Here is a 57,249-nt window from a genome sequence, read left to right on the forward strand (position 1 = left end):
AGCCGACCGGGGTTAAGGGACAAACCAAAAGCCACTCCCCGATGTACGGAAAGTGGCTGTGAGCTGGTGCGCCATGACGGGCTCGAACCGCCGACCTACTGGGTGTAAACCAGTTGCTCTTCCAGCTGAGCTAACGGCGCGCACGTGAATGAACACGTGGGGAGAAGATTAACACGCACCCCTCGGCAGAAACAAAAGAGCCGGTTAGCGCTTTGCGCCGGCGCTGCGGAGGCAGGAGCCCTGCCAGTCGCCCAGGCGGTCGGCCTTGGTCTGGAGAAGGCCGGCGAGTTGGGCGGATTCAGAGATGTCACCGGGGTGGACTTCGCCGGGCTTGTTGGCGCCGGGGGTGAGGAGCCAGATGCAGCCGTCGTCGCCGAGATTGCGGCCAGCGTCAACGAGGAGGTCGACGAGGTCGTCGTCGCCGGCGCGGTGCCAGAGGAGGACAACGTCGCAAAGCTCATCTGTGTCCTCATCAAGCAAGTGCTCCCCGATGTGGTCCTCGATGGCCTCTGACAAGGACGAATCACAATCTTCATCCCAGCCGAGTTCCTGGACGACATCGTCTTGAGAGATGCCCAGCTTGTCTACGTAGTTCACAGCACCAGTGGCGCCCACTGTCGAATTGCCTCCCATTGTGTTGGACTTGGATAGAGCCAGGATACCGCGCATCTTGGGGGAATACTGAACTTCGGGTGGGTCAGAGCAAAAGTAGTATCCTCGAGCGTGTAATTAGGGCCCTTCCGGCCCGAGACTTTTACGCCTAACGGAGGTACCCAATGGCTGACACGAATTCGGGCAACCCCGACCTCACAACTCCGCATGCAGAGGACACGAACATCCCGCTCATTCGCGATGGAGTTGCTTCCTACATGCACGATCCGGACCCGGAGGAAACTCAGGAGTGGATCGATTCTTTGGATGGCTTGTTGGAGGATACGGACCCGGAGCGTGCTCGCTATCTGATGCTTCGCCTGCTGGAGCGCGCCTCCGCCCAGCGTGTGCCGTTGCCGGCGTTGACCTCCACTGATTTTGTGAACACCATCCCCACGAAGCTGGAGCCTGATTTCCCTGGCGATGAGGAGATGGAGAAGCGCTACCGCCGCTGGATCCGTTGGAACGCGGCGATCATGGTGCACCGCGCGCAGCGCCCGGGCATCAAGGTCGGCGGCCACATTTCCACCTACGCCTCGGCAGCAGCTCTGTATGAGGTTGGTTTCAACCACTTCTTCCACGGCAAGGACGCACCACAGGGCGGCGACCAGATCTTTGTGCAGGGTCACGCCTCCCCGGGCATTTATGCCCGTGCGTTCCTAGAGGGCCGCCTGAGCGAGGAGCAGATGGATGGCTTCCGCCAGCAGAAGTCGCGCCCAGAGGTGGGCATGCCGTCCTATCCGCACCCGCACGATATGCCGGAGTTCTGGGAGTTCCCCACCGTGTCCATGGGCTTGGGCCCGATGAACGCGATCTACCAGGCGCGCTTTAACAAATACCTGCAGGACCGTGGCATCAAGGACACGGATCAGCAGCACGTGTGGGCATTCCTCGGTGACGGTGAGATGGATGAGCCGGAGTCCCGCGGCTTGCTCCAGATGGCCAGCCTGTATGAGCTGGACAACCTGACGTTTGTGGTGAACTGCAACTTGCAGCGTCTCGACGGCCCGGTGCGCGGCAACGGCCAAATCGTTCAGGAGCTGGAGTCCTTCTTCAAGGGCGCCGGCTGGAACGTGATCAAGGTGATCTGGGGCCGCGAGTGGGACGAGCTCCTTGAAAAGGATGAGGACAACGCTCTTGTCCACATCATGAACACCACCAAGGACGGCGATTACCAGACGTTCAAGGCCAACGATGGCGCCTATGTCCGTGAACACTTCTTCGGCCGCGATCCGCGCACGGCCAAGCTGGTCGAGGACATGACGGATGAGGAGATCTGGAATCTGCGCCGCGGTGGTCACGATTACCGCAAGGTCTACGCCGCCTACAAGAAGGCGCTGGAGACCAAGAACGGTAAGCCGACGGTCATCCTGGCGCTCACCATCAAGGGCTACGGCTTGGGCCACAACTTCGAGGGTCGCAACGCGACCCACCAGATGAAGAACCTAACGCTGGATGACCTGAAGCTCTTCCGCGATAAGCAGGAAATCCCCATCACCGATGAGGAGCTGGAGAAGGACCCATACCTCCCGCCGTATTACAACCCGGGGCCGGACTCAGACGAGGTCAAGTACATGATCGAGCGCCGTAAGGAGCTGGGTGGTTACTTGCCGGAGCGTCGTGAAGCGTACACGCCTCTGGAGATGCCGGACTTTGAGAAGACCTTCAAGGCACTGTTCAAGGGCTCGGGCTCGCAGAAGGTGGCGTCCACGATGGCGCTGGTCCGTACGTTCAAGGCACTGATGCGGGACAAGGAAATCGGCAAGCGCATCGTGCCCATCATCCCGGATGAGGCGCGCACGTTCGGCCTGGACTCCTGGTTCCCCACGCTGAAGATTTACAACCCCAAGGGCCAGAACTACGTTCCGGTCGACCATGATCTGCAGTTGTCCTACCGCGAGGCCACGGACGGTCAGATTCTGCATGAGGGGATTAATGAGGACGGGTCGTCCGCAAGCTTCATTGCAGCAGCGACGAGCTACGCGACGCATGGCGAGCCCATGATCCCGATGTACATCTTCTACTCCATGTTCGGCTTCCAGCGCACCGGCGATAATTTCTGGGCGGCTGGTGACCAGATGGGGCGCGGCTTCATCGTCGGCGCGACGGCAGGCCGCACGACCCTGTTCGGCGAGGGCCTGCAGCACATGGATGGGCACTCCCCTGTGCTCGCCTCGACGAACCCGGCGATCGTTCCGTACGACCCGGCCTTTGCCTACGAGCTGCCGTACCTCATTGATCGCGGCATTGAGCGCATGTACGGCAAGGACGGCGGCGAGAGCGTCATGTACTACCTCACCGTGTACAACGAGCCGATCGCTCAGCCGGCCCGCCCGGAGAACCTTGACGTGGAGGGCCTGCACAAGGGCATCTACCTGTTCGATCGCGGCGAGGAGAAGGAGAACAACGTCTCCCTGCTCGCCTCCGGCGTGGGCATGCAGTGGGCACTGCGCGCACAGCAGATCCTGCAGGAGGACTACGGCGTGGGCGCGTCCGTGTACTCCGTGACTTCCTGGACGGAGCTCGCGCGTGATGGCGCGGCGCGCAACAAGGCCCGCATCCACAACCCGGACCAGGATCCGGGAGAGGCCTTTGCCACCACGCAGTTGAAGCAGACGGAAGGCCCGTACATCGCTACCAGCGACTTCACCACGGACCTCCAGGAGCAGATCCGCCCGTACGTGCCGGGCCGCTACGTGGTCCTCGGTGCGGATGGCTTCGGCTTCTCCGATACGCGCGAGGCCGCTCGCCGCTACTTCAACATCGATGCGGAATCCATGGTTGTCGCCGCACTCACAGCGCTCGCGGACGGGGGCAAGCTGGACATCTCCATCGCCGCGCAAGCAGCGAAGGATTTGCTTGTCGACGATCCGACGGCCGCCTCCCCCACCCACTCCGGCTCTGACCAAGGTGAGGAAAACGCGGTGGAATAGGCGCGGACAAGTAATTAGCGCAATTTAATTTGGCAGCGCTAATTACTTGTTATCGTCTACCCCATGAGCCGATTGGATACATCCTCCCGCGAAAACCCGTTGGACCTGTTCATCGTCGGCGCTGGACTCAGCGGCATCGATCTGGCCCACCATGTCAACGAGAATTTTCCTGATTGGAATTGGCAGATTGTGGATTCCAATAAGGCCGTCGGCGGAACCTGGGTGACCTTTACGTACCCGGGTATCCGCTCGGATTCGGACATGGCCACGTTCTCCTTCCCGTTCAAGCGGTGGCCGCACAAGGGCAGCTTGGGGTCGGGCGAGCGGATCCAGCGTTACATCGAGAATGTCGCGCGCGAAGAAGGCGTGTTTGAGCGCCTCACCCTGCACACGTGGGTGAAGAGCGCGAATTTTGATTCTGCGGCCGGCCTGTGGGAAGTGACCATGCTGACCCGCAATGATGGCCAACCCATCCCAGAGGGCAACGCGCCCGAGGATGCCCCGCTGACTGAGCACACCGTGTGGACCAAACGCCTGCACTTCTCCTCCGGCTACTACAAGCACAACCGTGGTTTCACCGCGGAGATCCCCGGCATGGAGCGTTTCAACGGCACTCTCATCCACCCGCAGCGCTGGCCGGAGAACCTGGACATGGCGGGCAAGAAAGCCATCATCATTGGCTCTGGTGCCACCGCGATTACGCTGCTTCCCGCCCTGCATGAGGCGGGTGCGGACGTGACCATGCTGCAGCGCACCCCCACCTACGTGGCGCCGCTGCCGAACCGCGACAACATCACCGCGGTGACCACGAAGCTGATGCCGGAGAAGCGCGCACTGTCTGCCGCACGGGCACTGCATATCGGGCGCGACATGATGCAGTACTGGATGTGCCAGGGTTTCCCGCGTCTGGCGCGCGGCTACTTCATGCTGCTCAACCGGATGTACATCCCATTCAAGGACATCCTCGCCCACTTCAACCCGCCTTATGGCCCGTGGGATCAGCGCGTGTGTAAGTCCCCGGATGGAGATTTCTTCAAGGCCATGCAGGACGGCGCCAAAGTGGCTACCGGCAAGATCGCCACGGTGACGGAGGACGGCATCAAGCTCCAGGATGGTTCGTTCCTGCCGGCAGACATCATCATCACTGCCACCGGCCTAGACATTCAGGTCTTCGGCGGTGCCACAATCTCGGTGGATGGTGAAGAAAAGCCGGTCCCCTCCGCCGTGGCTTACCGCGGCCTCATGGTGGATGGCTTGCCCAATTTCTCCTTCACGGTGGGCTACCTCAACCAGTCCTGGACCCTGCGCGCGGACTTGGTGTCCCGCTACATGTGCCGCCTGTGGCAGCTTATGTCCGCTGACGGTTACACCACCGCCACTCCCCGCTTCCCGGAGCACCTCACCGCCGATATTCCGCTGATGAACATGGATTCCGGCTACCTCGTCCGCGCCCGCAAGGACCTCCCCTCCCAGGCCGAAGCCGACCCGTGGGCCTTCACGCAGGACTACATCCACGAGTACAGGACCTGGGGCCGCGAAAGCTCGGACCTGCACAAGGACATGGTGTTTTCCTAGTGCGCTTGGATCTGATGGATTAACCTCACGAGAGCCGTCGTCACCGCCCCCGCCGCATCCAACGGCGGCATGTGCCCTGACTTCGGCAGCACCTGGAGTGCGGCATCTGGCCAAACTTCGTGGAGTGCTTCCGAGTGTTCCAGGGGCGCAACGGTATCCAGTTCCCCCACGAGGATGTAGCCGGGAACTCCTGCCAGTTTATCGGCCACATCACGTTCGGAGTGCTCGCGCAGATCCGGGAAGAACCCTTCGTAAGTGCGCAGTGGCGTGCCCTGAATCATGTCCGCGTGGAAGCGAATGATCTCCCACGGCACATGCCCGGCGTAGAACCCCACGGCCAACAGCGGTGCCAGGGCGGATGTCAGTCCCACGCGCACTGCCTCGGACAGCCCCGGCATCGCCTGCACTGCGCGGTACAACACTGCCCCCACCGCGCCCCCCAGGGCCACCGACATTCCACGTTCGGTAAACGGGTCGACCGCGGAGGAGATCTGGACGCTGCCAGCCAGATCAAAACCATCCGGCTCGCCTGCGTAGCGGCGAATCAAGGACAAAGAAATCGGTCCGCCCAGGGAGTGCCCCACCACGATGACGGGCCCTGTGACGCCGCGCTCGGCAATCACCGCCATCACGTCATCGGCGGCACCATCCACGCTGAGGTCGCTGGGGCTGGCTGCGCCGAATTCCGCGACGGTGTCGGTGGCGGTGTGTCCGTGGCCGCGGACGTCGATAAGCAATTGGCGCACACCCAGCGGCCGCAAGGCGCGCTCTTGCAGGTAGAACGACTGCGATGAGATGTTGAAGCCGTGCACGTACACCACCGTCAGCGGCGCGTCCTGCGGACCGGACTCGTACCAATGCACCGCGATCTCTTCGTTGTGCGTGGTCCCCTCCCTCATGTTGCGGAGCCCCGGAGTGCCGCTGTTCGCCCGGCGCGCGCGATCCCACGCGGGGGCGCTGATTTCTAGGGCAGCACGCATGTTCCGGGTGAATGACATGCGGTTGATCGTAGCCACCAATACCTCTAGTGGCACAATGGCCCGCATGGAGCTTTCCCAACGCTTGGACCTTGCCAAATTTGGATTCGATACCCCCGGGGATGAATCTGACACGCAAGACATCGCCCGCGATGGTGACGCCTTTGCGCAACTCTGCGCGCTACTGGTCAAGATCGGTGTTGTCGAGGATGCCCAAGAGATCTCTGCCGACGACACCCTCGATGGCCTGGATGCGGACTCCCTGACGCAGATCGAGTTCGTGGTGCGCGCCGAGGACCACTTTGGGGTGCGCATCAACGAGGAATTGTTCGCATCCTGGGACACCCTGGGCGATATGGCGAAGTACCTGGCCCCCTAAACACTCACCTGGAACCGGAACGTCTCGGCCAATTCCGTGAGCCGCGCGCGGAACGCGGCAAGCTCATGGGCCGGGGCAACCAGCACTTCCCGGCAGCCAACGGTTTGAGCAACACTGTCATTGTGCCAACGGGTGAACCAGACAGTGTCCCAAATATCTTCCGTATCCAAGGGGTCATCCACCGGCGCGGCAGGCGGACTGAGGTGCACCGCCATCAGTTCTTCAACGCGGAGGCGCAGGTGGCGTGGCATTCCGTGGATGGTCAGCACTGCGCGCTGGGCCGGGCTATGCAGTGGGCGGGGCCGGGCGCAGGTTGGTGCGATAAGCGTGGTTGTCATGGAGGGGATCCGTCCTTTCGCAGGTGACAGTTACGTCAAGACGAGGCTCGTCTTCCCCTACGCCCTCATGTGACTCAGAGCAATTCTTCCTTCGCTCCAGCCACACAGACAACCCTCAACCTGCGCTTTATCCCCCCAAAGCCTCAAGCAACACTTGAGGCCTGCCAAGCCCCTAGTCCCGCGCCCAGCCGTCTGATGAGCCCTCCCCGTGCCGGTCAACATAGACACGGAAAAGTGCGGCCAGGAACTCATCGGGGGTAGGTTCGGCGCTCCCCTCCAGTTGGTCGCGGACTTCGCCTTTGGTGGGCATGACGCCATCGTCCGCAAGCGGATCGTCGCGCATGGTGGCTTCTTTTGCGCGGCGCCAGGCACGCATCTTGTTCGGTTCGATCTTGCGGGCAAGCTTGGTCACCCAGATATCAAAGCGGCCGTCCTCATTGCTTGCCGGCACGTACCACTTGGCCCAGTACGCGACGGTGCCCAGGATGAACGCAGTCAGCGGTGCGACCACGAGCGCCACCGACGGGTCCGCGAGCTGGTACAACGTCAGCGCCGTCGCGGAGCCGAGGATCGCGGGGACAACGTACATCTGCTGGTCATTGAGGATGCGTGGGATGCGCCCGATGAGCACCTCCCGGATAACCATGCCGCCGGTCGCGGTGATCACACCCATGAGGATGCAGCCAATCCAGGACACCCCCGCCCCCAGCGCGGTCACGGTACCGGTGGTGCACCACACGCCGAGAATCACCATGTCAGCGTGGAATCGGGTGAGTTCCCACACATAGCCACGCAGGTTCATCAGGAAGGCCACGGCCGCACCGACGAGTGCGATGCTGATGTACCACGGGTCCGACAGCGCGGCGACGGGTGTGTTGCCAATGAGGGCGTCACGCATCATGCCGCCGGCCATGGCGGAGATGATGGCGATGAGCATGAACCCGACGGCGTCGAAACGCAATCGCCGCGCGACCGTGCCGCCGATGACGGCGTTGAGGAATACGCCGATGAGATCCAGGATCGCGATGGCTTGGCCTACCGCGTTATCGATGCCTCCGAAATACACCAGGTCATCATAGCGAGCGGTAGATCCGCGTGTTCGTCTCCTGCCACAGGGGTTTCGCCCAGTCCCCAAACTCACGGTCAGTGAGAAGCACCATCGCAGCGCTTGTCAGCGTCCCCCCGCCCGGCACCACCCACAGATACGTCCCGCTCATCCCGAAGTGCCCGACCGTCTCCGGCGGCATAGTGTCCCCGGTCCAATGCGGGGCCTTCTCCCCCTTGATCTCAAATCCAAGGCCCCACGGGCAAGGCTTTTGCATGCCGTAACCAGGAACAATGCCACGCAGGTCCCCGAACTGGTTGGTATAGGCCTCCGTCAGCGTCTCTGGCGCAAGCAGCTGCGGGGACAGCAGCTCTTTTGCAAACGCCGTGAGGTCCGCCACCGTGGACCGCCCGCCGTGGCCGGCCGAGCCGTAGATCTCCGTGTTGTGCATCCCCAGCGGCTCGAATACCCCTTCACGGGCGTAGTCCGCAAAACTCATACCGGTTTCTTGCTCCAGCGCTTCTGCCAGAATCTCAAACCCAGCCGAAGAGTAGATCCGCCGCTCCCCCGGCTGCTTCTGCGGCTTCCGGTCATCAAAGCCCACGCCAGATGCGTGCGCCAGCAGGTGACGCACCGTCGCCCCCTCCGGCCCGCACGGCGTGTCCAACTCGAAGACCCCCTCCTCCACAGCCATGAGGAAGGCGTAGGCCGCCAGCAGCTTGGTCACGCTGGCCAGCTCGTAGACGCGCTCCTGGTCGCCCTGCGTGGCCAGCACGCTGCCGTCCCCCGCCAGCAGCGACGCCGACACCGTCACATCGTCCCAGCCCGGCCCCGTTAAGTTCAGTTCCATGCCCGCCAGCCTAGCTGGGGGTTGGGACACGCAATCCCTGCAACATCGGCAGCACCGCTTGTACAGCTGCGACAACCCCCAACAGCATCAGCACCCCAATCAAGGCACCCTGCCACTCCTTCGGCGCAACGGCCGAGGATTCAGGCACAGTCACGTCCCGGGTTTCCGCCGGCGGCGCCGGACGTTCAGCGGGGCAGCCACTGGTAACAACCTGGTGCTCCCAGGTCGACGCGTTGTACATGAACGCCAGCGCGCCATACGGCCAGTGGCCAAGACGCTCAGGGGTCAGGGAGCTGCCTTTGGAGAGGTTCCCAAACACGCTCGAACCCGTCTCCTTCTTCCCCGGCTCCGCCATGGGCACGGACAAGGTTCCCGCGATGTCAATGGTGTTGTTGCCCTCATCCAGCTGCTTCTTCAGCTCCGCCTTACGGGCGTTGTACGCCTTCAAAGCTTCACGCCACGTGGTGCCTTCGAGCTGCGGTAGCCAGAGTTTTTCCGCGGCGAGCGCCGGGATCTCCGCTTCGGTGTAGGCGATTTCGCAGGTGTTGCGTTCCAGTGCCGGCGCTGCGTTAGCGGCACCAGCACCAGCGACACCAGATACAGCCAGCGCGGCCACGCACGCGGCGGAAACAGCAATGGAGGAACGGTTCATCTTCATGGCAGTCACACTACGACCGAATCGCCGCCCTGTCCTTGGTTTTGGCTACGAAATTTTTCGCACTGGCAGAATCGGAGCCATGAACCCCGCCGATCACACACCGCCCGTTTCACTCAACGTCACGCAAGGCGTACTCAAGCACATGCTTGACGACGCAATCTCCCTGGTCAACTTGGAAACCTACAGCTTCGACAAACCTGCGCTGAATGAGGGGTTGGAGGGGTTGCTGGGGCTCGTCGATAAGCGACTTGGCGCACCCGATGAGCAGGAACGATTCAGCGGCGGCGAGTACGGCGATGTTGTGGTGCGCACGTATCACGGCACCGCGCCTGGCCGCGTGGTTATCGCTGGCCACTATGACACGGTGTGGCCGGCCGGCACGGTCGCGGCGTGGAATCCGCCGCCCCACGACGATCCGCGCGAGCGTCTCTCCGGCCCGGGCCTCTTCGACATGAAGATCGGCCTCACCCAGGGCATTTGGGCGCTCAAATTGCTTCGCGACGCCTCTCTCCCCCACCCCGACGTCACCTACATTTTTAACGGCGACGAGGAGATCGGCTCCCCCGCCTCTCAGCACATCATCGAGGATGCAGCGCGCGGCGCGGATGCCGCATTCGTCCTGGAGGCCAGCGTCGACGGCAACGTGAAGGTCGCGCGCAAAGGCATCGGTGACATCACCGTCACTGCCACGGGCATCGAGGCACACGCGGGCCTGGAACCGGAGAAAGGCGCCAGCGCCATCATCGCGCTCATGGAATTTTGCCTCGAAGCCGCGAAACTCGGCGATGCGGCGAAGGGCACCACGGTCAACGTCGGCGTGATCACCGGCGGTTCGGGGGCCAACGTTGTCGCGGGAACAGCCTCCGCGAAGATCGACGTCCGCCACTGGATCCCGGAGGAAACAAAGCGTATCGACGCCGCCCTTAACTCCATCACCCCCACCGATCCCCGCGTGACCATCTCCGTGACAAGCAGCTGGAACCGCCCGCCCATGCAGCACACCGCGGGGACGGAGGCACTGTTCCAGATCCTGAAAACCCAAGCATCTCGGTTGGGGCATGACGGGCTGGAAGGCATCGCCGTCGGCGGTGGCTCCGATGCCAACTTCATCTCCGCCATCGGCGTTCCTGTCGTGTGTGGCCTCGGCGCCGGCGGTGCTGGCGCGCACGCCCGCTACGAGTACATCTACCCGGACTCCGTGCCGTTCTTCACCGCCCTGCTGGCAAACGCCATCGCGTCGATCAACGGGCCGATCCTCTAAAACACGAAAGGGCCCCGCGGGGCCCTTTCAAATCTTCTCAGCGCGTTAGACCTGTAGCTACTTAGAACGGCAACTTGATGTAGCCGTGATCCTTCAGCCAGTTACCAACACCCACAAGGCCGATCAGCCCCAAGAACACCGAGAACGCAATCAGCAGCCCCTTGAACACCGGGTTAGAGGACAGCTCCCCCTGAGCAGATCCTTCACTCGAATTCGACGGCTCCGGCTCCTGGTCCGGAGTCGGCTCCGTCTTCGTAGTCGGCGTTGGTTCCGTAGGAGCCTCCTCGGTAGAGGTCTCCTCTGTGCTGGTTTCCTCCGAGGTGGGCTCTTCCTTCGTCGGCTCTTCCTTCGTCGGTTCAGTCGTCGACGGAGGGGTGGTTTCTTCCGAAGTCGAAGGCTCCGGCTCCTTGGTCGGCTCCGGTTCCGGTGTTGGTTCCGGTTCCGGGGTCGGCTCCTGCGATGGCTCCTTCGTCGTCGAGCTCTCAGACAACTCAGCCTTAGTAGTCTCAGTCGGCGAAGCAGGCGTGGTTTCCTTCGAAGTTGAAGGTTCCGGGCTCGGTTCCGGCTCCTTCGTCGGCTCCGGTTCTGGAGTTGGTTCTGGTTCCGGGGTGGGCTCCGGCTTCTCAACAATCGTTACAGCAGGGAACGGCGTTGCCGGCGCCTTCTTGGCGCCCTTACCCGTGTAATCCTGAGACAGGCCGCAACGGGTCAGCGCATTCACTGCCTTCTCCCACCAAAGAACCTTGGTTGTACCCCTTACAAGACCCTGCACGAATGCGTCGGGGGCGGAATCCTTCGCGTTTGTTTCGCGGATCGTCGGCTGGGCAGTACTTCCTGGAGCCCCCGTAGCCTTCAGCTTCAAAGTCACCTTAGGCAGCTTTCCGCTCTTGGTGTCACCGGCATTGAAATGCGCTCCACCGTAGTACCAACGGCTGGTATTGTTCGGCACCCACTCTGCAGGATTATCACCAACCGGCTTTCCTGTGAAGCCTACGGGGCCAACAGCTTTAGAATCAGTGCGTCGATTCTCACCGACGAAGCGTAGGCGGTTACCGTCCTGCAGAACATTGAACTTTAGTGGAGTGTTCTTATCGTAATCAACGGAGACGAGCTCAACATTCTTCGGCAGATCGATCCAGAGATTCGCCTGCGAAAGAAAAGTGACATTCACCGTCTTACCCTTAGCAGTAATTGTCTTTGGAACAACGACAGTGCCCGGGTCGATCACATATTCAAACTCATCACCGACCTCAACAGTCTCCGGAGCGGTGGCCTTCATCGTGAGCGCGAAAGTACTACTCATGTCCACGCCGCCTTTTTGGCCACTGGCCCCTCCCATGGGGTGCACGTAGCACGCCAGCGGCAGCTTGACGTCCGTGGTCTTGGTCTCTGCTTCAGCCTGCGGGGCGGTGAGGGTGCCCGCGGCGATGGCGCTGGCGGCGAGGCCTGCGACGGCAGTGCGGAAAATCCTTTTCACTTGTCACTCCTATGAGATAAATCTGAACAAATGCTGAGCGATGAGTGTCAGCGGGTACTTAGTCGCACGTCGCGTCGTCAGGCGACACGAATGTTTACAGTGTAAATGATCCGTTTAGTTACATTGTGAAGGATCCACTTTGGAGTGAGAAAGCGCCCATTAACGGCGCAAATGAGTTTTTGTGGGGCCAGCGGGGCTCGAACCCGCGACCAACGGATTATGAGTCCGCGGCTCTAACCGACTGAGCTATAGCCCCTCGTCGCCAGATTGGAATCGCTTCCATCAGACGGTGCGTTGAATGAGTATAACCATGCCGCTTTGATGCCCCTATTGATAGCCCGAATATTGCTTGCACGCTGGCGATTTGTCCTCCCATGAAGAAAGGCGCTAGAGTATCACTTCGTTGCACGGAACGAGGTACACACCAAGGCCGTGAAGCGAAAATTTAATCCCGCATAGCTCAGTTGGCAGAGCATTCGACTGTTAATCGAAGGGTCACTGGTTCGAGCCCAGTTGCGGGAGCAAACACCACCCAGCGCATGACCGCGCTGGGTTTTTTCTTTTCTCCCCCGTCGCTGTCGTGGGGCGAGGGAACCGGTAGGCTCGTTGCCATGATCCAGTTCGTCGTCGGAGCAGCAGCAGGTTATGTCTTTGGTACTAAAGCGGGACGTAAGCGCTACCACCAGATTGTGAACACCACGCAGAAGGTGGTGAATTCGCCTGTGACGCAGCAGGCGCTTCGTTCGACGCGCAAGGCGATTGCTAATTCCCTCGACCCGGATCCGCGCATGCGTGAGGTGAAGGATCTACGCAAGGGCCGTGGCCGTGGCAAGACCGTGGACACGAATGAGCCGCAGATCTACGAGCCGGACGAGGACTAAAGCCCTATGCCAGATCCGTTAAACAAGCCCAGCGACGATGCCGTCGAGGATGTCCTTCTCACTGATGATGAAGGAGTCGACCCGGCCAGCGGAGCGGCCATGGAATGTATGCATGAGCTGCTCCACAATCACGGCGCCTGAACCAATCACGTCAGCACGCCCTGGGTGCATGACCGGGTTTTCTTTGCGCTGAGCCGATGTTTGGGCGCGCAGCTTGGCAGTGGTTTCACCCATCCGCTCAAAGCTGATCTCAGACATGTGAATGGCCTCGGGGTCATACTCCCCCAGCTCCTGCGCCAAGGCGGACAGTGTGGTGAATGTGCCCGCACATCCCACTACCGTCACTGCCTCATCCAGCGGCACATGCGCGGCAGCTTCCGCGATCTTCTCATCGACATAATGGCGCGCCCGCGCCGTCTCTTCCTCCGTTGCCGGATCGCTGACCATGATGCGCTCGGTCAGCCGGACACAGCCCATCTGCGTGGAATACGCGCCAGCGATGTCACGCGCATGCTTACCGACGATAAACTCCGTCGACCCACCCCCCAGATCAATCACGCACAAAGGCCCACGGGCGGAATCGACATCCACCGTCGCACCGGCAAAGGACAGCGCGGCTTCCTCTTCCCCGCTGATCACCTCGGCGACAGCACCCGGCTGGATCCGGCCGAGCAGCGCCGCCGTCATGGAGAAGAAGTCATCCCGGTTACTGGCATCACGCGTGGCGGAGGTAGCCACCATCCGCACGGATGTGACGCCTTCAGCAGACATCCGCTCCACGTAGCTCGCCAGCGCCTCACGCGTCCGTGCAATGGCGTCCGGGTGCAACTGCCCGGTAGCATCCACGCTCTGACCCAGCCGGACGATGGTGTTCTCACGCGTGATCTCGGTCAGCGCACCATCCTCGTCCACAGAACAGATAAGCAAGCGAATCGAGTTGGTACCGCAGTCAACGCCGGCGACGACGGGCATTACTTCTCCCCCTGGAACTGCGCGGCTTGCTCCAAAGCGTCCTCAATACCCAAGTCCGCCAGAGTCGGCCAGTCCGCCGGGATCGCCGTGCCACGCAGGTCACCGTGGTCCGCGGCCAGCGCCACAGCCTCCGTGCCCAAGCGCAGACGATCCGGCCCCTCAGCCAGGGCATACGCGATAAGAACGTGCAGGCACTTCACGCGGTCAGGCATGCCGCCACCGGAGAAATCCGTACCCAGATCATGGATCGCGTTGCGCTTGTCCAGGTAGTGGCGGTGCGCGGCCTCATAATCCGCCTTGAGCTCCGTATCAGTGTTCAAGCGGGCTTCCATCCACTTCATCACCTGCGCCACCTCCAGCCGCGAGGCCTCCGCCGTCAAACGCGGATCAGTGAGGTAGTAGAGGGTGGGAAAAGGGGTGCCATCATCAAGCTTCGGCTCCGTCATCACCACGGCAGGTTGGCCGTCAGGCGTGCGGTAAGAAATCTCAATCACACCGCGTGGCCTGCGCCCAAGTTGCTTCTCGACGACCCCCAGGTCCCTTTCCAAATCACACCCAAGTGCATCCATGCCCGCTATTGTTCCACAGGCTCTGGTGCCTGCTCCTCAGCTGGCGGGTCTACGGGTACTTCCGGCACTTCACGCAAAGAGTCCCACAGGATCGTGGTCCACGGGGTATCCGGATCAACGCCGTCAGTGCGCTGGGTGGTCATGGCATCCACGTCCATGCGCGGATCAATGATGCGCCAGGCGGTCTCACCGGGCTCCATCATGCCGAGGCGACGGCGCGCTTCCTGCTTGGTGTACTCCGGATCGTTGTAGCGCTCAAACTGCTCTTCCAGGTCAGCCTTCTGTTCCTTCTTCGCCTCAATGGAAGCTTCGAGCCGCGCGATTTCAGCGCGTCCGGAGTAGTAGTTACGCAGTGGCACAGCGATGGCAATGAGCACGACGAGCACCACCGTGATCAGCACTGCCACACCCACGATGTCGCCCTTGAGCATGTCCACGCGCTTGCGCTTCGGTGCCGCAGCAGCCCGGCGCGCGGCGGCATCACGGCTTGCCACCGGAACGGTGGTGGGCACCTTGATACGGGGGCGGCGCTTGCCGGGTGTGGAAGATGTGGCCATAGTGACTGATTACTCTACCCGCCCTCAGACGTTTGACCCTGGCACGACGTGCGCTTGGGCAGGAAGAGTGAAGGATCTGACACCCTCCATTTCCGCGACCTGGCACTAAGGGGAGATGTCAGATCCTTCACCCTTGACTACTTGAAGCGCGGGAATGCGTCGCGGCCGGCGTAAACAGCTGCCGGGCCGAGCTCCTCCTCGATGCGGATGAGGCGGTTGTACTTAGCCACGCGCTCGGAGCGGGCCGGCGCACCAGTCTTGATCTGGCCACAGGACAGTGCCACTGCCAGGTCCGCAATGGTGGTGTCCTCGGTCTCACCGGAACGGTGGGACATCATGGTGCGGTAGCCGTTGCGGTGTGCGAGCTCCACTGCATCGAAGGTCTCGGTGAGGGTACCAATCTGGTTCACCTTCACCAGCAGAGCGTTAGCTGCCTTCTCCTCGATGCCGCGGGCGAGACGCTCCGGGTTAGTAACAAAGAAGTCGTCGCCGACAATCTGCACCTTGTCACCGATCTCAGCGGTGAGCTTGGTGTAGCCCTCCCAGTCGTTCTCATCCAGCGGGTCCTCGATGGACACGATCGGGTAGTTCTCCACCAGGTCGGCGTAAACCTTGGCCATCTCCTCAGCGGTGTGCTGGCCGCCCTCGAAGTTGTAGGTGCCGTTCTCGTAGAACTCTGAGGAAGCAACGTCGAGAGCCAGAGCAATCTCCTCGCCCAGCTTGTAGCCGGCCTTCTCAATAGCCTCAACAATGAGGTCCAGCGCTTCCTTCGTGGAACCGACGGACGGAGCGAAGCCACCCTCATCACCCAGGCCCGTGGACAGGCCCTTGGACTTAATCACGGACTTCAGCGCGTGGTAAACCTCTGCACCCTGGCGCAGAGCCTCGGTGAAGGAGTCAGCTCCGATCGGGGCGATCATGAATTCCTGGACGTCTACGCCGGAGTCAGCGTGTGCGCCACCGTTGAGGATGTTCATCATCGGCACCGGCAGGACGTGCGCGTTCGGGCCACCGATGTAGCGGTACAGCGGGAGACCAGCAGAATCCGCAGCGGCCTTCGCCGCAGCCATGGACACACCCAGGATGGCATTGGCGCCGAGGTTGCTCTTGTTGTCGGTGCCGTCAACCTCAATCATGGTCAGGTCCAGCACACGCTGATCATCAGCCTCGATGCCAGCGATGGCGTCCGCAATCGTCTCATTGACATTGGTGACAGCCTTCTGCACACCCTTGCCGTCATAACGGTCACCGCCGTCGCGCAGCTCGTGCGCCTCATGCTCGCCGGTGGAGGCACCAGACGGAACCGCAGCGATACCGTGGGAACCATCTTCGAGGAAAACCTCGACCTCAACCGTGGGGTTACCGCGAGAGTCCATAATCTCGCGGGCGTAGGTCAGCATGATGTCAGCCACTTGGATTGTCTCCTTTTACATCAGTGGTGGATTGTCCACGCCCAATTGTACGGAGGTCCGGGCCACAACGTGAGGCTATTCCCCTATCTGAGCGCTGCCTGCCTCAACGCATAGTTCGCAGCAGCATCACGCACACGCGCAAGATAGTCATTGGAGTGGTTGTAACCCAAGATGGCAGACTGCCAATCCTCCGCAGTACTCAAGTCACGTCCCCCGCTACACAGCAGGTTTGCTGCACCTAACGCAGCATCATCGATTTGTTGCGGATCGGCATAGCCATCCCCATTCGCATCGCGCCCAAAACGGTTCCACGATTCAGGGATGAACTGCATGGGACCAACAGCACGATCAAACTCGGTGTCATTATCAAAGTGCCCGTTATCCGTGTCCAGGATGCGCGCAAACCCCTGCGTCCCGTCAAGGGCGGGCCCCACGATCGGCGGCACAACGACACCGTTGGCATCAAGCTCAGCTGCGTCGAAAAGCTTCCCCGTGTACGTGCCATGGCGAGTTTCCACCCACCCAATTCCAGCGAGCGTATTCCATTGCAGATTGCACCCGGGCCACGCTTCCGCCGCGATAAGCGCAGCATTGCCGTATGCACGCACTGCCTGCGGGTCCATATTCGTGTCCTCCGCAATAGGTTCCGCCCATTCCGCCAGCAGATCGGACGTACGGCCTGGACCGTGCACATCAATAGCTGGCGGCGCAACCGCTGCGGCTGGGGGCACATCCGTTGGCACCGGGCGGCGGTTTGAGCCCGGGGTGTCAATTCCGAACAGACTGATCACCCAGAAAGACAACACGATGATCAGCACAATCACCATCAGCACAGCAAGTACAGCACTGCACCCGCAACCAAGAGCGGATCTGCCAGCGCTTCTTCTACGCCGGCGCCGTGGCTGAAATCTGGGTGTCGTCACGGTCGCTCACTCTACAGACCCGTCACGACTTTCCGGCTGACCCGCGGGGGTAGCGCAAGAAACAGTAGTAACAATTTTCACTTGCGTCACTGTAGTATCAATGTTCGTCTTGAAAACAACCCTCATATCACCGTGAAAGGACACCACTTCCCCATGCGTATCCGTACCGCCGCTATCACCGCCGCTCTCGCCGCTACCGTCGCCGGTGGCGCTATCACCGCCACCAAGGCCGACGCCCAGAACAACACCCTTGAGCTGCTCAAGGCCTTCAATGGCAACATCGCCACCCTTGACTGCAACGCTGTTGGCTCCATCCTTCGCGCCACCAACATGGCCAAGGGTGACACCACCCGCGGCCAGCTGGTAACCAACCTGAACACCTCCTTCGGTGCTGACGCCACCACCAAGCTGCTCACCGCACCGACCATCAACGCTGTTGCAGACCGCGCACTCGCATGCGGCGTAGTCAAGGCAGACCCGGCAACCCCGCAGAGCCAGATCATTGACTTCGCCTCCAAGCTCTCCGCTGACGCAGGCCTGCCTGAGCTGCGCAACGTCCTGCCGGCAGTCGCACCAGCGGGCAGCAGCTTCTAAGAGCACACCCGCCAAAGAATTCAGCCGCTTCCCCTCCCCGCACATGTCGGGGTGGAGCAGCGGCTGTTTGCTTTCACATTTATTCGGCGGACTTTTCCTTACGCTTGCCCTCTTCCCACAAGCGGTCTTGCTTATCGACGGACACCGTACCCGTCGACCCATCAAACAAGTACGGTGCACGGTTCTTCATCTTGTCCACGAAGGCCTGGGCAACGTCGGGAAATGCAAATGCACCACGTTCGTCTGCGAGCTCCGCGTGGAATAAGACCTGCAGGAACAGATCCGACAGTTCCTTCTTCAGCTCCTCGTCACTGTGCTTCCCCTGCACCGCATCGATGAGTTCCTGTGTTTCCTGCTTGAGATACTCAAGCAGGCTTTCATGCGTTTGGGCTTTCTCCCACTCACCGCGGGCGCGCGCCTCGTGCATGACTGCCTGCGCCTTATGGAGCGGATCTTTCAGCGACGCTGCCTCCACGACGATCTCCCCACTCTCAATACGTTCCTTCACCAGCGGGTCGTTGACATCGGTGGTAACCAGAGTTCCCACACCAGTTGGATCCTCACTGCGAGCCAGATCCCCGAAATTCCAGCGCACACTCACCGGCACTTCATCGGTGTATGCAACCGGACTTTGCACCCCTACAGCTGCCTGCAGAGGAATCATGTCGGGCCAACGGGGATCCAGAACCAAAACGCTCATGGAACCGATCTTAGAATGAGCACGATCTCTCAGCCCCGAAACGCCCGCTCGTTCAGCTCCCGCCGCGCCTGCTCGAGGGCGACGAGGTCGGAAAACAGTGCGTTGTAAGCCATTTCGTCGTCGCTGGGGCGCATGCGCTGGAGTTGGGATTTGAGCTGGGCGATCTGGTTGCCCACGCGGACTTCCTGCAAGCGGGAGAGGACGGAATCGGCATACGTGACGGGGTCATCGGCACGGATGTCCTCGACGGCGAGTTCGGACACGAAGTTACGGCCGGCAGCGTCGAGCATTTCCTCGGAGACGCGGGTGATCCACTGCGCGCCGGATGCGTCCGCAGCCACGTTGGAGGTGCCGCCGGCTTTGCCCATGGCGTCGCGCACCGCGCGGTAAGCAGGGTGAGTGAAGGCATCCGGGTTGATGCCGTCGAAATAAGTGCCCACGGCGTTGGGGTACTGCAGCGCCACTTTGAGGGCTTCGCGTTGGGCCCAGAGGCGCGGGTCCGCGGGGTCCGGCAGAACAAATGCGGCCTGGCCCGGCGCGGACTGAGGCTGCTGCGGGGCGGCAGGTTCCCACGACGAACGCTTCGGCGCCTTGGGGTTCTTGGCCTCCGCGCGCACTTGGCGGATCACTTCGTTCGGGTCCGGCCAGCCCACCCAGCCGGCGAGCTGGCGGGCGTACTCGGTTTGGAGCGGAGTATCCCGAATCTGCGCTACCACGGGGACCGTACGGCGCAAAGCCTGCAGGCGCCCTTCGGCGGTGTCGAGGGAGTAGTCCTTGAGCAGGGACTCGATGACGAACTCGAACATGGGGATCCGGCTTGCCACCAAATCCCGCACTGCGGAATCGCCCTTGGCCATGCGCAGGTCACACGGGTCCATGCCCTCCGGCGCCACGGCAACGAAAGACTGGCCCGTGAACTGCTGGTCGCCCTCGAACGCGCGCATCGCTGCCTTCTGGCCAGCTTCATCGCCGTCGAAGGTGTAGATCAGCTCGCCGCGGAAGTAATTGTCATCCAGCATGAGGCGGCGGATGATGCTCATGTGGTCCTTGCCAAAGGCAGTGCCACAGGCAGCTACGGCAGTTTTGATGCCAGCGGCGTGCATGGCCATGACGTCGGTATAGCCCTCCACCACCACGCACTGGTGCCCCTGGGCGATGTGTTTCTTCGCCAGATCCAGACCAAAGAGCACCTTGGACTTGTGGTACAGCATCGTGTCCTGGGTATTCATGTATTTACCCATTTGGTCATCATCAAAAAGCTTGCGAGCACCAAAACCAATGACGTTTCCGGCAACATCCTTGATGGGCCACAGCAGACGACGGCGGAACTTATCAATCGGCCCCCGCCGCCCCATCGTGGACAGTCCTGCCTCCTGCAGCTCTTGGGCATCAAAGCCCTTGCGCAGCAGGTGCTTGGTCAGGGTGTCCCAGCCGTCCGGCGCGTAACCGCACTCAAAGTGGTGGATGATCTCACGGTCGAAGCCACGATCGAGCAGAAAACGGCGCCCTACTTCCGCTTCAGGCTGCTCCAGTTGCTCGCGGTAAAACTCGTGGGCGGCTTTATTCGCGGCAAGCAACCGCGCACGAGTACCGGGCTTCACATCACGAGCACCAGTCGATCCCCCCTGATAATTAATGTGGTACCCGATCTCCTCAGCCACAGCCTCCACCGCTTCGGGGAAGCTGAGCTGCTCCATCTCCATCATGAAGGAGAAGACATCGCCGCCCTTCCCCGTGGAAAAGCAGTGGTAGTACCCGCGCGCGGGGCGGACGTGGAAGGACGGAGTCTTCTCATCCTTGAAAGGCGAGAGTCCCTTCAAGGAATCGTGTCCCGCCGGTTTGAGCTGGACGTACTCCCCCACGATGTCCGCAATGTTGGCGCGCTCACGGATTGCCTCGATGTCACTATCCGGAATCCTGCCCCTAGCCATGGCGCTAATAGTACCGGGCTGGTCAAGGCTTTAATATGGTGGCCATGTCTCACGGCCCCTCAGGTAGCTCCGCGTCCAACGACGGCGACAGTACCAACCGGCGTACGCCGGCATTCCCCCTGCTCTCAGCCATCACGCTGATAACCATGCTCGCCATCGGCTACTCGGCCCTCCACGATGATGGTGTCCGCGAATGCGGGCCCCGCCAGGTGCCTGAAGAAGCTTTTTCGCTTATCGACGACATCCACTCCAACTCCCCCCTCCCCTACCCCGCCACCGACGGCGGCCACTTTGGCAACTACGAAAACGAGCTCCCCCAAGAGCACTCCAATTACTACCGCGAGTACACCGTTCCCACGCCAGGCCGCACCGGCCGCGGCGAGCGCCGCCTCGTCACCGGCGGCGGAACCCCACAAGACCCGGACGTGTACTACTACACCTGGGACCACTACGAATCCTTCTGCGAAATCCCCGAATCCGACGTGGAATAACCCACCCACCCCTCATTCCTTCCTCTTCTTCCTCTCCCCTTCTTCCTCCCCCTTCTTCCTCCCCCTTCTTCCTCCGCGGAAGCCTATGATGAAACCTGAATTCATCGCCGTGAATTCAGGGGACATCACGTAAATCAGGGGGACATCGGGGGCATGAACGACGCGCAAGAATGGTTAGAGTTCGCTGGTCAGGACGCTGAAGAGATCCAGGCAGCGCGAGAGTTGCGCCAACGCTTCATGCGGGAGCGAATTCAGGTTTCACCAGAGGATCCCGCACACCCTTCACCCCAGCTCCGCTACGTGTCACGAACGAGCGCTCTTCAGGCGGAGTGGTGGCTCAGTCTTTCCTCGAAGCAAAAGATCGTCGTGCGCGGAGCTGCTGCGGTGAGGGACACAAGGAAAGCTGTGCTCATCGGCATATGGGCCGCGGCGCAATGGGGAATGTGGTTTCGTCGGCCCGATGACGGGTTTGTGGTGATGGCGTTGCCGTCGGGGCATCAGCCGTCGAAAAGCAGGCTTCCTGCGAAGACCCGATTCAAGTCCATGAAGCTCCGGGAGGATGAGATCGCGGAGCTTGATGGGGTGCGTGTGACGCATCCGCTGCGGACCTACCTTGATCTGTGCCGATTGGGGGACGCCACGGATGCGCGGCTTGCCGTGGGCTGGTTGCGTGAGTGCGGGGTCAGTGCGGACACGATTTCTTCGTATGCCGAGAATTTTGAGGGCCCGATTCATCCACATTGGAAGACCTTGGCGGTCCGTTTACCTCAGTACACGGCGGAGCTGGGATCATTTTCATACATGCTTGCGTACTCGCTGCTCGTTGAGGCTGGAGTGGATGTGCGGGTGCAGCATGAGATTGAGGGGATGGGGTGGGCGACACTTCTCGTTGGCAATGACGTGATCATTGAAATTGATCAAGATCCTTTGTGGCTCGCGATGGAGGCGGAACCGAAATTACAGTCGATGGCTGCGAGACTTCGGAAGCGCGAACGTTGGATGGCCTCCCGCGGATACCGGAAGCTTTACTTCACCACCGCGGAGATTGAAGCGAATCCCGACGCTTTCGTACGTGAGGTGAAAGCTGCCCGGCGTCTGCGCCACCGAAATCTTGCCTAGAAGTAACCCTCGAAGGACGCGACCTTCTTCGCGGTGCGCTCCAGGCGGGACTCGGTCATGGAGGCGATCTGGTCGATGATCACGCGCTGGCGTTCCGCATCCGTTTCGGCCTCGTTCCACCAGGCAGCGAACATGGTGTCCAGGGTGCCCGGCGCGCCGGCGGTCAGGTAGTAGTAGACGCGTCGGATGCGGTCGCGCTGCCTGTCTTGGCGGGCGATGTGGGCAGGCATGTCCATGACGTAGAGGACAGCCACGGTTTTGAGGAGGCGCACCTCCGCGTCAGCCTCCGGTGGGATGACAAGGCGGCCGTGCATGCGGCCGATCGAGCCGTCATTGGCCGACAAGGTAGCGGCGATAACGGCACCGACATAGCGGCCGACCAGCTCAGAGGTCATCTTCTTTAGCGTCACGTAGCCGGTCAGTGAGAAATCGAAGTCGGCGGCGGCGGAGACGATGGGGAGGGAGCGGAGGCGGGCGGCGGCGTCGATAAGCTCATCGGCGGTGCCCCCGAATGCCTTCGCGCCTTTCTCCGCGAGCGCGGCGAGTTCCACTAGGTCCCACAGCACCTTCAGGTCAACGCGGCCGGACACGATGCCGTCTTCGACGTCGTGGACGCTGTACGCGATGTCGTCGGAACAGTCCATGACCTGCGCCTCCATCGGCGGCATGTCATCTGTGTGACCTTCACGCAGCCAGGCGAGGATGTGAGCGTCCTCGTCGTAGGCGCCGTACTTGCGGTTCACCGTGCCATCCGCGTTGGTGCGGGTGCGCGGGTATTTGCAGGCGGCGTCGAGGGCGGCGCGGGTGAGGTTGAGGCCGAGAGAGGAGCCGCGCACAAGCACTTTTGGTTCAAGCCGCGTGAGGATGCGCAGCGTTTGCGCATTGCCTTCGAACCCCCCGCACCCGGCGGCGAGCTCGTTGAGCGCAACCTCCCCGTTGTGGCCGTACGGCGGGTGCCCAATGTCGTGGGTGAGCCCGGCCATTTCACACAGATCGGGGTTGAGGCCCAGGCCGGAGCCGATGCTGCGTGAGATCTGAGCGACCTCTAGCGAGTGTGTCAGGCGCGTGCGTGGCGTATCGCCGTCACGCGGGCCGACGACCTGGGTTTTGTCGGCGAGGCGCCGTAGCGCAGCCGAGTGCAGCACGCGTGCGCGATCACGGGCGAAGGCGTCTCGGTGCTCATCGAGGTCGGTGAGCTGCGACCCCTTCTCCCCCTCCGGCGCGCGGCGGGCAAGATCCGCCGAATCATACTGGTAGTTCATAGCGCTATTGAGCCTAGACGGGGTTGAGCGCCGAACATGGGAGCGGCGTGAGTTTTCAGGTTTGCCCATCGCTCGCGCTGGTAGTCTCGTGGCCATGACTTCGCGCTACATTCGTCTTGTCCTCGCAGCTCCCGTCATTGCTGGTGGGATCGCATTGTCTGCTGCTCCTCTCGCCCTCGCGGCGGTTGACGCGGTACAGGCGCAGGCGGCAACAGCGTTGTCGCCGAGCGAGCTGCGCGAGAAGGTCGTCGATGAGGCGGGAGTGCTCTCCGACGCTGACGCTTCCGCGATCGCTGAGGCCATCCAGGAGCTCCAGCAAAACAAGGGCCGCAACGCCTTTGTGGTGTACGCCAATGACTTCGGCCCAGGCGGCGCACAAGAGTGGGCCACGGAGGCCGTGGACGCGAAGGGCCAGAATACTGCCGTGGTGGCCATCTCCCCTGAGCAGCGCGATTTCTACGTCTACGGTGGGGCTGACTGGCCGAGGGGGGACATCGACAAGATGTATGACGCCGCCTTCAACCAGCTAACCCAGGACAATTACGGCCAGGCAGGCCTGGATGCCATCACCTCGGTGAGCGGTGCCAGCGAAGGGTCCGACGTTGCCTTGGTCGCCGGCGGCGCGGGTGCTGCCGCCGTGGCTGGTGGCGGTTTCTGGCTGTACGGCCGGAACAAGAACAAGAAGACCTCCCAGAAGCAGCTGGATGCTGCGCGCGAGCTCAATCCGGGCGACACCGATTCGCTCGGCCGCCTGCCTACGCCCACGCTGGAGGAACTTGCCCGCGATGCCCTCGTCCACACCGATGAATCGATCCGCCTGGGCAAGGAAGAACTCGCCGTGGCTACCGAGGAATTCGGCGCGGACCGCGTGCGCCCGTTCACGTCCGCGATGAACCAGGCCACCTCTGCCCTGCAGCGGGCGTTCGGTATTCACCAGCGGCTGTACGACGCCATCCCGGAGACCGAACCCGAAAAGCGTGCCATGCTCATCGACATCATCTCCACCTGCGGCACCGCCGATGAGGCACTCAACACCCGCTCCGACGAATTCCAGCAGATGCGTGGTGTGCTGATGAAGGCCGGCGAAGAAATCAACGCCATCTTCCAGCGCACCGTGGATCTGCGCGCCCGCATCGAGCCCGCCCGCGCCACGCTGGCCAGCCTGCAGGAGCGCTACGCGGATACGCTGCTGGAATCCATCGCTCACAACGTGGACATCGCTGTTGGCTCCATCAACGAGGCGGAGAAGCAGCTTGAGCAGGCACGTGGTCTCGCTGCCCAGCCGGCCGGCCGCCAGGGATCGCTTATCGACGTCCTCCGCGCCGCCCAACACGCCGTCGAAGTCGCCGACACCAACCTGAGCTCCATCGAACATGCGGATGCCAACATCACCACGGCACGGACCAACCTCCCGGCACTGATCAAGGAGATCCGCGATGAGCTCCGCGAGATTGAGCAGCTGAAGACCCAGACGCAGCAGGGCGCCCGCATCGACGTGGCGGCGCTGGATGCCATCACGGCGCGTGCCCAGGGTGAACTCGACTCCATGGGCAACCGTCCGGAGAATGATCCACTGGCGTTGTACTCGGAGCTCACTGAGCTCGACGCTGATATCGACGATCAGATTGACCGCGCCCGCGGCGCCGCCTCCAACCAGCAGCGCCAACTGCAGCTCCTGGACCAGCAGCTGCAGGCCACAGCCGCGCAGATCCAAAGCACACAGGACCTCATCCATTCCCGCGGCCGCATCATCGGCTCCGAGGCGCGCACGCTTCTCGCCGAGGCACAGCGCCAGTATGCGGAGGCCCGCAACCGCCGCACCTCCGACACAAAGAACGCCATCGAATTCGCCCGCACCTCCGCGGACACTGCTCGTCGCGCCATGCGCGCGGCCGAAGGAGATGTGAACCACTACCGCCGCCAGCGCAACGCGCAGACCTTTGATTCCATGGCCAACGCGATTCTGTGGGGCTCCATCCTCAGCGGTGGCTTCGGCGGTGGCGGCGGAAGCAGTCGCGGTGGCGGCGGCGGTGGCTTCGGGGGAGGCTTCGGCGGTGGTGGCGGTGGCGGGGGCTATGGCCGCGGCGGAAGCTTCTAAATCATCGTTTGTCGCGCGGGCGTATCAATGAGCGTGAGCGCCCACGACAGAAACACCAGATCCGCCAGCGGCACACTCGCGGCCGCTGCCGTGGGTGTGACCACGAGGTCCTGCAGCCCCCGCGGCGCGGTTTCCGCAATGACGGCACCGGCAGCGTTGGTCACCGTCCGCTTCTTCGACATACGGCCGGTACGTTCCAGCTGGTAGCTGCGGGAACCACACCGCGCGGTGAGTGTGCGCACACCAAAGCCATGGGTGCGCACGGTGTAGGTCTCCCCCGCTGCAGTGCCGCTGACCTCCCAGCGCATAGCGCCGGCAGTGTGGACAACGGTGATGGGCGTGGCGCCAGCCATGTCCAAGGTGTTGTCGGTGGGTGAAAAAGTGGCGAGGGGGAGGCCGGAGACGTCGATAAGCTCATGCCCACGCCATGTTGCGGCGAGCATTAGGGGCCGATCAACCACACGAGAATGATGAAGACGCTGAGGAACGCCAAGAAGCCGATCAGCGCGGTACTGTTGACCATCTTGCGGGCTTCCAGCACCATGCGGGACGCCCAGGCCAGGGCCACGATATGCGTGTACGGCAGCGTGGTTTCGCCCTCAAACTCGAGGATCGCCTTGCGCACGCCATTGTGGTCACTGGTGAACTGGGCGACCTTCTGGCCGTCAGCGTCGTCAATGATGAAGTTCTTCGACGTCTCCCCCACGATCGCGTACGGCGCGCCGTCCACGTGCACAGTGAGGTGCTTGTCGCGCTTCAGGGAGCCATCAACGCGCACGATCTCGCGGCCGGTACTGTCCTTGGCCACAGCGCCAGACTCGGGCGACGGGATAAGCTCCCACGTGTCGCCCTCCAGCTGGGCCGAATCATGGGTGAAGGTGGCCAGCACCTCCGGGCCAGCCTCCGCCAGAAGCTTCGGCTCATCCCGGTTGGTGCGATCCCAGCTCACGTAGTGCATCGTGCGCGACCTCTCTTAGCAGCCGATGAGGCGTGCGGCCAGGTAGGACTCCAGCTCAGCGAGCGGCACGCGCTCCTGCTCCATCGTGTCGCGCTCACGCACGGTGACGGCATTATCCTCAAGCGAGTCGAAGTCGTAGGTGACGCAGAACGGCGTACCAATCTCGTCCTGGCGGCGGTAACGGCGGCCGATGGCACCGGAGGTGTCGTAGTCAATGTTCCAGTGCTGACGCAGGGTCTGCGCGAGCTCCTGAGCCGGGCCAGCGAGCTCCGGCTTCTTGGACAGCGGCAGAACAGCAACCTTGACCGGTGCCAGGCGGCGGTCCAGCTTGAGCACGACGCGCTTATCCACGCCGCCCTTAGCGTTCGGTGCCTCATCCTCGTGGTACGCGTCAATGAGGAAGGCCATCATCGCGCGACCCAGGCCGGCAGCCGGCTCGATGCAGTACGGGATCCAGCGTTCGCCGGTCTCCTGGTCGAAGAAGCTCAGGTCCTCGCCGGACTTCTCGGAGTGCGTCTTCAGGTCGTAGTCCGTGCGATTAGCCACGCCTTCAAGCTCGCCCCACTTGGAGCCCTGGAAGTGGAAGGCGTACTCCAGGTCCACGGTGCGCTTGGAGTAGTGAGACAGCTTCTCCTGCGGGTGCTCGTAGAGGCGCAGGTTGTCCGGGTTGATGCCCAGGTCCAGGTACCACTGGTGGCGGGCGTCGATCCAGTACTGGTGCCACTGCTCGTCCTCGCCCGGTTTGACGAAGAATTCCATCTCCATCTGCTCAAACTCACGGGTGCGGAAGATGAAGTTACCCGGCGTGATCTCGTTGCGGAAGGACTTGCCCACGTTGGCAATGCCGAACGGTGGCTTCATACGCGCCGAGGTCATCACGTTCTTGAAGTTCACAAAGATGCCCTGCGCCGTCTCCGGGCGCATGTAGTGCAGGCCTTCCTTGTCGTCGACGGGGCCCAGGTACGTCTTCATCAGACCGGAGAACTCGCGCGGCTCGGTCCAGTTGCCCGGCTGGCCGGTCTCCGGGTCGTTGATGTCTGCCAGGCCGTTTGCCGGCGGGTGGCCGTGCTTCTCTTCGTAGGCCTCCAGCAGGTGGTCTGCACGGTAGCGCTTGTGGGTGTACAGGGATTCCACCAGCGGGTCAGTGAACACCTCAACGTGGCCGGAAGCCACCCACACCTGCGGCGGGAGGATGATGGAAGTGTCTACGCCCACGACGTCATTACGCGATTGCACCATGGTCTTCCACCACTGGCGCTTGATGTTCTCCTTCAGCTCTACGCCGAGCGGACCGTAGTCCCATGCGGAGCGCGTGCCGCCGTAAATTTCTCCGGCCGGGTACACAAGTCCGCGACGTTTGCAGAGGTTAACGACGGTATCAATCGCACTCGTTGCCATGGGCAGTTCAACTCTCCTCGTAGATTTGAGATTCATTCGCGGAGGTTCCGCAAATTAACGCCCCCAAGTGTAGCCTGTGATGATTTTTCACCACCCATCCCCAGCGTTGTATCGCCGGAAGCTGGTTTCAAGGCTAAGCTTAGGAGCTTATCGACGTCTTCCCGCCCCCAAGAACCCAGTAGGTCGATTGCATGTCCACGAACGCCCACTCCCACAGGCAGGCACCTGCCCCCAAGATTGGTGCGCGTAATACACGGCAGCGCGCCGCCGTCGTTGATGTTCTACAGAAGATTGACCGGTTCGCCTCCGCGCAGTCCATCTACCAAGAGCTTCTGGACAGCGGACAGAAGGTCGGCCTGACCACGGTGTACCGCACGTTGCAGACCTTGGCAGAGATTGGTGCGGTGGATGCTCTCAATTCCGATACTGGTGAGACGCTCTACCGCCACTGCCTGAGCGACCGGCACCACCACCACCTCGTGTGCACCTCCTGCGGCCGCAGCGAGGAGATCGAAGGTGGGCCGGTGGAGCAATGGGCCAAGGACGTGGCCGCCAGCCATGGCTACACCTTGTCCGGCCATGACGCAGAGATCTTCGGCATCTGCGGCAACTGTCAGAAACAATCCTAGGAGGTCTAGGAGGCCTTTCAGACCTCCTAGAGTCCAAGGATGCACTAGCCGATCACGGTGCCGAAGAGCACGCCGAGCACGTATGTCACCCCGGCAGCGCCCAGACCGATGGCGAGCTGACGGAATGCTCGGACCGCTGGCTTCTTGCCGGACAGTAGACCCGTGATGCCACCGGTGATCAGCAACGCCATGGACACAAGCACGAGAGCGGCGATGGCACCCGGCCGTGGATCAAGCCCGAAGATGAACGGGATGATGGGGATGAAAGCGCCGGCAGCGAAGCACACGAAGGACGCACTCGCGGCGGCCCATGCACCAGAGGCATCGCCGTCAGCTTCTTCTTCCCCGACTTCCAAACCGTCGTAGCGGTGGTGCTGGTGGCCCGTCATCATTGCCCAGAAAACGTTGTTGGCGTGAGTTTCAGCTTCCTCAGCGCTCATGCCGCGGGCGCGGTAGACCAAAGCGAGCTCGTTCTCATTCACGTCCAACTTGGGCAGTAGGTCGCGGGCTTCGGGGTCGGGCGTGGAAGCGTCGAGAAGCTCGGCCTGGCTTTTCACAGAGATGTACTCCCCCGCCGCCATCGACAGCGCGCCGGCGAGCAAACCGGAAATACCGGTGAGCAGGATGTAATTCGAGGACACGCCCGAACCCATGACACCAAGGACAAGCGCGACGTTGGACACGAGGCCGTCGTTTGCGCCAAAGACCGCGGCGCGGAAGGAACCGGAGAGTTTCTCGCGGCCCTGCGTTGCCAGCGCGCGAACGACTTCCGCGTGCATCGCTTCATCCGCAGTGATTTCATCGGATGCGTCAGCATCCTTCACGTAGGGCGAACGCTGCTCCGCCGTTTGCATCAACGCCAGCGCAAACACCGGGGAGAAATTCCGCGCCATAAACGACATGAAGCGGGTGTGCAGATCCGGTTTCAGCGGCATGCCCACTTCCGGGCCGAGCTTGTCGTGCCAGTACTTTTCGTGACGGGACTCGGCCTCCGCGATCTTCTCGAGGATCTCGCGCTCATCCCCCTCACGCTTCTTCGCCAACTCACGGTACGTGGCGGCTTCCGCGCGCTCATTGGCCAGGTACTGGCGCCATCTGCGGATTTGTTCGCGGGATGGGGCTGGTTGCCCTGCGCTGTCGTCCGTGACCGTCACTTAGTTCCTCCGAATCTGCGGTCCCTCTGCGCGTACTCATAGATCGCGCCGTAGAGATCTGCCGCTGTGAAATCGGGGAAGAGTATATCCCTGTACACCATCTCTGCATAGGCCGACTGCCACAGCAGAAAGTTCGAGGTGCGCTGCTCACCGGAGGGACGCAGGAACAAATCCACATCCGGCATATCCGGCTGGTACAACCACTTGCTCAGGCTGGTTTCCGTCAGGTCCCCGGGTTTTAGTTCGCCGCGGCGGGCGGCCTCCGCGATCGCACGGGTAGCATCCACCATTTCTGCGCGGCCACCGTAGTTGATGCACATGGCCAAGGTGAGGCCGGTGTTGTTCTTGGTCATCTCCTCGGCGATCTCCAGCTCCTTGATCACCGAACGCCACAGGCGCGGACGACGCCCCACCCACACGATGCGCACGTTCTTCGCGTGCAGCTGGTCGCGCTCCTCGCGCATCACCTCGCGGGAGAACCCCATGAGGAAGCGCACTTCCTCCGCACTGCGGCGCCAGTTCTCCGTGGAGAACGTGTATGCCGAAAGCCACTCCACCCCGCCGAGCTCAATACAGGCGTCCACCATGTCCATGAGCACCTTCTCGCCCACACGGTGGCCCTCCGTGCGCGGCATGCCACGCTCTTGTGCCCACCGGCCATTACCGTCCATGACCAACGCAATGTGGCGCGGGATGAGCTCTTTCGGGATGTCCTGCGGGGTAATCGAGTTCTGCGGGATAGAAGTCACCGCTTCATTATGCCTGCTCCATGATTTTGAGTGAGCTCACCGCGGACTCAAGGTGATATTGCAGGTGCTGCGTGGTCAAACGGTGAACCTGCACGGCAGTTGTTTCCGTGAGACGTTCCTCCGCTGCGGCATAGTGGCCCTCGCTAAGAAGCCACATGATGTGCAAAGTAGCTTCCTCCACCTCCCGCGACCCCGGTGGGCGGCAGCTAAAACAAGCAGCACCGCCGATCTGTGGGTGGAAAGCATGGTGCGGGCCAGGCCTGCCGCATTGGGCGCAGTTGAAAAGGCTCAGGCCCCAGCCGGCATGGGCCGTGGCCTGCAGGATGAAGGCATCCAGCACCAAGGTGGGATTGGTGGCGTCTTGGAGGAGGCGGAGGGAGTGGGAGATGTCGTCGAAAAGCAATCCATCCGCATAGCTCAACCTCTCCGCGGACTCCAGGATCGCGCACCCGGCGGTGTAACGATCAAAATCGTCGATGATCCCGCGGCCGTAATACGCGACGGTGTCTGCCTGCGTGATCGTAGCTAGGCCGCGGCCCTGATTGCGCGCGGGATAAAGCTGCACGTCGAGCTCCACGAACATCTGCACGCGCGAACCGAAACGGCTTTTTGCTTTGCGCACACCCTTGGCCACGGAACGCACGAGGCCATGGTTGCGGGTGAGCAGCACAACAACACGATCCGCCTCCCCAAAGTCGTACGTACGCACGACGAAGGCGCGATCGCGGAAGCTGGGCCGAGTTGCCATGGTCCTAGAAGCCTAACCTGCCCAAGTGCTTGGGGTCAGACTGCCAGTTCTTCAGCACCTTGATGCGCAGATCCAGGTAAACATTGCGGCCGAGCAGCTCGATGATCTGCTTGCGCGCACGCTGGACGATTCCACTGAGACGACGCCCATCGCGGCCCTCAATGATCGTTTTCTGGCCTGGGCGCTCCAGGTAGATCACGGCGTAGATCTTGGCCCGGTCACCCTCAGTGAGGATCTCGTCTACCTGCACGGCAACGGAGTGCGGCAACTCATCGCGCAGACCCTTGAGGGCTTCCTCGCGGATGAGCTCGCTGATGCGCGTTTCCGTGTCCTCGTCCGTGACGTGATCCTCGGGGTAGAAACGGGGCCCTTCTGGCAGGTGCTTCGCCAGAACATCCACGAGAACGTCCAGCTGCACACCCTCCGTGGCGGACACCGGCACGACGTCGACATCTTCGCGGCCGGTGGCCTCCACCAGCAGCTCGTGCAGGCGCATCAACTGCTCGCCCACCTGGTCTTTGCTGGCTCGGTCGAGCTTGGTCACGATGCCCACGATCGGCGCATTCGGCTTGGTCTTGCGCACCGCATCCAGAATCCAGCGGTCGCCCGGGCCGATCTTCTCATTGGCCGGCACCGTCAGGCCGATCACATCCACATCGGCAAAAGTGTCCTTGACTACCTCGTTGAGCCGCTCACCCAGCAGCGTGCGCGGACGGTGCAGGCCAGGCGTATCGACGAGCACAATCTGCGCATCCTCCCGATTCACAATCCCGCGAATCGGGTGGCGCGTCGTCTCCGGCTGATCCGCCATAATGGCGATCTTCTCCCCCACCAGCGCATTCGTCAGCGTGGACTTACCCGTATTCGGGCGGCCCACAAAACTGACGAAGCCGGACCGGAAACCTTCCGGAACATCGCCAAAGCCTGCTCCGCTTGTCGACGAGCCTGCGAAGGCATCCGCGGGGAGGTCATCTGGGAAGTCTGGGAAGGTATCGCTCATGGTGTCCCATGCTACGGCCCCAACTGCCGGATATTGGTGTTGGGCGCGTGTGGGGTGGGGTGCGGTTTAGATTTCAGTGACTTCAAACTGCATCCGCGGGTTGGCGTATGCCTCCTGGGATTCCACCAGAAGCAGCTCCGGTGCGCCCGCGTTGTGGGTGTTCTCGATGAGATCGAAGACACTCGACGCCGTCTTAGCCAGTGCGTCCTTGGCGGCGGTAGATGCATCCGCGCCACCGATGGCCTCGATGTAGTGGCCAGTGAACAACGCGCACGCCACATCACCGGAACCGTTGCGCTTGAAAGCCAGGCGTGGGGTTTGCACCAGCCAACGGCCGTGGGAATCCACCACGAGCATCTCGATTGTGTCCTCCGGCTGGTCCGGACGGGTGACGGAGGTGACCAACACCGTGTCCGGCCCCATCGCGCGTGCAGCCTCGACGGCATCGAGCGTGGAATCCAGATCCGTTGCTTCCTTGCCGGTGAGGTAGCCGAGCTCGAACTGGTTGGGCGTGATGATGTCCGCAACCGGCACCACCTTGTCCCGCAGCAGCGGCGGGATGTTGTCCGACACGAAGCAGCCGGACTTGGCGTTGCCCATCACCGGGTCGCAGGCATACAGCGCGTTCGGGTTGAGCTCTTTGACGCGGGCGACGGTGTCCACAATGACATCCGCTATATCGTCCCCACCCTGGTAGCCAGACAGCACCGCATCCACGCGTGCCAATGCACCGCGGTCCTCAATCCCCTGAACGATCTTGCGTACCTGCTCCGCCGGGATCATCGGACCTTCCCACGCGCCGTAGCCGGTGTGGTTGGAGAAGTTCACGGTGTATACCGGCCACACCTCATGGCCGATGCGCTGAAGAGGGAACACGGCAGCGGAGTTGCCCACGTGACCGTACGCCACGGCGGACTGGATGGAGAGGATATTTTTCATGCGCACCATTGTGCTCCTCCACTCTTGCGTGGTGCGCATTCACCCCCGGTTACTCGAGATCGGTTTGACTATCGCGCCGAACAGCAATTCGCGACCTGGGTTTTTGTCGCGCACGGATCGCCATAGTCAAACCTGGGCATGGCTAGTAGCCGGACTTGCCGGCTACTCGGTGAGGTGGTGGGTTACCTTCCGTAGAGGAGCGTCATCGCTCCGTAGGGGTGGACGGTGTTGGGCACCAGGTATCCGCGGGGTGATCTCCACATCGGGGCGCCGCGGATGTTCTCCACTCGGCCGTGGTGGGGTTTGGATGGGTCATCGTCGTTGGTGCGGTTGTGGTACCTGCACAGCATGGCCAGGTTGTTCATGTTGGTCAGCCCACCCTTGGACCAGGCTTTGATGTGGTGGACCTCGCAGTTATCCGCTGCGTGCCTACAGTCTGGTACCGGACAGGTGGGCATGGTGGCCCGGGCTAGGTCGCGCTGCTTCTGATTCGCGAAACGTTGCGTGTCATAGAGGTTGACGGGGCCTTCTTGTGGGTGGAACATCGCTACTTCTAAGACGTCCCCAAAGTTCTGGGCCAAAAACTCCGCACCAGTCATCGTAGTGCCGTCAGTCAGGCCCAGGATGACGTCGTCGCCGTCACCTTTCATGATTGTGATGTGCTCCTCCAACGGGATAAGGACCAAGGGGCGCGGCACAGCAGGAGCAATACCGGAAGGAGCTTCACCCTCTTCGGGGCGCAGGCCAAGGATGGCCATGAGCTTCTCGTACATTTGCGGGCCAGCAGGGCCGTCTTTGAGGTTTTGGCGTGTCGCGAATTCAATAGCTGCAGCGTCTTCTTCCAGTGCCATGATGGTCACAGGACGCCTCTTCTTATGCGAGCGGCCATACCGGACTGTGGGTTCCGGGGCAGGCTTGTCCACCTCAGGCACGATGTCCTTGGAGCGGCGCTTCAACGTGTCGTAATTGCCCGGTACGGACAGCAGGGCAAGGCGCAGGCGCCACTTCTCGGCGGGGTCCTTGATCCCAACGAGGCGACCCTCGATGTAGACCAACTGATCCATCGACTTCTGAGTCGAGCGTGCGACCGCAACAGCATTGGCTTGCTTACGGGTGAACTTCGTTTTGCCGTAGTAGGCCGTGTGGACTTTTACTAATTCGCGAACACGGGCAGGGCTGCAGCCAGCATCGAGGAGCACCCGGGCATCAAAGTCTGCCAGGGTCTCGATCGGGTTGGTGAAACCCGCCACCAGTGATCCGAATGCGTTCATGCCATGCACGCTAAAACGAAAACCAAAAACGCGCAGCTAGGGCCCCAAAATCCTGTGGATAACCCAAAAATCTATCCACAGGGAGCGCACGCTAATGCCCGCGCAGGAAGCGGAGGACCAGCGGAAACAGGCCGGTTCCACAGAAACGCAAAAAAGTTTTAGACGCTTGCTCCGGAAGCAAACCGGCTACACGTGCACCCTGTTACTCGCTGGGGGCAGGACGGTAGGTGCGAGAGGAGCTGGGGTTGGTGAGTTCGGGGATGTCGTGGGTGGGGGCGTCGATAAGCGACTCTGGAACCTCGACGAGCACGGAGCGCACTTTGATGCGTCCGCGGCGATCGCGACCACCTTCGGCGGTGAAGCGAATGCCGCCGACTTCGACGTGGGAGCCGGGCAGCGGCACGCGGCCCAGGCCGTAAGACAAAAGGCCCGCGACGGTTTCCACGTTGTCGGTGGTTTCGGAGTCGAATTCGAAGTCAAAGCCCTGCTCATCGGCGAAGTAGTCCACCAGATCATCCAGCGTCAGTCGGGCCTGAGCGCGGAAGAGGCGCGACTGCGGGGCACCCTCATCAGTGGCTTCCTGCTCGACTGGCTCAATCGGGGCTTCCTCATCGGCGTCATACTCATCGGCGATCTCGCCGACGATTTCCTCGAGGATGTCCTCCATGGTCATCAGCCCGGCGATGCCACCGTATTCATCCACCAGGATGGCAATGTGGGTTTGGTCGCGCTGCATCTCCTGCAGCAAATCATCCAGCGGCTTGGAGTCGGGGACGTACATCGGCTCGCGCATGATCTCCGTGATGCGCACGCCGGTGCCGCCATCGGTGCGGTTGTAGGTCTTGGCCACCACGTCTTTGAGGTACGCGATTCCCAGCACGTCATCGACGCTCTCCCCGATGACCGGGACGCGGGAGTGCCCGGAGCGAATCATCAGGTTCGCGGCCTGGCCGGCGGATTTTTCCTGTTCGATCCAGACCATCTCCGGGCGCGGCACCATCACTTGGCGGGCCTGCGTATCGGCCAGGTCGAAGATGTTTTGGATCATGCGGCGCTCCGTGGTTTCCACCACGCCCTGCTCCTGGGCAATGTCCACCGCTTCGCGCAGTTCCACGTCGGTGGCGTAGGGGTTTTCTAGGTCCTCCTCGCCTGGCGTGACCAGGTTGCTGGCCCGGATGATCAGGCGCGACAGCGGCCCAAGCACAACGTATACAACGGTGAGGATCTGGGCGGCTCGCAGGGAAATGGTGTACGGGTTCAGCTTGCCGGCCCGGCGCGCGTTGATGCCAATGACACTGAAGCGCAAAAGCGCCACCGCCAGGATCGCGGCGGTGATCGCCCACACGCGGGATTCAATGAGCTCAAGCGCGGTGAGCAGCGCGAAGACGGCCGCCAGGGTGTCCAGCACCATCTGCACGAGAGCGAGCATGCTCAGGTGGTTCGTCTTCGAATCCACCACGCGCAGCAAGGCGCGCGCACCACTGACTTCGTCCTTGACCATCGCTTCCACGCGCGCCTTGGAGATAGGCGCGAGCGCGGACTCGATCATCTTGATCACGCCCGCCGCCACCAAGGAGACGAAGGCTACGAGCAGGTAGATACCCCACAAAGTCACAGTGCTTACTCGCCCCGCTTTTCGACGATCCCGTCCAGCTCCGCCCTATCCGCCGCCGACGGGAACGCGTGCTTACCTTCCGGCTTTGGCTGGTAGGTGATGCCGCGGGCGTCAAGGTCGTCGTACCAATCCGCCAGGATCTCGTTCTGCAGTGCGAACATCTCGCGCTCATCGGCCGGGGTGGCGTGGTCATAGCCCAGCAGGTGCAAGCACCCGTGGACGGTCAGCAGTGCCATCTCGTGGCCGAGCGGGTGACCGGCGGCGTCCGCCTGCTTCCGGTCATACTCCGGACACAAGATGATGTCGCCCAGCATCGCCGGGCCTGGTGCGGGCGCATCCGGGCGGCCGGAACCTGGGGTGAGCTCATCCATGGGGAAGCTCATCACATCGGTTGGGCCGGGCAGGTCCATCCACCGCATGTGTAGGTCCGCCATGGTTGGGGTGTCCACGCACGTGATGGTCAGATCCGTATCCGGGTGAACGTCCATGGCGCGCAGCGCGAAGGAGGCAACGTCAACGAGCATTTCTTCGTTGACGTCCGTCTCCCCGGACTCGTTCAGAACTTCGATGCTCATGATTGCTCCTCAATATGTTCCGGATGCGCCTGGTGCTCCGCCTCCGCATCCCAGCGTGCGGCCCGGTCGGCGTCGTACTTGTCGTATGCGGCCACGATACGGCTGACCAGCTGGTGACGCACCACATCCTTCGCGCCGAATTCCTGGAAGTGAATCCCCGGCACGTGACGCAGGATCTTGCGCACGATCCGCAGGCCGGAGACCACCCCGCGCGGCAGGTCCACCTGAGAGATATCGCCGGTGACCACCATCTTGGATCCGAAGCCCAGGCGGGTCAGGAACATCTTCATCTGCGAAGGCGTGGTGTTTTGCGCCTCATCCAGGATCACAAACGCGTCGTTCAACGTGCGGCCGCGCATGTAGGCCAACGGCGCCACCTCGATGATGCCGGCCTCCATGAGCTTGGGGATCATTTCGGGGTCGAGCATGTCCCGCAACGCGTCGTAAAGCGGGCGCAGGTACGGGTCGATCTTGTCATTCAGCGTGCCGGGCAGAAAGCCCAGCTTCTCCCCTGCTTCCACCGCCGGGCGGGTGAGAATGATGCGCTTGACCTCTTTGGCCTGCAGCGCCTGAACCGCCTTGGCCACGGCCAGGTAGGTCTTGCCGGAACCGGCGGGGCCGATGCCGAAGACAATCGTGTTCTCATCAATCGCATCAACGTACTCGCGCTGCCCCGCCGTCTTCGGTCGGATGACCTTGCCGCGGCGCGCGATGATCTCGCGGCCGAGGATCTCCGCGGCGGATTCCGGCATGTCCGTAGCCATGATGTCCACCGCGTGATTCACCGCATCCGAGGTGATCACGATGCCGCGGCGCGCCATCGCCTGAATCTCATCCAACACCCGGGTGGCGTACGCCACCTTCTCCACCGGACCGCGCAGGGTCACGGTGGTGCCACGGGCGAAAAGATCAGCGCCAAGCAGCTCATTGAGCGTGCGCAGTGTCGCGTCATTGATGCCCAGCACAGCTTGGGCGTATTCGGGGTCGAGCTCGTGGGAGCGTGTGACCAGTTCTGCCATGCGGCTCACCCTACCAGCGGCCCGTCAGCGCGCCGACGGCGGAAAGAGCAGCCAGCCCGGCACTCGCCGTGCGCAGAACTTCCGGGCCCAGCGTGATCGCCTGCGCGCCGAGCACCTCCAGCTCGTCGTCCCCAATGCCACCTTCAGGCCCGATGATGAGGAAGATCTCGTCCGCGCTGAAGTCCGCGTCCTTGATGCTCATCGTCGCATCCTCATGCAAGACGTACGCCGCCTTTCCGGCGAGCATCTGTGCCAGCTGGTTCGTGGTCACCGGATCATGCACCTGCGGGATCCACGCGCGACGCGATTGCTTCGCGGCCTCCCGCGCTGTGGCCTGCCATTTCTCCACATTCTTGGCCACCTTTGGGCCCTGCCACCGCGCGATCGTGCGGTGCGAAATCCACGGCACGATCGCATCCGCGCCGCCCTGCGTGGCCAGGTCCACGGCTAATTCTGCGCGCTCGGACTTCGGGATGGCCTGCACAACCGTCACCCTCGGCGCAGGTCTCGGCACTTCTTGCTTATCGACGACCTCCCCCACCAGCCCGTCCTTCCCCTCCACCGCGGTGACGAGGACTTCGGCGGTGGTGCCGGTGCCGTCGATAAGCATGACGTGCTCTCCGGGCTGGATCCTTTTGACCGTGACGGCATGGCGTCCCTCCGGTCCGCTGAGGCGGCCGGAGAGTGGGTCGTCGGTGATGAAATACGGCAGACTCATGGTGTTAACGACGGAATCGGTTACGCATGCGGCCGAAGAACCCCTCACCGTCCGGGTGGTCTTCCTCGACGAAAGCCTCGGCGTGGTGCCCGTCGCGCAGGTCCTCGAGCGCGGCGCGCTGATCCTTAGTCAGCTCCGTCGGCACAACCACCTGGACGTGAGCCACCATGTCGCCGGCACCTTCTGCGCGCAGGCGCGGCATGCCTTCGCCGTCCAGCACGATCTCCTCATTCGGCTGCGTGCCAGCAGGGATCTCGATCGTGGTGGTCTCCCCCGCCAGATTCTTCACCGTCACATCCGTGCCCAGCGCGGCATCGAACATGGGCACGGAAACCTTGAGGTGCAGGTTGTCCCCATCGCGGACAAACACCGGGTGGTTTTCCGTGGTGACCTCCACGTACAAGTCACCGGCAGCGCCACCACCGTGGCCGACCTCGCCCTGGCCCGCCATGCGAATGCGCATACCGGAAGAGATACCGGCCGGGATGTTCACCGTGATGTCCCGGCGCGAACGCACACGCCCCTGGCCGCCACACTTCTGGCATGGGTCGGTGATGATCTCACCGAAGCCGGAGCACTTCGGACACGTCGTGGTGGTCATGATGTTGCCCAGGAAGGACTGCTGCACCTGCTGCACCTGGCCCTGGCCACCACAGCCATCACACATGACCGGCTTGGACTCAGATTCCGAGCCCGTGCCATGGCAGTGCTCACACACCACGGCGGTATCCACCGTGACTTCCTGGCGGGTACCCGTGTAGGCCTCCGCCAGGGTGATCGTGGTGCGCAGCAACGCGTCATTGCCCGGCTGCACGCGCGAACGCGGGCCGCGACCGCCACCACCGCCGGTATCCCCGAAGAAGGCCTCGAAGATATCGCCGAAACCAAAGCCACCCCCGGCAGGGCCACCGGCGCCCTGCTCCATCGGGTCGCCCCCGCGATCCACAATGTGGCGCTTGTCCGGATCCAGCAGCACCTCCTGGGCCAAGGAGATCTCGCGGAACTTCTCCGCCGCCTCCTCGGTGTCATTCACATCCGGGTGGTACTTGCGCGCCAAACGCCGGTACGCCTTCTTAATCTCCGTATCCGTGGCGTTCTTATCCACACCCAGGATGCCGTAGTAATCGCGTGCCACAGTAGAGCTAAGTCCTTTCTTCGCCGGCGAGAATCAAGCTGATGTAGTTTGCCACCGCCGCAACCTTTTGAATCGTACCGGGGTAGTCCATATACGTCGGGCCGAGGACACCCAAACCACCAAACGTCTCCCCCGCAGTGCCATAACTGGTGGTCACGATACTGGCCTTCGCCAGATCCTCATCCTCGTTCTCCTTACCGATAACCACGGAGACATTACCCAGCTCCGGCAAATTAGCCAGCAGCTTGAGCACCACCACCTGCTCTTCTAACGCCTCCACGACGCTGAGCAGATCTGTCCGTGACGGCACCAGGTTCGCCGCGCCCGCGATGAGAACACGGTCCGACGGTGTGTCCACCAAGGTGTCCATGATCACCGCGATCGCCCGCGTTAGGTGGTCTGCCACCACCGGCGGCGGGTCTGCCGCCAAGAGTGCCAGCGACGTCGACGCATCGCTCATGGTCTTACCGGCCAAGGCTCCGTTGAGGAGGTCGCGGAGGTAGGAGACACCGGATTCGTCGATAGGCGAACTGAGCTCGACATTGCGCTGATCCACGCGCCCGTTATCCGTGATGACCACGAGCAACAGACGCCGCGGCGTGAGCGCCACCACCTCACAGTGCTTGATGCGCGAGACCGACAGCGTGGGCAACTGCACCACCGCCGCCTGGCGCGTGAGCTGTGCCAACAGGTGCGCCGAGCGCCGCATCACGTCTTCGAGATCCACGCCGGATTCCAAGAAATCCGAAATCGCGCGGCGCTCCGGCAGCGACAGCGGCTTCACGTCATTGATCGCATCCACGAACGCGCGGTAGCCCTTCTCCGTGGGCACACGCCCGGAGCTCGCGTGCGGTTGGGCGATGTAGCCCTCCGTCTCGAGCACCGCCATGTCGTTGCGGATTGTTGCGGAGCTGACCTGGAGCTTGTGCTTCTCCACCAGGGTCTTGGACCCGACCGGCTCCTGCATCGCAATGTAGTCCGCCACGATCGCCCGCAGGACTGCCTGCCTACGTTCGCGCGCGGGACCAGCCATGTTCGCACCCTCCTTAGCACTCTGAAGCGTCGACTGCTAAGTCAGTCTAGCGCCGGATCACTCCGCCGCCAAGATGTCCGTGATGATCCCGTCCGCCAACAAACGGCCCGCATCCGTCACGCGAATCCTCTCATCAACCTCAAGCAGTCCAGCGCGCACATGCTTATCGACGACACCCCTCGCCCCTGCCCCAACCCACCCCGCCGGGATCCCTTCTTTAAGGCGCAGCCCCAGCATGATCTGCTCGAAGTGGTGCTCATCATCGGTGATGGTTTCCGTGCTGTGGATGGGCAGTTCGCGGCCTTCGAGCATCTGGTTGTAGCGCTCCGGTCGCTTCACGTTCATGTACCGCGTCCGCCCCACATACCCGTGCGCCCCCGGACCGGCACCCCACCAGTTGCCGCCGCGCCAGTAGAGGAGGTTGTGCCGACACTCGCCACCTTCCTTCGCCCAGTTGGATACCTCGTACCAGCCGTAGCCGGCCTGTTCCAGCGTGTCCGCAATGAGCTCATACCGGTCCGCGTACGTATCTTCCTGCGGGGCTGGCAGCTCCCCCTTACGGATCTTTCGGGACATGGCCGTGCCATCCTCCACGATCAGCGAGTACGCCGACACGTGGTCCACCCCCGCTTCCAGCACTGCTTCTAGGCTGCGCTTCACGTCATCTTCCGTTTCCGTCGGGGTGCCGTAGATGAGGTCCAGGTTCACGTGTTCAAACCCTGCTGCCTGGGCCTCCTTCGCCGCTGCCACCGCCCGGCCTGGCGTGTGCTGCCGGTCCAGCACCTTCAGAATCGGCGTGGACGCGGACTGCATCCCCAACGACACCCGCGTAAACCCATGCGCTTTGAGGCCCTCGAAGTACTCCGGGCTCGTCGACTCCGGGTTGGACTCCGTGGTCACCTCCGCCCCCTCGGCCAGACCGAACGTGGTGCGGATCCGCGCCAGGATCCTGCCCAGGCCGTCCGCTCCCAACAGCGATGGCGTTCCCCCGCCGATGAATACGGTGTCTGCTGGTCGCCCCTCCTGGCCATATTCTCGTGCGGCCAGCTCCAGCTCCTGCTCCAACGCATCCAAGTACGCCGCATAACTCGTCTCGGTTTCGGACGGCGTATACGTATTGAAGTCGCAATACCCACACCGCGTCGAACAAAACGGGACGTGCACGTACACGCCAAAGGCGTCAGAATTCATACGTGACAGTCTAAGCAGATAGCCAAGAACTAATTAGGCGCCGCGGCGGGAACGCTTCGCGGCGACCTTGGCCACGATGGCATCGACACGCGCGCGTTCCTCCAGGAACTTCGGCGGGTTGGAGCCGCGCATCGCGCGGGTGAAACCGGGGTGTTCGGCGGCGACGGCGTCGAGCCAGCCATCGACGGCGGATTCCACCAATTCACCGACGCGGGCGTAGAGGTGTGGCAGAGACACGGCGGCGAGGTTCTGGGCCACCATGTCGGTTTGCTCGAGGGTGTAGTCCACTACTTCCCCGAGGTGCTGCACGATGAGGTCGGTGCGCTGGACGCAAGCTTCCGTCATGTCCTTCACCGGGGACGGCGACGCGAGGGGGAAGAGCTCGAACAGGCCAGCTGCGTCGAGACGTTCTGGCTCAGGGATGCGCTCCTCAGCCGGCAGTGCTGCGGAGATAGACCCGGCGCGGACACCGGACACGAGTGCCTGGCGGAGACCGATCAGTTCACCAACAACGCGGCGGGCATCAATGCGAGCGTCGTCGACGATTTCGGCGAACTCGGCGAGGCAGTCGTCGGTGAGTTCGGCATCGTAGTCGGCGATGGATTCGGCGATGTGCTCGATGTACTCGGCAACTTCGTCGCCGATGTTGTAGACCTCTTGGGTCAGCTCGCGGTGGCGCAGCGTCGCAGCGGTCCGGTGCACACTCGCCTCCTTGCGTCGACCGGGTTGATAGGTTCGGTGGCCAACATTAAGCCAGAAATTCACAGGTTCTTGTACGGCGCGCCGGAAGAGCGCCAATCAGGCGCAAAAACGCCTACGGCCCCAGCATGAAAGCCGGGACCGTAGTGGGGTGAACAGGTCTACGGGTAGAGCTTGCGCATCTGATGGTCGAAGCTTTTGAGCACCGCCGGACGCTTCACCTTCAGGGACGGGGTCAGTTCGCCGTCAGCTTCGGTGAGGTCGCGCGGGAGGATACGGAACTTCTTGATCGCCTCCGCCTTACTCACGGCCTGGTTCGTACGGTTGATGGCGTCCTGGATCTCCATGCGCAGGTCATTGCGCTTGGCCAGCTTGTAGGTAGGCGTATCCGGGTCGATGTTGCGCTCGGCCTTCCATGCGGAAAGAGCATCCTCATCCAACGCAACGAGCACACCGATGAAGGGCTTGCCGTCACCCACCACGACTGCCTGGGAGATAAGCGGGTCCTGGCGGAGCAGCTCCTCGAGCGGCTGCGGGGCAACGTTCTTGCCGCCAGAGGTGACCAGGAGGTCCTTCTTACGGCCGGTGATGGAGATATTTCCTTTTTCGTCGAGGTGTCCGAGGTCGCCGGTGTGGAAGAAGCCGTCGATCAGCGCTTCCTTGGTAGCTTCTTCGTTTTGCCAGTAACCGGTGAAAACGCCAGGGCCAGAGAAGCAAATTTCGCCTTCTTCGGTGAGCTTGACCGTGTAACCCATCATGGGCTTGCCCACGCTACCGATCTTGCGGTCATCGCCGAAGCTGAGTGCGGCGGCCGACGAGGTTTCGGTCAACCCGTAGCCTTCGTAGACCGGCAGCCCGGCACCGCGGTAGAAGTGACCGAGCGGGACGCCGAGGGCAGAGCCACCGGAAATGCCATAGGCCATCTTGCCGCCGAGGGCCTCGCGGATCTTGGAGTAGACAAGTTTGTCGAACAACGCCTGCTTTGCGCGGAGCAACAACGACGGACGGCCATGATCAAGAGCTTCGGAGTAGGCGATGGCGGTCTTCTCCGCCTCAGCGAAAATCTTTGCGCCGATTGCGGAGCCATCGGATGCTTTCCTGCGCGCCGCGTCACGCACCTTCTCATACACACGTGGCACACCAAGCACGAGATCTGGCTTCACGCGCTGGAATTCCGCGGCGATGGTGGATACGTCCTGCCAGTGGGTTTGGGTGGTTTCACCAATAGTGGCGGCCAGATGCACGGAGCGGGCCATGACGTGGGCTAGGGGCAGGTACGTAACCACCTTGTTGCCACGACGAGCCACCTGGCCAGCCGGGTGCGCGAGCAGGCCACGGACCTGGAAGATCCAGTTCAGGTGCGTGATCATGCAGCCCTTGGCGCGGCCGGTGGTACCGGAGGTGTACACCAGCGAGGCGATATCGTCGTGGTGGATGCCGGCGATACGCTCGTCCAACTCCGCGTCAGAAACGGATTGGCCGGCTTCCTTGAGGGTGGTGATGGCGCCGGGGGCATCGTCGAAAAGCAGAATCTCGCGCAGGTCGGAGTCAATGACGGAGGAGAACATGCTGCCGTGCTCCGGGCGCTCACCGATGGCGATGACGGCACCGGAGTCTTCGACGATCCACTGCACCTGGTCCAGGGAGCTCGTGGGGTAAATCGCGGCGGTGGTCAGGCCGGCGGCCATGATGGCAAAGTCCACCACCGCCCACTCGTAGCGCGCACCGGACAGCAATGCGACGCGGTCCCCCTTCTGCGCGCCGAGAGCGATAAGACCCTTGGCTACCTCGCGGACCTCCGCGACGAACTCAGCCGCAGTGACATCCCGCCAGCGATGATCCTCAGGTTTGGTGAACAGCACCGTGTCCGGGCGGGCGGTGGCGTTGGCCACGAGAGCCGAGTAGCAGTTCTCATCCGGTGCGACGGTGAACGGCGCTGGGGTGGTGTAGGTAGACAAGGCCATAACAGCAAAACTCCCTTCGAGGTACTTTTGATAATAAAAGTACCTCGAAGGGAGTGTGTTCGCGGCAGATTTAGAAACTTTTTGTTACCTGCACCACACCTTTAGCGGTAAAGGCGGTCGATTTCCTTCTTGTAGCGCTCGAAGACCACGTTGCGCTTAATCTTCATCGTCGGGGTCATCTCGCCGGAATCCTCGGACAGGTCCTTGGTGAGGATGCGGAACTTCTTGATCTGCTCCGCGTGACTGACCGTGCGGTTGACCTCGTTGACGGCATCCTGCACGTAGGCGCGCAGTTCAGGGGTCTTCACCAGCTGGCGCAGGTGGGTGGACTCCGGAACATTGTTCGCGGCCTTCCAGCGGCGCAGCTCGTCCTCGTCGAGGGTGACCAGCACACCAACGTAGGGCTTACCGTCGCCAACAATGAGGGCCTGGGAGATGAGCGGGTCACCGCGCAGGATGTCCTCCATCGGGCCAGGTGAGACATTCTTGCCGCCAGCAGTGACAATGAGGTCCTTCTTGCGGCCGGTGATGGTGATGTAGCCGTCCTCATCAATCTCACCCAGGTCGCCGGTGCAGAACCAACCATCCTTGATGGCCTCATCGGTGGCTTCCTGGTTGTTCCAGTAGCCCTTGAACACACCGTCGCCCTTGAAGCAGATCTCGCCGTCTTCATTGATCATCGCGGAGTAGCCGTTGAGAGGCTTACCGACGGTACCGATCTTGGTCTCTTCCCCAAAGTTCACAGCTGCAGCCGCGGCAGTTTCGGTAAGACCGTAACCCTCACAGATAGGCAGACGCGCACCGCGGTAGAAGTGGTTGAGGTGCTTGGACAGTGCGGAACCGCCAGAAATAGCGAATTCGGCCTCACCGCCCACAGCGTCGCGCAGCTTCTTGTACACCAGGCGATCAAAGATGGCGCGCTTCACCTTCAGGAACAGCGACGGCCCCTTCGGCGTATCCAGCGCCTTGGAGTAAGCCACCGCAGTCTTCTCCGCCTCGAGGAAGGTACGTGCCGCAAAATCGGAGCTGTCCGCCGCCTTGTTGTAGGCGCCATCGCGCACCTTCTCAAAGATGCGCGGCACACCCAGCAGCATGTGCGGCTGGAAACGCTGCAGGCCCATGACGATGGTGCGGGTATCAGACCAGTGGATCTGGTGCGCACCGGCAATGGTGGACGCGAGCGCCACCGCGCGGGCCAGAACGTGCGCCAGCGGGAGGATGGTGACGTAGCGGGCGTCCGGGCGGGTAGCGATGGTGTTGCCAATCGGGTGGGTCAGCAGCGCCACTGCCTCATGCGCCCACACCAGGTGGGTCAGGATGCAGCCCTTCGGACGGCCAGTGGTGCCGGAGGTGTACACCAGTGAGGCCAGGTCGTCGTGCTGGATGCGGGAAATGCGATCGTCGATAACAGCATCCTCAACATCCTTGCCATCCTCGGCGAGCAACTCGAGCGCATCACCGGCGAAAGACAGGGTGCGCAGCAGCTGCGACGGCGAATCCTTCAGGCGCGGAGTGCCATCCTCCCCCAACACGAGGTTGTCAAAGAGACGACGGTTAGATTCCGTATCCGTCACCACAACGCGCGCGCCGGAATCTTCCACGATCCACTGGACCTGGTGCTCCGAGGAGGACGGGTAGATAGGCACACTCGACGCGCCGGCAGCCCAGATGGCAAAGTCCATGACCGCCCACCCGTAACTGGAGTCAGCCATCAGACCCACGCGGTCACCGAACTCAACACCATTGGCAACCAGACCCTTGGCCACGGCGCGGAACTGCTCCATGAACTCGCGGCCGGTCACCTCTGTCCAGTCATGACCTTCAGGGCGGGAGAACATCACCTTGTCAGGGTTCTCCGTGCACTGCTTGATCACGAGCGTCAGGCAGTTCTCGTTGGGTGCGAGCGTGAAACCTGCCGGGGTTGAATACGTCTTGCTGGGAGTAGACACGGAACTACCTTTCACTACCTTTCACTACCTTCACGGTGTGTCGAACACTACAAAACCGTACCCTGTGTGGGGCGCGTAACGCACCTTTGGCCAGGCACTTTTGCAGGCAAAATGGTTCCGGAGGGGCGGGACAAGGCGTGCTCCCGTGATCTTTGGCAGAATGCGACGTGTGGCTGACACCGACCTCCTCGAGACTCTTGCAACTGCCTACGGCTTCTCCCTGTCCTATCGCGGACTGACCAATGAGACCGTGGCCTCACCGCGTAAGTCCCTGGTCACACTGCTCCAGGCTCTCGACGTCCCTTTGTCGGACGATCCGTCCGAAGAGGAGCTCTCTGAGGCGCTCGATGCGTGGCAGCGCGAGTGGGCAACTCGCCCCCTACCCCCGGTTGTGGTGGCGCGCGAAGGCGAGGAGAAGTCCTTCGCCGTCCACGTCCCGGAGGGTGCCCCCGCCAACGTGTGGGTGACGCTGGAGGACGGCTCCACATCACCGGTCTACCAAGACGAGAACTGGAATCCGCCGACATGGAAGGACGACATCGAGTGGGGCGAAGCGTCCTTCCACACTCGCGGGGATCTGCCGGTGGGGTGGCATAGGATCCATGTGACGTCGACAAGCGATCGCGCTGACATCGCGCAAGAGTGCACGCTTGTGGTGACGCCGAGGCAGCTGACCACGAACCTTGATCTCGTGCAGAATCCCGCATGGGGCATGATGGCGCAGTTGTACTCCGTGCGCTCGGAGCAGTCCTGGGGCATCGGCGACTTCCATGACCTCGGCGAACTCGCGGTGGTTGCGGCGCGTCACGGCGCGGATTACTTGCTGATCAACCCGGTTCACGCTGCGGAGCCTTTCCCACCCGTGGAGGATTCGCCCTACCTGCCCACGTCACGCAGGTTTGTGAACCCCATTTACATCGCGGTGGAAGATGTGCCGGAGTTTAAGCTTCTCGACGGTGAAACGCGCGCCGAAATCGACGAACTGTCCGCCGATCTCAAGGCCCTGAATCGCTCCGCTGATTTCATTGAACGCAACCCGATCTTTGATACGAAGCTGGCTGTCCTGCAGGAGCTCTACTACCTGTTTGAGGAATCCGGTGACCACGAGGGTTTTGAGGCCTTCATCGCGGATCAAGGCGAGGGTCTGGTGACCTTCGCGCGCTGGTGCGCCGACGCTGAGATCGAGCGTGACTCCGCCGACAAGCACCACATTGCCGTGCCGGTTGAGCAGCAGGAGGAGCTGGCCCGCTTCTACATGTGGCTGCAGTTTGTCGCGGACCGCCAGCGCGCCGCCGCGCAAGCAAAGGCCGTGCAGGCCGGCATGCGCATTGGCATCATGACGGACCTGGCTGTGGGCGTTCACCCGGGTGGTGCGGATGCTTCTACCTTGCGTGACGTTCTCGTCCCAGGGGCTTCCGTGGGCGCCCCGCCGGACGGCTACTCCCAGCAGGGCCAGGACTGGTCGCAGCCACCGTGGAACCCGTACAAGCTGGCCGAAGCCGGCTACAAGCCGTGGCGTGATCTCTTGCGCACCGTGCTGTCCCATTCCGGTGGCATCCGCGTCGACCACATTCTGGGTCTGTTCCGCCTGTTCTGGATTCCGCGCATGTCTTCCCCAGCCAATGGCGCGTACATGAACTTCGACCATGAGGCGATGCTGGGCATTCTCGCGCTGGAGGCGCAGCGCGCCGGCGCAGTTGTTGTGGGTGAGGACCTCGGCACGTTTGAGCCGTGGGTCCAAGATGTGCTGCGCGATCGCGGCGTGTTGGGCACCTCTGTCGTGTGGTTTGAGCACTCCCCGGTTGATGGCCGTCCTCTCGGCCAGCAGGAGTACCGCCACCTGGCGCTGTCCTCCATTGGCACGCATGATCTGCCGCCCACCGCCGGGTATCTGGCCGGCTCGCACAATGCGTTGCGCGATGAGCTGGGGCTTATGAGCGACGCCTTCGAGGACATCGACGCCACCGATGTCGCCTGGCAAAGCGATGTGCTGGACACGGTGCGTGACACCGGCTGCTTTGACGGAACGGACCTGGCGGAGAAGGAATTCGCTGGCCTGAGCCGCGATGAACGCGGCGATGTGGATGAGCTCGTGCTGGGCCTGACGCGCTTCATCGCCGGCACGAATTCCGCACTTACCTGCACCAACTTGGTGGACATGGTGGGCGATAAGAGGGTTCAAAACCTGCCCGGCACCAACTCGAAGCAGTACCGGAACTGGTGCGTTCCGTTGAGCGATAAGGACGGCAAGGCCGTGCTCATCGAGGATCTCGAGGGCATGGAGCTCTTCCGCGCGGTGGCGGAAGCCTCTGCGCGTCCGCGCCGCTAGATCATGCTCAGGATGCCCGCGATAAGCACGAGCGCAATGAGCACCCACAGTGCCTGGGTGACGCGGGATCGCGGGTACTTCCTGCGTCCCTTGGGGAGCTTCTGATCCTCCCTGCGCAGGTCTTCTGGGTTAGCCATGGGTATCTACTCTACGTCCCTTGGGTTGGAATCCCCCAAAACTGCGGCGATCCAGTCCACCGCGCGCACTAACCCCACCGCTGCAATGGCGATGGCAGGCAGCGCAAACACGAGCACCAGGGGGAGCTGCACCCAGGGGCTGGCCTGGGTAAGACTGAATCCGATATCGATCACGCACCCCAAACTACCCGGTTAAACTGTGATGCCATGAACGCACCCGTTGAAGTGACGTGCCCCGCCGGAACGGTCGTGGGAGTGAGGGAAGGCTCTACCGCCTACTTCCATTCCATCCCCTACTCCCGCATTCCCGCCCCCTTCGACGATGCGGTGCCCGCAGACAAGGGCATGCTTATCGACGCCACACGGCAACGCCCCGACACCATCGCCCTGTCCATCGTCGCCCCCGCGGGCGCTACTGATGCGGACGATCTGCCAGTACTGGTGCACATCCACGGCGGGCGCTTTGAGGAAGGCGACCACACCGATGCGGCCTCCCCCGGTGAAGGTCTTGCTGAGCACGGTGTGATCCTCGTGCGCATTGGGTACCGGATGAAACTGCCGGGGCTCGCCCGCTTCCATGACGATGAGCCGCACCGTTTCCGCGCTGTGGATGATGTGGCATTGGGATTGGAGTGGGTGCAGAAGAACATCGAGGCCTTCGGCGGGGACCCCACGAACGTCACATTGTCCGGGCAGTCCGCCGGCGCGTCCATCGTGCTGTGGCTCATGCGCAAAGACCATTATCGTGGCGCCTTCCGCCGCGCGATTGCGCTCTCCCCTGCCTTCCCACGACTGAGTTACGCGCAGCGCAAGTCCGTCATCCGTGCGGGTGCCGGTATTCCGTTGACCCGTGATGCTCTGAACCGCGCCAAGCCGAAAGTGCTGGAACGCGCCTACCGCACCGTGCGTACGCGCTACTTCACCGACATGGCGCTTGGCCCCGGGCCACTGGAGCCGGAAGAAATGGCGGAGGTAGATCTGGTGATCACCTCTGTCGATGAGGAAATGTTCGACAGCGCCGTCAAGCAGGACAAGATGCGCCTGGCCCGTCTGCTCATGGTGGTCCCCGGCTTCATCATGGGGCTCAAACCCGCCATGTACACCGAGGTGTTCAAGCGTTTGAAAGCACGTAACCCGGAGCATGTGACCGGCGAGTTCCTTTCCGCCAACCTCATTCGTCGCTGGGTTGATGATGTCGCGCAGCGCGCACCAGGCACCGTCTGGCAGGCAGAACTTGTCTCCGATGGTCTCTCACGCGCACGGCACTGTGCCGACCTCGCCCCGATCTTCGGCGCTGCCCCCTACGAAGCGGGCACCGGACTGAACGCCTGCCTCATCCGCTACGTCACCACCGGTGACCCGGGATGGTCACCCTACGGCGCGGAGAAAAATGTCCTACGCGTGGATCTCTCCGGCAATAACGCGCAGATCGTCACTGACCCGCTGCGCTACCTGCGCGGGGTGTTTTCTAAGAAGTACTAGCTCCAAACGGCGCGCAGGCGTACGTCGGCAAGCTCCTCAATGAGCCACGGTGAGAACACGAACGGCGTGAGCTCAGCAGAGGCGACGAGGTCCTTCGGGTCCACCCACGTGAACTCCTCCACCTCGTCCCGGTTCGGGTTCAGCTGCGCACCGGCAACCAAACGTGCGGCGTAGACCGGGCAGATTTCGTTTTCCACCACGCCGGACGCATCCACAGCGCGGTAACGAAAATCCGGCAGCACCGGGCGCAGATCAGCGATATCGCCCGGCTTCAGGCCCAGCTCCTCAATGGAGCGGCGGGCAATGGCGTCCTCGACGGACTCGCCGGGGCCGGGGTGACCGCAGAAGCTGTTGGTCCACACGCCCGGCCAGGTCTTCTTGCTCACGGCGCGGCGGGTGAGGAGGAGCTGCCCGCCGTCGTCGAAAAGCCATGTTGAAAACGCAAGATGCAGCGGCGTTGCATCGGTGTGAACGACAGCTTTCGCCTCAGCGCCAATCGGCTGACCGACTTCGTCGAGTAGAACAACCTGCTCTACGTCATCTGACATCGGCGACATATTTATCCTGCCTTGATGATTAGTTGTTCAGGTTGCCCTTGAACACAACATTGCCAATTTTGAATTCCGCCTTGGACAGGCTCGACGGGCTCACGTCGAAGACGTACTGCACGTTCATCGTCGCACCGGCACCCAGCGGGAGATCCAGACCCTCAAATTCCAGGTCAGCTTCCTCGGCGCGCATCTTGCGGGCGGACTGATTGCCGTTGTAGGTCAAGGTGGGCGTGCCCAGCGCGTCTACCGGCATCGGGGACTCGGAGGTATTGATCACGGCGACGGTGACCACGGTGCCACCACCAGCAGAACGCGTGCCCTGCCACTTGTAGGACACCGGCATGCCCGGGTCCTCCACGATCTCGCCTCCAATATCGGTGGTTTCTTTCTCGTCCACCGACTTCACTTCAAAAGGCTCAGGGCCTTCGGTCTCCGTGGCCACGCCCGTCGTCGGCGTGATCGTGCCGTCCTGACCAGCAACACCATCGTCGCCAGCGCAGCCGGAAAGAGTGAAAGCCAAGGAGGCCACGGCACCAATAGCGGCGACCCGAAGAGTGTGAGCAGACATGGCCATTACTCTACAGCCCGACGGCACCGCTGTTGTACGCGTGTAGGTTGAAGCCCGTGCAACCTTTATTCCGTGTTCTTCGTAGTGCATCCGCTTTGTGGCCCTACTACCTGGGCATCGTGGTGATCTCCTCGGTCACCGCCGCATTGGCGTTGGTCTCTCCCTTCATTCTGCGTGAGGCGACCAACACGATCGTCGATGCTTTCCGTGAAGGCCCGGACGCAGCAACCTCCGCGATGACCACCATTGTGTTCTTGGCCATCGCGCTGTTTGCCGCGCAGTCCCTGGACACGCTTATGCGCAATATCGGTGGCTACCTGGGCGACGTGGTGGCAGCCCGCATCCGCCAGGTCCTGTCCACCCGCTACTTTGCCAAGCTGCTCTCCTTGCCGCAGCGGTACTTCGACGGCCAGGTCACCGGCACGATCATCGCCCGGCTGGACCGCTCGATTATGAACATCACGCAGACGGTGCAGAGCTTCTCCAACACCTTGCTGCCAATGTTGCTCCAGGTCATCGCGGTCCTGGGTATCACGGCGTACTTCTACTGGCCGTTGACCATCCTGCTTCTGCTGCTTTTCCCGATCTATTTGGTGCTCACCGCGTTGACGTCGAAACGCTGGCAGAAATTTGAAAAGGGCAAGAACGAACAAATTGACCTAGCCAATGGCCGCTTTGCGGAGGTTGTTGGCCAGGTGAAGGTGACCAAGTCCTTCGTTGCGGAGACTCGGGAGCTGGATAAATTCGGTGGCCACTACGGCCAGACCATTGCGCTGACCAAGCCGCAGTCCCGCTGGTGGCACTCCATGGATGTGGCCCGCGGTATGGCCATGAACGTCATCTTCTTTGGTATCTACCTGCTGCTGTTCAAGGAGACTCTGGCGGGCCGCTTCAGCATCGGCGACATGGTCATGCTGGTCCAGCTGGTTACCATGGCGCAGCACCCGGTGCAGATGATGAGCTGGCTGGTGGATTCCGCCCAACGTGCCATCGCCGGATCGCGTGATTACTTCAAGGTCATGGATGAAACGGTGGAGGAAGCCGCCAACACGCAGGTGGTCGCGGCAACGGCGGCATCGGATGTGCCGGTGCTGGACACGAGAGCAGTGCCGGCGCTGCCCTCGCAGGAACCGATGGTGCGGTTCAATCAGGTCTCCTTTGCCTACAACCCTGGCGAGCCGGTGTTGGATGACATCAGTTTCACTGCCCGGCATGGGGAGAAGATCGCACTCGTCGGCGAGTCCGGCGGCGGCAAGTCCACGCTGGTCAACCTGCTCATGGGCTTGTACCCCATCAATGCGGGACCCCTCTCCGTGTGTGGCACCGACATCGCATCTGCTGATATTGAGCGGGTGCGCGCGTCTGTCGGCGTGGTCTTCCAGGAGCCGGCGCTGTTCTCCGGCACGATCCGCGAAAACATTGCCTACGGCAAGCCGGATGCGACGGATGAGGAGATCCTCGCGGTGGCCAAGCGCGCAAATGCGCACGGCTTCATCACCAGTTTCGCGGATGGGTATGACACGGTCATCGGCGAACGCGGTCTGCGCTTGTCCGGCGGTCAGAAGCAGCGCGTGGCTGTGGCGCGCGCGATGCTCAAGAACGCGCCGATTCTGGTGCTCGATGAGGCAACGTCGGCGCTGGACACGAAGTCAGAGCGCGCTGTCCAGGCTGGCCTGGAGGAGCTCATGAAAGATCGCACCACCATCATGATCGCGCACCGCTTATCGACGATTGCCGATGCCGACACCATCATCACCCTCAAAGACGGCCACATTGATGAGATTGGCTCCCCAGCTGATCTGGCTGTCTCCGGTGGTATCTATTCCGAACTGCTGGCGCTCACCGCATCTTCCTCTGCCGCTGACCGTAAGCGCCTCAAGGCCTTCGGTCTGCGCGATGGCGACCTTGGGGAGGACAGCGAAGACGAGGAGATTGAAGCGTCTGAATAGTATTCGGGGGCCCGCCCGACGCTGGGTTGTACAGTGGCCCCCATGCAATTCCCTAGTCTCGAAACCCTCCGTGCCCGTGGCACCCGCAAGTGGACTCAGTACGGCGATGATGTACTTCCACTGTGGGTTGCTGAAAGCGATTTTCCTACCGCTGAACCGGTAAAACGCGCAATCCAGGATGCGGTGGACCGAGAGATGTTTGGTTACACCCCGGCCCACCATGAGCTTGGCGGCGCGCTCTCCGATTTCTACGCGGAGCGCTACAACTGGCGCCCGAACCCAGAGTGGGTCTTCCCGGTAGCGGACGTGGTGCGCGGCATGCTCTTGAGCGTCGAGTACTTCACCACACCGGGCTCTGCCGTCATAGTGCCGGTGCCGTCCTACCCGCCGTTCCTAGAGATCCCGGCAACCGCTGGCCGCGAGATGGTCGAAGTGGGTGCCAAGAACGGGCTTGACCTCATGGAGGTCGAAGCCGCGTTCAAGAATGGTGCCGGTTCCATCCTGCTGGCCGCACCGAATAATCCGTGGGGCTACACCTTTGATGAAGAGGAGCTCGCGCAGCTGTGCGCCATAGCGGATAAGTACGGTGCGCGCGTGCTCGTGGATGAGATCCACGCTCCCATCGTCTACCCCACCGGCGGCAACCGCCATGTCTGCGCAGCGGGTGTCAATGACACCGCCGCCAACGTGTGCATCACGGTAACCGCCACCTCGAAGGCGTGGAACATCGCCGGGTTGAAGTGCGCGCAGATGGTCTTTTCCAACGCGGATGACGTGAAAATCTGGAACGGCCTGACGGGTGTAGCCAAAGATGGCACGGGCACCCTGGGCATCGTGGGCGCGGAGGCCTGCTACCGCCACGGCGCAGAAGCACTGGACGATCAGCTGGTGGCCCTGCAGAAGAACCGCGACTGGCTCATTGACACCCTGCCGGAGGCAATCCCCGGCGTGGAATTCACCCGCCCGGATGCCACGTACCTGATGTTCTTGAATTTCCAGGGCACCGCGATTGGTGGGGAAACGCTGCCGGCGGAGTGGCTGCGTCGAAAAGCAAAGGTTGCACTCAATGAGGGCGCAACCTTTGGCGCCGGCGGCGAGCACCATGTGCGCTTGAACTTTGCCACCAGCCCGGAGATCCTGGCCGAGGCCGTGGATCGCATGGGTGCGGCAATCCGCGCGGCTGGGTAACCTCGGACGGCATGAAGGAGAAGACAGACGCACAAGGTTTCATCATCGAAGCGGATGCGAGTGAGTACGCGACACCAGCACCCGCCCCTGGTAACGAGCCCTGGCAACGCCCTGACCCCGAGTGGTACAAGGACGCGGTCTTCTATGAGGTGCTCGTGCGCGCCTTCTACGACCCGGACGGGACCGGCTCCGGCACGCTGAAGGGCGTGGAGGAAAAGCTCGACTACCTGCAGTGGCTCGGTGTTGATTGCTTGTGGCTGCCGCCGTTTTATGATTCACCGTTGCGCGATGGTGGCTATGACATCCGTGACTTCCGCAAGGTGCTGCCAGAGTTCGGCACGGTGGAGGATTTCATCTCGCTCGTGGACGCAGCGCACAAGCGTGGCATCCGCATCATCACGGACTTCCCCATCAATCACACCTCTGATGCGCACCCGTGGTTCCAGGAATCCCGGCGCGACCCAGAGGGCCCGTACGGGGACTTTTATGTGTGGACGGATGATCCGACGGAGTACAGCGAAGCGCGCATCATCTTCATTGACACCGAAGAGTCCAACTGGACCTACGACCCGGTGCGCAAGCAGTACTACTGGCACCGTTTCTTCTCCCACCAGCCGGATCTGAACTATGACAATCCGGCGGTGCAGGACGCCATCATTGATGTCATTCGCTTCTGGCTCGACCTGGGCATGGACGGTATCCGCCTCGACGCGATCCCCTACCTCTTCGAGCGCGAGGGCACGAACTGCGAGAACCTGCCCGAAACGCACGAATTCATCAAACGCGTCCGCACGCTTTTCGACGAAGAATATCCCGGCCGCTTCCTCCTCGCCGAAGCCAACCAAATGCCCCACGAGGTGGTGGAGTACTTCGGTTCCGGTGAGGATGGCTCGGGCGATGAGTGCCAGATGGCCTTCCACTTCCCGGTCATGCCGCGCATCTTCATGAGCATTAGCCAGGAGAAGGCGCAGCCCATCATCGACATTCTGCGCGAGACGCCCGACATCCCGGAGTCCGCTCAGTGGGGTATCTTCCTGCGCAATCATGATGAGCTGACCCTGGAGATGGTCACGGAGGAAGAGCGCGACTTCATGTACGCCACGTTTGCCTCCGAGCCGCGGATGCGCGCCAACGTGGGTATCCGTCGCCGTCTAGCACCACTGCTGGGCGGTCACCGTGACCGCCTTGAGCTCGCACACGCTCTTCTGCTGTCCCTGCCCGGTTCGCCATTCCTGTACTACGGCGATGAAATCGGCATGGGCGACAACATCTGGCTGCCGGACCGTGATGGCGTGCGCACTCCCATGCAGTGGAACGCTGACCGCAACGGTGGTTTCTCCACCGCTCAACCGGAGCAGCTGTATCTGCCCGCCATCCGCAATGACACGTACGGCTACCAGGCCGTGAACGTGGAATCACAGATGGAGCGGGAGAATTCCCTGCTGCATTGGGTGCGTGAGCGCGTACACATCCGCAAGCAGTACAAGGCCTTCGGCCGCGGCGACTACCAGGAAGTTGACCACCGGAACCCGCAAGTGCTGGCCTTCATCCGCGAGTTTGAGGGCGAGCGCATCCTGTGCGTCAACAACATGAGCTCCCTGCCCCAGCCGGTGGAGATGAACCTCAGCCACTTGGCTGGTGTCACCCCGCGTGAGCTGTCCGGCAACGTGGAATTCCCCGCCATCGGTGAGCTGCCGTGGCTCGTCACCCTCGCCCCGCACGGCCACTTCTGGTTCGACATCTCCGATAACTAGGACCTCATCATGGATCTGCACTCCGCACGCTTTTACGGCGCCAAGTCTGAACCCATCGATTCCACCACCGTGACCGCGGAAGTGGCCGCGGGTGATTACGCGTGGCAACTCCTCGACGTGGTGCATGGGGGTGAGCGGGATGTGTACCAGGTGATCGTCGATAAGCAACAAGACGTTGACGTGCTGGATACCGCGAGTGGCGCGCAAACCTACCTGGACAACGTGGCTGCTTTTGGGCAGGTGCATGGCGAGTTCCCGTCAGCGACCGCGCGACCGTTGGGTGCGGATCAGTCCAATACGTCGCTGGTGGTGGGCGACAAATCCATCCTGAAGGTCTTCCGCAAACTGGAAGAGGGCCTCAACCCTGATGTGGAGCTGCTCAGTGGTATTGCGGATTGCCCGCATGTTGCTGGCGTGCGTGGCTATGTGGTGCGCGATGGGCGCACGCTGGCGATGCTGCAGGACTTCATCGTGGGTGGCGCCGACGGCTTCCAGTACGCACTGGATAAGGGCCTGTCCAGCGATGATTGCTTCGCGCTTGGTGCCGCCATCCGTACTGTGCACGACGCGCTGGCAGAGGCTTTTGGGCACCAGGATGTCCCAGGCACGCACATTCGCGAACTACTGCACGCGCGGCTGGATGATCTGGTCGAGCGCGCTGAGGTCCTGCGCGAACATGAAGATGCGCTGCGCAGGCTTTACGACGCCATCCCTGATGACGCTGTGGCCATTCAACGCATCCACGGCGACCTCCACTTGGGGCAAACCTTGCTCACGCATACGCCGCGCCACTGGTACCTCATTGACTTTGAGGGGGAGCCCGCCCGCCCCCTCGAGCAGCGCCGTGAGCCCGATCACCCCCTGCGCGATGTGGCAGGCATGGTGCGCTCATTC

54 protein-coding genes and 3 tRNA genes (1 of these 57 only partly in view) are annotated in these 57,249 nt (G+C 62.1%); 17 read left to right on the forward strand and 40 right to left on the reverse strand.

Annotated elements, in window-relative coordinates; genetic code table 11:
- Nucleotides 1-64: 64 nt before the first annotated feature.
- Both L8U60_RS02590 and L8U60_RS02595 read right to left on the reverse strand, forming a co-directional pair.
- Nucleotides 65-140 (reverse strand) — tRNA-Val (locus L8U60_RS02590).
- Nucleotides 141-204: 64 nt separating this feature from the next.
- Nucleotides 205-633 carry a DUF3052 domain-containing protein gene (locus L8U60_RS02595; protein ID WP_269964997.1) on the reverse strand — a complete coding sequence of 143 codons (429 nt, stop codon included), beginning with the start codon at nt 631-633 and terminating at the stop codon, nt 205-207.
- Between the two features lie 143 nt (nt 634-776).
- Here L8U60_RS02595 and aceE point away from each other — a divergent pair, with 143 nt between their 5' ends.
- Together aceE and L8U60_RS02605 are read left to right on the forward strand one after the other, a co-directional pair.
- Complete coding sequence (gene aceE, locus L8U60_RS02600) at nt 777-3,584, forward strand: pyruvate dehydrogenase (acetyl-transferring), homodimeric type (protein ID WP_269964842.1); 2,808 nt, start codon at nt 777-779, stop codon at nt 3,582-3,584.
- Between the two features lie 63 nt (nt 3,585-3,647).
- Nucleotides 3,648-5,159: a flavin-containing monooxygenase gene (locus tag L8U60_RS02605; RefSeq protein WP_269964843.1), complete on the forward strand. Its 1,512-nt coding sequence runs from the start codon at nt 3,648-3,650 to the stop codon at nt 5,157-5,159.
- Here L8U60_RS02605 and L8U60_RS02610 read toward each other — a convergent pair.
- A complete protein-coding gene (locus L8U60_RS02610; RefSeq protein WP_269964844.1) occupies nt 5,156-6,157 on the reverse strand; it encodes an alpha/beta fold hydrolase in 1,002 nt (333 codons plus the stop codon). The genes L8U60_RS02605 and L8U60_RS02610 overlap by 4 nt on opposite strands.
- Before the next feature lie 46 nt (nt 6,158-6,203).
- On the opposite strand from L8U60_RS02610, the gene L8U60_RS02615 reads away from it, so the two are divergent.
- Entirely contained in the window at nt 6,204-6,515 is a 312-nt protein-coding gene (locus L8U60_RS02615; protein ID WP_269964845.1) for an acyl carrier protein, read from the forward strand.
- On the opposite strand, the gene L8U60_RS02620 is transcribed toward L8U60_RS02615, so the two are convergent.
- The 4 genes from L8U60_RS02620 to L8U60_RS02635 form a co-directional block, all read right to left on the reverse strand.
- Nucleotides 6,512-6,853 carry a hypothetical protein gene (locus tag L8U60_RS02620; protein WP_269964846.1) on the reverse strand — a complete coding sequence of 114 codons (342 nt, stop codon included), beginning with the start codon at nt 6,851-6,853 and terminating at the stop codon, nt 6,512-6,514. The genes L8U60_RS02615 and L8U60_RS02620 overlap by 4 nt on opposite strands.
- 172 nt (nt 6,854-7,025) lie before the next feature.
- Complete coding sequence (locus L8U60_RS02625; RefSeq protein WP_269964847.1) at nt 7,026-7,919, reverse strand: trimeric intracellular cation channel family protein; 894 nt, start codon at nt 7,917-7,919, stop codon at nt 7,026-7,028.
- Between the two features lie 7 nt (nt 7,920-7,926).
- Nucleotides 7,927-8,748, reverse strand: coding sequence for a serine hydrolase domain-containing protein (locus tag L8U60_RS02630; RefSeq protein ID WP_269964848.1), 822 nt, complete (start codon nt 8,746-8,748; stop codon nt 7,927-7,929).
- Between the two features lie 10 nt (nt 8,749-8,758).
- A complete protein-coding gene (locus tag L8U60_RS02635; RefSeq protein ID WP_269964849.1) occupies nt 8,759-9,406 on the reverse strand; it encodes a hypothetical protein in 648 nt (215 codons plus the stop codon).
- Nucleotides 9,407-9,485: 79 nt separating this feature from the next.
- Between L8U60_RS02635 and L8U60_RS02640 the strand changes: the two genes are divergently transcribed.
- A complete protein-coding gene (locus L8U60_RS02640; RefSeq protein WP_269964850.1) occupies nt 9,486-10,667 on the forward strand; it encodes a M20/M25/M40 family metallo-hydrolase in 1,182 nt (393 codons plus the stop codon).
- Nucleotides 10,668-10,728: 61 nt separating this feature from the next.
- Here L8U60_RS02640 and L8U60_RS02645 read toward each other — a convergent pair whose 3' ends face one another.
- Nucleotides 10,729-12,144 carry a hypothetical protein gene (locus L8U60_RS02645; protein ID WP_269964851.1) on the reverse strand — a complete coding sequence of 472 codons (1,416 nt, stop codon included), beginning with the start codon at nt 12,142-12,144 and terminating at the stop codon, nt 10,729-10,731.
- A gap of 182 nt (nt 12,145-12,326) precedes the next feature.
- Nucleotides 12,327-12,400: transfer RNA gene (locus tag L8U60_RS02650), tRNA-Ile, on the reverse strand.
- A gap of 193 nt (nt 12,401-12,593) precedes the next feature.
- On the opposite strand from L8U60_RS02650, the gene L8U60_RS02655 reads away from it, so the two are divergent.
- Nucleotides 12,594-12,666, forward strand: a tRNA-Asn gene (locus L8U60_RS02655).
- Nucleotides 12,667-12,755: 89 nt separating this feature from the next.
- Complete coding sequence (locus tag L8U60_RS02660) at nt 12,756-13,025, forward strand: hypothetical protein (RefSeq protein WP_269964852.1); 270 nt, start codon at nt 12,756-12,758, stop codon at nt 13,023-13,025.
- A gap of 18 nt (nt 13,026-13,043) precedes the next feature.
- Here L8U60_RS02660 and L8U60_RS02665 read toward each other — a convergent pair whose 3' ends face one another.
- The 5 genes from L8U60_RS02665 to L8U60_RS02685 form a co-directional block, all read right to left on the reverse strand.
- Complete coding sequence (locus tag L8U60_RS02665) at nt 13,044-13,997, reverse strand: Ppx/GppA phosphatase family protein (protein WP_269964853.1); 954 nt, start codon at nt 13,995-13,997, stop codon at nt 13,044-13,046.
- The gene (locus L8U60_RS02670; protein WP_269964854.1) at nt 13,997-14,566 is read right to left on the reverse strand and encodes a DUF501 domain-containing protein; all 570 of its coding nucleotides are present in this window, start codon (nt 14,564-14,566) and stop codon (nt 13,997-13,999) included. Before L8U60_RS02670 ends, L8U60_RS02665 begins: the two co-directional genes overlap by 1 nt.
- 5 nt (nt 14,567-14,571) lie before the next feature.
- The gene (locus L8U60_RS02675; RefSeq protein WP_269964855.1) at nt 14,572-15,123 is read right to left on the reverse strand and encodes a septum formation initiator family protein; all 552 of its coding nucleotides are present in this window, start codon (nt 15,121-15,123) and stop codon (nt 14,572-14,574) included.
- 137 nt (nt 15,124-15,260) lie between these two features.
- On the reverse strand, nt 15,261-16,535 hold the full coding sequence (gene eno, locus L8U60_RS02680; protein WP_269964856.1) for a phosphopyruvate hydratase: 1,275 nt from the start codon (nt 16,533-16,535) through the stop codon (nt 15,261-15,263).
- 83 nt (nt 16,536-16,618) lie between these two features.
- Nucleotides 16,619-17,362: a lytic transglycosylase domain-containing protein gene (locus L8U60_RS02685; protein ID WP_269964998.1), complete on the reverse strand. Its 744-nt coding sequence runs from the start codon at nt 17,360-17,362 to the stop codon at nt 16,619-16,621.
- A gap of 249 nt (nt 17,363-17,611) precedes the next feature.
- Between L8U60_RS02685 and L8U60_RS02690 the strand changes: the two genes are divergently transcribed.
- Complete coding sequence (locus L8U60_RS02690; protein WP_269964857.1) at nt 17,612-18,052, forward strand: hypothetical protein; 441 nt, start codon at nt 17,612-17,614, stop codon at nt 18,050-18,052.
- 79 nt (nt 18,053-18,131) lie between these two features.
- Here the strand turns inward: L8U60_RS02690 and L8U60_RS02695 are convergent, their stop codons facing one another.
- Nucleotides 18,132-18,752: a MazG nucleotide pyrophosphohydrolase domain-containing protein gene (locus L8U60_RS02695; RefSeq protein ID WP_269964858.1), complete on the reverse strand. Its 621-nt coding sequence runs from the start codon at nt 18,750-18,752 to the stop codon at nt 18,132-18,134.
- 29 nt (nt 18,753-18,781) lie between these two features.
- A complete protein-coding gene (dnaG, locus tag L8U60_RS02700; RefSeq protein ID WP_269964859.1) occupies nt 18,782-20,683 on the reverse strand; it encodes a DNA primase in 1,902 nt (633 codons plus the stop codon).
- 44 nt (nt 20,684-20,727) lie between these two features.
- On the opposite strand from dnaG, the gene L8U60_RS02705 reads away from it, so the two are divergent.
- Nucleotides 20,728-21,174, forward strand: a complete 447-nt coding sequence (locus L8U60_RS02705; protein ID WP_269964860.1) for a guanyl-specific ribonuclease — start codon at nt 20,728-20,730, stop codon at nt 21,172-21,174.
- Between the two features lie 153 nt (nt 21,175-21,327).
- Nucleotides 21,328-22,293: a hypothetical protein gene (locus tag L8U60_RS02710; RefSeq protein WP_269964861.1), complete on the forward strand. Its 966-nt coding sequence runs from the start codon at nt 21,328-21,330 to the stop codon at nt 22,291-22,293.
- On the opposite strand, the gene L8U60_RS02715 is transcribed toward L8U60_RS02710, so the two are convergent.
- Nucleotides 22,290-23,555, reverse strand: coding sequence for a deoxyguanosinetriphosphate triphosphohydrolase (locus L8U60_RS02715; protein ID WP_269964862.1), 1,266 nt, complete (start codon nt 23,553-23,555; stop codon nt 22,290-22,292). The genes L8U60_RS02710 and L8U60_RS02715 overlap by 4 nt on opposite strands.
- Before the next feature lie 94 nt (nt 23,556-23,649).
- On the opposite strand from L8U60_RS02715, the gene L8U60_RS02720 reads away from it, so the two are divergent.
- Nucleotides 23,650-25,653, forward strand: a complete 2,004-nt coding sequence (locus L8U60_RS02720; RefSeq protein ID WP_269964863.1) for a TPM domain-containing protein — start codon at nt 23,650-23,652, stop codon at nt 25,651-25,653.
- Here L8U60_RS02720 and L8U60_RS02725 read toward each other — a convergent pair.
- From L8U60_RS02725 to L8U60_RS02735, 3 genes are read right to left on the reverse strand one after another with little or no spacing between them, the layout of a single operon-like run.
- Nucleotides 25,650-26,096, reverse strand: coding sequence for a hypothetical protein (locus L8U60_RS02725; protein ID WP_269964864.1), 447 nt, complete (start codon nt 26,094-26,096; stop codon nt 25,650-25,652). The two genes, L8U60_RS02720 and L8U60_RS02725, sit on opposite strands and share 4 nt — an antisense overlap.
- Nucleotides 26,096-26,611 (reverse strand): hypothetical protein, encoded by a 516-nt coding sequence (locus tag L8U60_RS02730; protein ID WP_269964865.1) that lies wholly within the window; start codon nt 26,609-26,611, stop codon nt 26,096-26,098. Before L8U60_RS02730 ends, L8U60_RS02725 begins: the two co-directional genes overlap by 1 nt.
- Nucleotides 26,612-26,626: 15 nt before the next feature.
- Nucleotides 26,627-28,009: a glycine--tRNA ligase gene (locus tag L8U60_RS02735; RefSeq protein WP_269964866.1), complete on the reverse strand. Its 1,383-nt coding sequence runs from the start codon at nt 28,007-28,009 to the stop codon at nt 26,627-26,629.
- Nucleotides 28,010-28,200: 191 nt separating this feature from the next.
- Here L8U60_RS02735 and L8U60_RS02740 point away from each other — a divergent pair, with 191 nt between their 5' ends.
- Nucleotides 28,201-28,638: a Fur family transcriptional regulator gene (locus L8U60_RS02740; RefSeq protein ID WP_269964867.1), complete on the forward strand. Its 438-nt coding sequence runs from the start codon at nt 28,201-28,203 to the stop codon at nt 28,636-28,638.
- A gap of 44 nt (nt 28,639-28,682) precedes the next feature.
- Here the strand turns inward: L8U60_RS02740 and L8U60_RS02745 are convergent, their stop codons facing one another.
- The 16 genes from L8U60_RS02745 to L8U60_RS02820 form a co-directional block, all read right to left on the reverse strand.
- Nucleotides 28,683-29,792: a VIT1/CCC1 transporter family protein gene (locus L8U60_RS02745; protein WP_269964868.1), complete on the reverse strand. Its 1,110-nt coding sequence runs from the start codon at nt 29,790-29,792 to the stop codon at nt 28,683-28,685.
- Complete coding sequence (locus L8U60_RS02750; protein ID WP_269964999.1) at nt 29,789-30,532, reverse strand: isoprenyl transferase; 744 nt, start codon at nt 30,530-30,532, stop codon at nt 29,789-29,791. Before L8U60_RS02750 ends, L8U60_RS02745 begins: the two co-directional genes overlap by 4 nt.
- Before the next feature lie 16 nt (nt 30,533-30,548).
- Nucleotides 30,549-31,289, reverse strand: coding sequence for a DNA repair protein RecO (gene recO, locus L8U60_RS02755; RefSeq protein ID WP_269964869.1), 741 nt, complete (start codon nt 31,287-31,289; stop codon nt 30,549-30,551).
- A 4-nt stretch (nt 31,290-31,293) separates the two neighbouring features.
- A complete protein-coding gene (gene era / locus L8U60_RS02760) occupies nt 31,294-32,289 on the reverse strand; it encodes a GTPase Era (RefSeq protein ID WP_269964870.1) in 996 nt (331 codons plus the stop codon).
- 66 nt (nt 32,290-32,355) lie between these two features.
- A complete protein-coding gene (gene pdxY / locus L8U60_RS02765) occupies nt 32,356-33,237 on the reverse strand; it encodes a pyridoxal kinase PdxY (RefSeq protein ID WP_269964871.1) in 882 nt (293 codons plus the stop codon).
- A 173-nt stretch (nt 33,238-33,410) separates the two neighbouring features.
- On the reverse strand, nt 33,411-34,499 hold the full coding sequence (locus L8U60_RS02770) for an HNH endonuclease signature motif containing protein (protein ID WP_269964872.1): 1,089 nt from the start codon (nt 34,497-34,499) through the stop codon (nt 33,411-33,413).
- 202 nt (nt 34,500-34,701) lie between these two features.
- A complete protein-coding gene (locus tag L8U60_RS02775) occupies nt 34,702-36,114 on the reverse strand; it encodes a hemolysin family protein (protein WP_269964873.1) in 1,413 nt (470 codons plus the stop codon).
- 5 nt (nt 36,115-36,119) lie between these two features.
- The gene (gene ybeY / locus L8U60_RS02780) at nt 36,120-36,689 is read right to left on the reverse strand and encodes an rRNA maturation RNase YbeY (protein ID WP_269964874.1); all 570 of its coding nucleotides are present in this window, start codon (nt 36,687-36,689) and stop codon (nt 36,120-36,122) included.
- Nucleotides 36,686-37,708, reverse strand: coding sequence for a PhoH family protein (locus L8U60_RS02785; RefSeq protein ID WP_269964875.1), 1,023 nt, complete (start codon nt 37,706-37,708; stop codon nt 36,686-36,688). The genes ybeY and L8U60_RS02785 overlap by 4 nt, the downstream gene beginning before the upstream one ends.
- A 10-nt stretch (nt 37,709-37,718) precedes the next feature.
- Nucleotides 37,719-38,426, reverse strand: coding sequence for a 16S rRNA (uracil(1498)-N(3))-methyltransferase (locus L8U60_RS02790; protein ID WP_269964876.1), 708 nt, complete (start codon nt 38,424-38,426; stop codon nt 37,719-37,721).
- A gap of 4 nt (nt 38,427-38,430) precedes the next feature.
- On the reverse strand, nt 38,431-39,561 hold the full coding sequence (dnaJ, locus tag L8U60_RS02795) for a molecular chaperone DnaJ (protein ID WP_269964877.1): 1,131 nt from the start codon (nt 39,559-39,561) through the stop codon (nt 38,431-38,433).
- A 7-nt stretch (nt 39,562-39,568) separates the two neighbouring features.
- Nucleotides 39,569-40,594 carry a heat-inducible transcriptional repressor HrcA gene (gene hrcA / locus L8U60_RS02800; RefSeq protein WP_269964878.1) on the reverse strand — a complete coding sequence of 342 codons (1,026 nt, stop codon included), beginning with the start codon at nt 40,592-40,594 and terminating at the stop codon, nt 39,569-39,571.
- A gap of 57 nt (nt 40,595-40,651) precedes the next feature.
- Nucleotides 40,652-41,785, reverse strand: coding sequence for a radical SAM family heme chaperone HemW (hemW, locus tag L8U60_RS02805; RefSeq protein ID WP_269964879.1), 1,134 nt, complete (start codon nt 41,783-41,785; stop codon nt 40,652-40,654).
- Nucleotides 41,786-41,818: 33 nt separating this feature from the next.
- A complete protein-coding gene (locus L8U60_RS02810) occupies nt 41,819-42,487 on the reverse strand; it encodes a hypothetical protein (RefSeq protein WP_269964880.1) in 669 nt (222 codons plus the stop codon).
- A gap of 158 nt (nt 42,488-42,645) precedes the next feature.
- Nucleotides 42,646-44,448, reverse strand: a complete 1,803-nt coding sequence (locus L8U60_RS02815) for an AMP-dependent synthetase/ligase (protein WP_269964881.1) — start codon at nt 44,446-44,448, stop codon at nt 42,646-42,648.
- Between the two features lie 101 nt (nt 44,449-44,549).
- Entirely contained in the window at nt 44,550-46,397 is a 1,848-nt protein-coding gene (locus tag L8U60_RS02820; RefSeq protein ID WP_269964882.1) for an AMP-dependent synthetase/ligase, read from the reverse strand.
- Nucleotides 46,398-46,566: 169 nt separating this feature from the next.
- Here L8U60_RS02820 and malQ point away from each other — a divergent pair, with 169 nt between their 5' ends.
- Nucleotides 46,567-48,726, forward strand: coding sequence for a 4-alpha-glucanotransferase (gene malQ, locus L8U60_RS02825; protein ID WP_269964883.1), 2,160 nt, complete (start codon nt 46,567-46,569; stop codon nt 48,724-48,726).
- Here malQ and L8U60_RS02830 read toward each other — a convergent pair.
- On the reverse strand, nt 48,723-48,863 hold the full coding sequence (locus L8U60_RS02830) for a hypothetical protein (RefSeq protein WP_269964884.1): 141 nt from the start codon (nt 48,861-48,863) through the stop codon (nt 48,723-48,725). The genes malQ and L8U60_RS02830 overlap by 4 nt on opposite strands.
- 6 nt (nt 48,864-48,869) lie before the next feature.
- A complete protein-coding gene (locus tag L8U60_RS02835; protein WP_269964885.1) occupies nt 48,870-49,037 on the reverse strand; it encodes a hypothetical protein in 168 nt (55 codons plus the stop codon).
- Between the two features lie 33 nt (nt 49,038-49,070).
- Between L8U60_RS02835 and L8U60_RS02840 the strand changes: the two genes are divergently transcribed.
- On the forward strand, nt 49,071-50,345 hold the full coding sequence (locus tag L8U60_RS02840; RefSeq protein ID WP_269964886.1) for a carboxylesterase family protein: 1,275 nt from the start codon (nt 49,071-49,073) through the stop codon (nt 50,343-50,345).
- Here the strand turns inward: L8U60_RS02840 and idi are convergent.
- Both idi and L8U60_RS02850 read right to left on the reverse strand, forming a co-directional pair.
- Nucleotides 50,342-50,893 (reverse strand): isopentenyl-diphosphate Delta-isomerase, encoded by a 552-nt coding sequence (idi, locus tag L8U60_RS02845; RefSeq protein ID WP_269964887.1) that lies wholly within the window; start codon nt 50,891-50,893, stop codon nt 50,342-50,344. The genes L8U60_RS02840 and idi overlap by 4 nt on opposite strands.
- A gap of 28 nt (nt 50,894-50,921) precedes the next feature.
- On the reverse strand, nt 50,922-51,464 hold the full coding sequence (locus tag L8U60_RS02850; RefSeq protein WP_269964888.1) for a hypothetical protein: 543 nt from the start codon (nt 51,462-51,464) through the stop codon (nt 50,922-50,924).
- Nucleotides 51,465-51,520: 56 nt separating this feature from the next.
- Here L8U60_RS02850 and L8U60_RS02855 point away from each other — a divergent pair, with 56 nt between their 5' ends.
- The 4 genes in view from L8U60_RS02855 to L8U60_RS02870 are tightly spaced (at most 42 nt apart) and all read left to right on the forward strand, a layout consistent with a single transcriptional unit that may run on beyond the window.
- Nucleotides 51,521-53,413 (forward strand): ABC transporter ATP-binding protein, encoded by a 1,893-nt coding sequence (locus tag L8U60_RS02855; protein WP_269964889.1) that lies wholly within the window; start codon nt 51,521-51,523, stop codon nt 53,411-53,413.
- A 42-nt stretch (nt 53,414-53,455) separates the two neighbouring features.
- Nucleotides 53,456-54,601 (forward strand): MalY/PatB family protein, encoded by a 1,146-nt coding sequence (locus L8U60_RS02860; RefSeq protein ID WP_269964890.1) that lies wholly within the window; start codon nt 53,456-53,458, stop codon nt 54,599-54,601.
- 11 nt (nt 54,602-54,612) lie between these two features.
- Entirely contained in the window at nt 54,613-56,355 is a 1,743-nt protein-coding gene (treS, locus tag L8U60_RS02865) for a maltose alpha-D-glucosyltransferase (RefSeq protein ID WP_269964891.1), read from the forward strand.
- A 9-nt stretch (nt 56,356-56,364) separates the two neighbouring features.
- Nucleotides 56,365-57,249, forward strand: the 5' portion of a protein-coding gene (locus L8U60_RS02870; protein WP_269964892.1) for a phosphotransferase. 198 nt of this gene lie beyond the right edge of the window; 885 of the gene's 1,083 nt are visible here — the first part of the coding sequence; the start codon lies at nt 56,365-56,367; its stop codon lies beyond the right edge, outside the window.

It is taken from the genome of Corynebacterium meitnerae (assembly GCF_027570075.1).
Lineage (GTDB): Bacteria > Actinomycetota > Actinomycetes > Mycobacteriales > Mycobacteriaceae > Corynebacterium > Corynebacterium meitnerae.

Excerpts from the sequence above, each read along its gene's own strand:
- L8U60_RS02595 (WP_269964997.1), bottom strand. The coding sequence starts at position 633 with ATGGGAGGCAATTCGACAGTGGGCGCCACTGGTGCTGTGAACTACGTA.
- aceE (WP_269964842.1), top strand. The coding sequence starts at position 777 with ATGGCTGACACGAATTCGGGCAACCCCGACCTCACAACTCCGCATGCA.
- L8U60_RS02605 (WP_269964843.1), top strand. The coding sequence starts at position 3,648 with ATGAGCCGATTGGATACATCCTCCCGCGAAAACCCGTTGGACCTGTTC.
- L8U60_RS02610 (WP_269964844.1), bottom strand. The coding sequence starts at position 6,157 with ATGTCATTCACCCGGAACATGCGTGCTGCCCTAGAAATCAGCGCCCCC.
- L8U60_RS02615 (WP_269964845.1), top strand. The coding sequence starts at position 6,204 with ATGGAGCTTTCCCAACGCTTGGACCTTGCCAAATTTGGATTCGATACC.
- L8U60_RS02620 (WP_269964846.1), bottom strand. The coding sequence starts at position 6,853 with ATGACAACCACGCTTATCGCACCAACCTGCGCCCGGCCCCGCCCACTG.
- L8U60_RS02630 (WP_269964848.1), bottom strand. The coding sequence starts at position 8,748 with ATGGAACTGAACTTAACGGGGCCGGGCTGGGACGATGTGACGGTGTCG.
- L8U60_RS02635 (WP_269964849.1), bottom strand. The coding sequence starts at position 9,406 with ATGAAGATGAACCGTTCCTCCATTGCTGTTTCCGCCGCGTGCGTGGCC.
- L8U60_RS02640 (WP_269964850.1), top strand. The coding sequence starts at position 9,486 with ATGAACCCCGCCGATCACACACCGCCCGTTTCACTCAACGTCACGCAA.
- L8U60_RS02660 (WP_269964852.1), top strand. The coding sequence starts at position 12,756 with ATGATCCAGTTCGTCGTCGGAGCAGCAGCAGGTTATGTCTTTGGTACT.
- L8U60_RS02665 (WP_269964853.1), bottom strand. The coding sequence starts at position 13,997 with ATGCCCGTCGTCGCCGGCGTTGACTGCGGTACCAACTCGATTCGCTTG.
- L8U60_RS02670 (WP_269964854.1), bottom strand. The coding sequence starts at position 14,566 with ATGGATGCACTTGGGTGTGATTTGGAAAGGGACCTGGGGGTCGTCGAG.
- L8U60_RS02675 (WP_269964855.1), bottom strand. The coding sequence starts at position 15,123 with ATGGCCACATCTTCCACACCCGGCAAGCGCCGCCCCCGTATCAAGGTG.
- L8U60_RS02685 (WP_269964998.1), bottom strand. The coding sequence starts at position 17,362 with ATGGTGATTGTGCTGATCATCGTGTTGTCTTTCTGGGTGATCAGTCTG.
- L8U60_RS02690 (WP_269964857.1), top strand. The coding sequence starts at position 17,612 with ATGCGTATCCGTACCGCCGCTATCACCGCCGCTCTCGCCGCTACCGTC.
- L8U60_RS02695 (WP_269964858.1), bottom strand. The coding sequence starts at position 18,752 with ATGAGCGTTTTGGTTCTGGATCCCCGTTGGCCCGACATGATTCCTCTG.
- dnaG (WP_269964859.1), bottom strand. The coding sequence starts at position 20,683 with ATGGCTAGGGGCAGGATTCCGGATAGTGACATCGAGGCAATCCGTGAG.
- L8U60_RS02705 (WP_269964860.1), top strand. The coding sequence starts at position 20,728 with ATGTCTCACGGCCCCTCAGGTAGCTCCGCGTCCAACGACGGCGACAGT.
- L8U60_RS02710 (WP_269964861.1), top strand. The coding sequence starts at position 21,328 with ATGAACGACGCGCAAGAATGGTTAGAGTTCGCTGGTCAGGACGCTGAA.
- L8U60_RS02715 (WP_269964862.1), bottom strand. The coding sequence starts at position 23,555 with ATGAACTACCAGTATGATTCGGCGGATCTTGCCCGCCGCGCGCCGGAG.
- L8U60_RS02720 (WP_269964863.1), top strand. The coding sequence starts at position 23,650 with ATGACTTCGCGCTACATTCGTCTTGTCCTCGCAGCTCCCGTCATTGCT.
- L8U60_RS02725 (WP_269964864.1), bottom strand. The coding sequence starts at position 26,096 with ATGCTCGCCGCAACATGGCGTGGGCATGAGCTTATCGACGTCTCCGGC.
- L8U60_RS02730 (WP_269964865.1), bottom strand. The coding sequence starts at position 26,611 with ATGCACTACGTGAGCTGGGATCGCACCAACCGGGATGAGCCGAAGCTT.
- L8U60_RS02735 (WP_269964866.1), bottom strand. The coding sequence starts at position 28,009 with ATGGCAACGAGTGCGATTGATACCGTCGTTAACCTCTGCAAACGTCGC.
- L8U60_RS02740 (WP_269964867.1), top strand. The coding sequence starts at position 28,201 with ATGTCCACGAACGCCCACTCCCACAGGCAGGCACCTGCCCCCAAGATT.
- recO (WP_269964869.1), bottom strand. The coding sequence starts at position 31,289 with ATGGCAACTCGGCCCAGCTTCCGCGATCGCGCCTTCGTCGTGCGTACG.
- era (WP_269964870.1), bottom strand. The coding sequence starts at position 32,289 with ATGAGCGATACCTTCCCAGACTTCCCAGATGACCTCCCCGCGGATGCC.
- pdxY (WP_269964871.1), bottom strand. The coding sequence starts at position 33,237 with ATGGTGCGCATGAAAAATATCCTCTCCATCCAGTCCGCCGTGGCGTAC.
- L8U60_RS02770 (WP_269964872.1), bottom strand. The coding sequence starts at position 34,499 with ATGAACGCATTCGGATCACTGGTGGCGGGTTTCACCAACCCGATCGAG.
- ybeY (WP_269964874.1), bottom strand. The coding sequence starts at position 36,689 with ATGAGCATCGAAGTTCTGAACGAGTCCGGGGAGACGGACGTCAACGAA.
- L8U60_RS02785 (WP_269964875.1), bottom strand. The coding sequence starts at position 37,708 with ATGGCAGAACTGGTCACACGCTCCCACGAGCTCGACCCCGAATACGCC.
- L8U60_RS02790 (WP_269964876.1), bottom strand. The coding sequence starts at position 38,426 with ATGAGTCTGCCGTATTTCATCACCGACGACCCACTCTCCGGCCGCCTC.
- hrcA (WP_269964878.1), bottom strand. The coding sequence starts at position 40,594 with ATGGCTGGTCCCGCGCGCGAACGTAGGCAGGCAGTCCTGCGGGCGATC.
- hemW (WP_269964879.1), bottom strand. The coding sequence starts at position 41,785 with ATGAATTCTGACGCCTTTGGCGTGTACGTGCACGTCCCGTTTTGTTCG.
- L8U60_RS02815 (WP_269964881.1), bottom strand. The coding sequence starts at position 44,448 with ATGGCCTTGTCTACCTACACCACCCCAGCGCCGTTCACCGTCGCACCG.
- L8U60_RS02830 (WP_269964884.1), bottom strand. The coding sequence starts at position 48,863 with ATGGCTAACCCAGAAGACCTGCGCAGGGAGGATCAGAAGCTCCCCAAG.
- L8U60_RS02840 (WP_269964886.1), top strand. The coding sequence starts at position 49,071 with ATGAACGCACCCGTTGAAGTGACGTGCCCCGCCGGAACGGTCGTGGGA.
- idi (WP_269964887.1), bottom strand. The coding sequence starts at position 50,893 with ATGTCAGATGACGTAGAGCAGGTTGTTCTACTCGACGAAGTCGGTCAG.
- L8U60_RS02850 (WP_269964888.1), bottom strand. The coding sequence starts at position 51,464 with ATGTCTGCTCACACTCTTCGGGTCGCCGCTATTGGTGCCGTGGCCTCC.
- L8U60_RS02860 (WP_269964890.1), top strand. The coding sequence starts at position 53,456 with ATGCAATTCCCTAGTCTCGAAACCCTCCGTGCCCGTGGCACCCGCAAG.
- treS (WP_269964891.1), top strand. The coding sequence starts at position 54,613 with ATGAAGGAGAAGACAGACGCACAAGGTTTCATCATCGAAGCGGATGCG.